Below are 57671 nucleotides of genomic sequence, written 5' to 3'. Positions count from 1 at the left end.
TAACCCGGAACCCTATAATATCGGCTCTCCCGCTCACGATCGCCGCTCCCATGTCCTTCCGCAAAGAACCCCCCTTCACCCACGGCACGCCAACCCGCAACGCCGTGGTGCTGGTCAACCTGGGCACGCCCGACGCGCCGACCACGGCGGCGGTGCGGCGCTACCTGAAGGAATTCCTGTCCGACCCGCGCGTGGTGGAGATTCCGCGCGCTATCTGGTGGATGATCCTGCACCTGATCATCCTGCCATTCCGCTCCAGCAAATCGGCCGCCAAGTACGCCTCGATCTGGACCAAGGAAGGCTCTCCCCTCAAGGTGCACACCCAGAAACAGGCGATCCTGCTGCGCGGCCTGCTGGGCGAGCGCGGCCATGATTCGGTGAAGGTGGTGATGGCGATGCGCTACGGCTCGCCCTCGCTGCCTGAAGTGCTGGACCAGCTCAAGGCCGAGAACTGCGAGCGCATCGCGATCCTGCCGGCCTACCCGCAGTATTCGGGCACCACCACCGGCTCCATCAGCGACGCCGTGTTCGCCCACTACGCCGGGGTGCGCAACGTGCCGGAACTGCGCATGATCAAGCATTACCACGACCAGGACGGCTACATCGACGCCCTGCGCGACAGCGTGCTGGCGCACTGGAAAATCAATGGCCGCGGCGACAAGCTGGTGATGAGTTTCCACGGCGTGCCGAAACGCACCCTGATGCTGGGCGACCCCTACCACTGCGAGTGCCACAAGACGGCGCGCCTGCTGGCGGCCAAGCTGGGCCTTTCAAGCGAACAATACCTGGTGAGCTTCCAGTCGCGCTTCGGCAAGGCCGAGTGGCTGCAGCCCTACACGGCGCCGACCCTGGTGCAGATGGCCAAGGACGGCCTCAAGCGCGTGGACCTGATTTGCCCCGGCTTTACCAGCGATTGCCTGGAAACGCTGGAAGAAATCGCGATGGAAGCGAAGCACGATTTCGAGGCGGCCGGCGGACGCGAGTTCCACTACATCGCCTGCCTGAACGAGTCGCCGACGTGGATCGCCGGCCTGGCCGACATCACCGAGCAACACCTGGGGGGCTGGGACACCAAGGCCACGCCGGCGCAGCGCGCGGCCGACAAGCAGGACAAGGAAGCGGGACGCCGCAGCGCCGCCGCGCTCGGCGCAAGCTGAGGCCTGCGCGCCTCATGGGCGCGAAATTGACAGGCGCTAATTGCCGCCTGTTAAAATAGCGAGCCGTGCCCACTCAGACCGGCGTAGCAGATCATGACCAGCGCAAGCACGGTGTAGGCAACGACGCTGGCGGCAATCAACGGCAACTTCATGTCGAACTCCCTGAAACAGCTTCGCGCGAGCGGTGTTCGCGCATGCAAGCTGGATAACTTCATGGTAGTCCTGGCGGTCCTGAAATGAATCTCCTTATTGGTAAGATTTGTAACATTGCATGAAAAAGCAACGCTTCAGGATTCCCCTTGAAAATGGTGCTTATAGCCCCATCTGGGTGGCTGTGTGGTTAGCAAGACACGTCAAACAAATCGCTAAGTCATTGATTCCAGGAGTTTTTCCGATGCAAGACCAAGAAAATCAGGAAGTGCAACAACCATCCGACGACGCCGTGCAGGCGGCAGCTCCGGTCAACGGCGAGCCGAGCCTCGAAGAGCAGTTGAGTGCCACCGAAGCCAAACTGGCTGAAATGCACGATGCCTTCATGCGCGCCAAGGCCGAAGGCGAGAACATCCGCCGCCGCGCCCAGGAAGATGTCAACAAGGCGCACAAATTCGCCATCGAGAGTTTCGCCGAGGCCATGGTGCCGGTGCGCGACAGCCTCGAAATGGCGCTCAAGGTCGAAACCCCATCGATCGAGTCGCTGAAAGAAGGCGTCGAAATGACCCTCAAGCAACTGACCTCCGCGTTCGAGAAGAACAAGCTGGTCGAAGTGCTGCCGGCCCAGGGCGACAAGCTCGATCCGATGAAGCACCAGGCCGTCGCCGTGGTTCCGGCCGACCAGGAAGCCAATACCGTGGTCACCGTGCTGCAAAAAGGCTATATGATCGCCGACCGCTTGTTGCGTCCTGCCATCGTTACCGCGGCGCAAGCAAAATAAATACAGCGTGCTCTCTTGCAAGGTCTTGAAAGCGCGCAGTTTTTCCACATATTCAAGTCATCTGAAACTAAGTAATTAAAAGGAAAACATCATGGGCAGAATTATCGGTATTGACCTGGGCACGACGAACTCTTGCGTGGCCATCATGGAAAACGGTCAGCCAAAGGTAATCGAGAACGCAGAAGGCGCGCGTACGACGCCTTCCATTATTGCTTACCAAGAAGATGGCGAAATCCTCGTTGGCGCGCCGGCCAAGCGCCAGGCGGTCACCAACCCGAAGAACACGCTGTTCGCGGTCAAGCGCCTGATCGGCCGCAAGTTCGACGAAAAAGAAGTCCAGAAAGATATCGGCCTGATGCCGTATTCGATCATCAAAGCCGACAACGGCGATGCATGGATCGGCGTGCGCGACAAGAAACTGGCGGCACAGCAAATTTCCGCTGAAGTCCTGCGCAAGATGAAGAAAACCGCCGAAGACTACCTCGGCGAAGAAGTGACCGAAGCGGTCATTACCGTGCCTGCGTACTTCAACGATTCGCAGCGCCAGGCCACCAAGGACGCCGGCCGTATCGCCGGCCTGGACGTCAAGCGCATCATCAACGAGCCGACCGCGGCCGCGCTGGCATTCGGCCTGGACAAGACCGACAAGGGCGACCGCAAGATCGCCGTGTATGACCTGGGCGGCGGCACGTTCGACGTCTCGATCATCGAAATCGCCGACGTCGATGGCGAAAAGCAGTTCGAAGTGCTGTCCACCAACGGCGACACCTTCCTCGGCGGCGAAGACTTCGACCAGCGCATCATCGATTACATCATCGACGAGTTCAAGAAGATCAATGGCCTGGACCTGAAAAAAGATCCGATCGCCCTGCAGCGCATCAAGGCCTCGGCCGAGCGCGCGAAGATCGAACTGTCGTCCTCGCAGCAAACCGAAATCAACGAGCCGTACATCGCCATGGCGAACGGCGCGCCGGTCCACCTGAACCTGAAAATGACGCGCGCCAAGCTCGAGTCCTTGGTTGAGGAATTGATCGCGGCCACCATCGAGCCATGCAAGATGGCGATCAAGGATGCCGGCGTGAAAGTGTCCGACATCGACGACATCATCCTGGTCGGCGGCATGACCCGGATGCCGAAGGTGCAGGAAAAGGTCAAGGAATTCTTCGGCAAGGATCCGCGCAAGGATGTGAACCCGGATGAAGCCGTCGCTGTCGGTGCCGCCATCCAGGGCGCCGTGCTGTCGGGCGAGCGCAAGGACTTGCTGCTGCTGGACGTGACCCCGCTGTCGCTGGGTATCGAAACCATGGGTGGCGTGATGACCAAGATGATTCACAAGAACACCACCATCCCGACCAAGTTCAGCCAGGTGTTTTCGACCGCCGAAGACAACCAGCCTGCGGTGACCATCAAGGTGTTCCAGGGCGAGCGTGAAATCGCGTCCGGCAACAAGGGCCTGGGCGAATTCAATCTGGAAGGCATCCCGCCATCGTCGCGCGGCACGCCACAGATCGAAGTGACCTTCGACATCGACGCCAACGGCATTTTGCACGTCGGCGCCAAAGACAAGGCCACTGGCAAAGAGAACAAGATCACGATCAAGGCTAACTCCGGCCTGACCGAAGCGGAAATCCAGAAGATGGTGAAAGACGCCGAAGTCAACGCCGAAGAAGACAAGAAGGTCAAGGAACTGGCCGAATCGCGCAACCAGGCCGATGGCCTGGTGCACTCGACCCGCAAGTCGCTGACCGAATACGGCGACAAGCTCGAAGCGGGCGAGAAGGACGCCATCGACGCGGCGATCGCTGAAGTGGAAGCCTCGATCAAGAGCGGCGACAAGGCCGAGATCGATGCCAAGATCGAAACCCTGTCGACCGTTTCGCAGAAGCTGGGCGAGAAGATGTATGCCGACATGCAAGCCAAGCAAGCCGCCGGCGGCGCCGAAGGCGGCCAGCAATCGGGCGGCAACGAAGGCAAGCCAGCGCAGGATGACGTCATCGATGCCGACTTCAAGGAAGTCAAAGACGCCAAGTAATGCCCGGGCCCGGTGCGCGCCGCCGCGGTTGGCGGTGCGCGCCGGATCGAGCAAAGGCCACGACAAGCCGAGCCCGAGCGGCTCGGTTTTTTTGCATAAACAGTAGCGTAGTAGCTAGACAGCAAGGTGCCGACAAATGGCAAAGCGTGATTTTTACCAGATCCTCGGGGTCGCCAAGAATGCTTCTGAAGAAGAGATCAAGAAGTCGTATCGCAAGCTTGCGATGAAATACCATCCGGACCGCAATCCGGACAGTAAGGAATCGGAAGAAAAGTTCAAGGAAGTCAAAGAAGCGTACGAAATGCTGACCAATCCGGAAAAGCGCGAAGCGTACGACCGTTACGGTCACGCTGGTGTCGATCCGAACATGGGTGGCGGTGGCGGCTTCGGCGGCGCCGGTGCCGGCGGCTTCGCGGACAGTTTCGGCGATATCTTCGGCGATATTTTCGGCGGTGGCGCGCGCGGACGCAGTTCCGGCCCGCAAGTGTACCGTGGCACCGACTTGCGCTTCAACCTCGAGATCACGCTCGAGCAGGCGGCGCACGGCCATACACAAGACATCCGCGTGCCGAGCTGGGAAAAGTGCGACACCTGCCACGGCAGCGGCGCCAAGCCGGGCACCTCGCCGGTGACCTGCACCACCTGTGGCGGTAACGGCCAGGTGCGCATGCAGCAAGGCTTTTTCAGCATCCAGCAGACCTGCCCGAAGTGCCATGGCAACGGCAAGATCATTGCCGATCCGTGCGCACCGTGCAGCGGCGAAGGCCGGATCAAGCGCAGCAAGACCCTGGAAGTGAATATTCCGGCCGGTATCGACAATGGCATGCGCATCCGCTTCACGGGCAGCGGCGAGCCGGGTACCAACGGCGGGCCGCCGGGCGACCTGTATGTGGAAGTGCACATCAAGCCGCACGCGGTGTTCCAGCGCGAAGGCGACGACCTGCATTGCGAAATGCCGATCTCCTTCGTCAAGGCGACCCTGGGCGGTGAAATCGAAGTGCCTACCCTGTCCGGCAAGGTCTCGTTTACGATTCCTGAAGGCACGCAATCGGGCAAGACTTTCCGCCTGAAAGCAAAGGGCATCAAGGGCATGCGCTCCGGTTACGCGGGCGACCTGTTCTGCCACGTGGCGGTCGAAACGCCGGTCAAGCTGACCGACAAGCAAAAAGACTTGCTGCGCGAATTCGAGCGCCTGACGGTCGAAGGTGGCGGCAAGCATAGCCCGCAGAGCAAGGGCTGGATGGACAAGGTGAAAGATTTTTTCGAATAAGGCGGGCGTAAGCCATGCCTTCTCATCCGAACCACTGATCGGGGCCTGCGGGCCTCTCAGCGGTTTTTTTTCGAGCAAACGGGACTAACATGACTCCAGTACAACAAGATATCGACGCGCTATTCAAACGCAACCGCGACTGGGCCGCGGCCATGGTGGCCAAGGATGAAAATTTCTTCAAGGCCCTGACCGCCCAGCAGTCGCCGCAGTATCTGTGGATTGGCTGCTCCGACAGCCGCGTGCCGGCCAACGAGTTGCTGGGCCTGGCGCCGGGCGAACTGTTCGTCCATCGCAATATCGCCAACGTGGTCGTGCATTCCGACCTGAATTGCCTGACGGTGCTGCAGTTCGCCATCGACGTGTTGAAGGTCAAGCATGTGATCATTTGCGGCCACTACGGCTGCTCGGGTGTGCATGCGGCCATGATCAACAAGCGTGTGGGCCTGGCCGACAACTGGCTGCGCCATGTGCAGGATGTGCAGCAAAAGCACGACAAATACCTGGGCGATGCCTTGCCATCGCGCGCGCGCGCGGACCGCTTGTGCGAGCTGAATGTGACGGAACAGGTGGTCAACACCGCGCAGACCACGGTGGTGCAGGATGCGTGGGAGCGCGGACAGCCGCTGACCGTGCACGGCTGGGTGTATGGCTTGCACGACGGCTTGCTGCGCGACCTGGGCATGAGCGTGAGCGGGGCCGATGAGCTGGCGCCGAAGCTCGCGTCGCGCTTGCTGGAGTATCAGGAATAGGGGCGTCGTGCGTTAGCCCCCACCGTCGCCCCCGCCTGCGGGGCGACGGTCTTTAAAGGTGGCTCAAAAGTTGGCGCAGCCGATTATTTGCTTTCCTTGACCACCCGCCCGTTCAAGTGCTGCACCGGACGCGCATTGTGCTTGTACAGCTTGTGAAACTGCGCCAGCTGCGCTTTCGACATTTCCACCGGCGTCTTGAGCACGAACCAGTTCGCTTCCTCGCTGCATGGCGGCGTGGTCAGCGAACCCGGGAAATTGTAATAGCCCTGGGTCGGCGGCAGGATGCCCATCATGTCGATCGTCACACCCTCGACGGCCTGCTCGACTTCGGCTTTCTTGGGCAGATTGTTGAAGATATTGGTCAGCGCCGGGTTTTCCTTGCCCAGCTTGAACAGCAGCGCGACCACGGCCAGTTTGTTGTCCGCATTCTTGTGCACCAAGTGCAATCCCAGCGGATACGACTTGCCGTTAATAAGCTCTTCGCTTGGCGTATGGAAGTGGAACTGAAGCAATTCATGACGCACGCCAGCAATCGACATCCCGCTGCCCGGCGCGTAATTGACCTGGACCGTGTGCCCGTTATCGATGATTTTCAGCGGCGAAGGCTGGTACTCGAAGGTGATCGGATCGAGGTCGGCCTTGGTGGTCGCCTTGGTGCGGATATCGATCGGCGACTGCTGGTGGCCGGTCTTGCAAGTCACATAATCGGACTTGATGCCGCCCCATTTCGCCGGTCCGGTGGCACCCGTGTAAGTCCATTCATGCCTGGTATGCTGTGCCTGGGCGGACAGTGGCAGCAGCGCAGCCAGCGCCAGCGAAACGACGGTCATGCGTGTAATCATGTTTTTTCCTTGTGGTCGAATGGGGTACCGTAACGGAGTGGCGCAGTCGCGCCCGCTCTGCGCCGTCATCATATCTTTTCCTGGGGCGGGTAAATACAACAAAGCCAGCCCCTGCTGCAAAGACGCAACAAGATGCTATCCGGGGCCGCGCCGGCCAAGTGTGGAAAATACTTAAGGGAGTAGAAATTTGAATTACGGAAACAATCACCTGCATGAGATCCGCGCCGTGGCGCGCACCTTTGTCGCCGAGCGCGACTGGGGCCAGTTCCACACGCCCAAGAACCTGTCGTCGGCGCTGTCGGTGGAAGCGGCCGAACTGCTCGAACATTTCCAGTGGCTCAAGACGGGCAAGCAGGAAGAGCTGGGCGCGGACAAGCTGACGCAAGTGCGTCACGAAATGGCCGATGTGCTGGTCTACCTGGTGCTGCTGGCGGACCGGCTCGATGTCGACCTGGGCGCGGCGGTGGAAGAAAAGATGGCGCTCAACCGCGCCAAGTACCCGGCCGACAAGGTGCGCGGCGATGCGCGCAAATACCACGAATACCCGCCGGACTGAGCCGGCGGGGGACGGCCGCGACGCTTACAATCCGGCCATGCAGATGTACTTGAGCACCAGATAGTCGTCGATGCCGTAGCGCGAACCTTCGCGCCCCAGCCCCGACTGCTTGACGCCGCCGAACGGGGCCACTTCGGTTGAAATCAGGCCGGTGTTGACCCCGACCATGCCGGACTCGAGCGCATCGGCCACGCGCCACACGCGCCCGATGTCGCGCGAATAGAAGTACGCCGCCAGCCCGAACTCGGTATCGTTGGCCATGGCGATGACATCATCCTCGGTATCGAAGCGGAACAGCGGCGCCAGCGGGCCGAAGGTTTCCTCGGTCGCCACCTGCATTGCCGATGTCACGTCGGCAATCACGGTCGGCTCGAAAAAGCTGTGCCCCAGCGCGTGGCGCTTGCCGCCGGTCAGCAGGCGTGCGCCTTTGGAGAGCGCGTCGGCGATATGCTGCTCGACCTTCTGCACGGCCTTTTCCTCGATCAGGGGGCCTTGCGTCACGCCCATGTCCTGGCCATTGCCGACCTTGAGCTTGCCCACCGCCGCCACCAGTTTCTCGGCGAATTGCTCGTACACCCCATCCTGCACGTACAGGCGGTTGGCGCATACGCAGGTCTGGCCGGCGTTGCGGTACTTCGACGCGATGGCGCCCTCGACCGCCGCATCGAGATCGGCATCGTCGAACACGATGAAGGGCGCGTTGCCGCCCAGTTCCAGCGACAGCTTCTTGATGGTCGGCGCGCATTGTTCCATCAATACCCGGCCGACCTGGGTCGAGCCCGTGAAACTCAGTTTGCGCACCAGCGGATTGCCGGTCATTTCGGCGCCAATCGCCTTGGAGTCGCCCGTGAGGACGCTGAACACGCCCTTCGGCATGCCGGCGCGCTCGGCCAGCGCGGCCAGGGCCAGGGCCGAGAACGGGGTCAGCTCGGCCGGCTTGACCACCATCGGGCAGCCGGCCGCCAGTGCGGGGCCGGCCTTGCGCGTGATCATCGCCGCTGGAAAATTCCACGGCGTAATCGCCGCGCACACGCCGATCGGCTCCTTGCTCACCACCAGGCGCCGGTCGGCCCAGGGCGACTGCAAGGTGTCGCCCTCGATGCGCTTGCCTTCCTCGGCGAACCACTCGATGAAGGAGGCGGCGTAAGCGATTTCGCCCTTCGATTCGAGCAAGGGCTTGCCCTGTTCGGCGGTCATGATCAGGGCCAGGTCGTCGGCGTTGTCGATCATCAGGTCGTTCCAATCGCGCAGGATGACGCTGCGTTCGCGCGCACTCTTCTTGCGCCAGGCCGGCCAGGCCGCGTTGGCTGCCGCGATCGCGCGCGCGGTTTCGGCGGCGCCCATGCGCGGCACCGTGCCCAGCGTGTCGCCGGTGGCCGGATTGGTGACCGTGATGGTGGCCCCATTGTCCGCATCGCACCATTCGCCATCGATAAAACATTGCTGCCGCAGCAGAGCAGGGTCTTTCAGATTCAACATAGGGGTGCTTTCGTCAAGGGCTTGGCGCGAAGGCCGGGCGACCATCTTAGCGTTTTTTGGCATCGATTGCCCGGTAGCGCGCGCGCCCGCCGGATGATGCCAAGCGGCAGCATCCGGCCACTGTCGTCTTGACCCGGCGCAGGCCGCACGTCCTGCGCGCGGAAGCCTTTGTGGCTGCACAAGCGTTGCCACGCTGCCGGGGCCATGCTCAAGCGTGACGGCGCCGCGCCTGGCGTTGCCCGGTGTCCCGGTGGGAGCCGCAACCGTTCACGATGAGGTGTTCCATGCGTCAACCTGCCCGATGTCTCCCCGGCCTGCTGCTCAGCGCCGCCTGCCTGCCGGCGCTGGCCGCCGCGCCCGCCCAAGCGCCCGCCAAGGCGCCGCGCTACACCATCACCACGATCCTGGCCGGCCAGTTCGACCATGTCGAGGCGACTGGCATCAACAACCGCGGCGACGTGGTCGGTGGCACCTACGTCAGCGGCCAGGAGTGGCGCGGCTACCTGTTTGCCGACGGACGCACCGCGCAGCTGGGCAGCCTGGGCGGCCTGTACACGCGTGTACAGGCGATCAACGATGCGCGCCAGATCGTGGGCGAATCGAAGACGCTCGACGGCATCAGTCATGCCGTGCTGTTCAGCGGTGCCACGGTGACCAACCTGACCCCGTGGGCGCTCAGGGACAGCGGCGCCTCGGGCCTGAACGGTGCCGGGAGCGCGGTGGGGGCGATTCCCTGCGACTGCCTGGACTTCCATGCGGCCCGCTTCGTTGGCGGCGGCGTCAGCGACCTGGGTACGCTGGGCGGCGAGTCGAGCAACGCCGCCGGCATCAACAGCGCCGGGCAGATCGTTGGCTGGGCCGCGCTGGCCGGGCCCTACACCCCGCGCGCCTTCCTGTACGAGAACGGCACGATGCGCGACCTCGGCACGCTGGGCGGGGAATGGTCGGACGCCGCCGCAATCAACGACGCCGGACACATCGCCGGCTCCTCGTCGCTGGAGGGAGGGGGCGAGCACGCCTTTTTGTACGTGAATGGCGTGATGAGCGACCTGGGCGCGCTCTCCGGCATGGGCAGCGCCGCGCGCGGGATGAACAACCGGGGGCAGGTGGTGGGGCTGTCCTACCAGGGCTGGGACGTGAATGAAGCGATGCTATGGGAGGGCGGGGCGGTACGCAATCTCAATTCGCTGATTGACCCGGCTTCGGGCTGGCACCTGAACGATGCCGGCGCGATCAACGACCTGGGGCAGATTGCCGCGAGTGGTTGCCACGAGGGGCTGGGGGTATGCGGCATGCTGCGGCTGGACCCGGCCAACATGTTGCCGGTACCGGAACCGGCTACCTGGGCCATGCTGCTGGCCGGGCTGGCGCTGGCGGGCGTGCGCTCGCGCCGCTAACGCTTGTTCAACCGGGGTCTGACCTCGGTTAAGCAATTGGTTTCCTGTGTGCAATATTGGCGTGCAGGTAGTTCGTGTTGGCATGTTTGACAACTTGCCGGTAAGCTCTAACGGTGGCGCGATGCATTGACCTGCGTCCAGCCTAGGTCGTCCATTTGAGATGGATCACGCAGCACTCGCCATCAGGCCGATTAGCCATTATGATGAAACGAGTGCGTTATTCGTTCCTATACCGACAATCATGCGCCGCCCTATCGTTCTCGTTCCCGCCTGCACGCGCCAGATCGGACCCCATCCGTATCACGCCGCGCAGCTCAAATATGTCGACGCCGTCGTCCTCGGCGCCGACTGCGCTCCCATGATCCTGCCCGCGCTCGGCGCCGCGCTCGACCTGGAGGCGTCCCTGTCCGTGTGCGATGGCATCATGCTCACCGGCTCGGCCTCGAACGTGCATCCGAGCTACTACGACCAGGACGTGCTCGACCCGAGCCTGCCGCAGGACCGCGCGCGCGACGCCACCACCTTGCCGCTGATCCGCGCCGCCCTCGAACGCGGCATCCCCATCATCGCGGTATGCCGCGGTTTCCAGGAGATGAACGTGGCCTTGGGCGGCAGCCTGTATCAGGCGGTGCAGGAAGTCGAAGGCAAGATGGACCACCGCGAAGACCCCGACGCCGCCATCGAAGACCAGTACGGCCCGGCCCATGACGTCATCCTCACCCCCGGCGGCGCCTTCCAGCGCATGCTCGGCGGCGCCCAGCGCATCGCCGTCAATTCGCTGCACGGGCAGGGTGTGGACCGGCTCGCGTCCGGCATCGCCATCGAAGCGCTTTCGCACGACGGCCTGGTGGAAGCGTTTTCGGTGCCATCCGCGCCCGGCTTTACGCTGGCGGTGCAGTGGCATCCCGAATGGCAGATCCTCGACAACCCCGCCTCGATGAGGATGTTCGGCGCCTTCGGCAAGGCTTGCCGCGCTTTCCAGGCCAGGCGCGAGGGGAGTGCATGAAGACGCACGCCACCAGTCACTACGAAAAGTGGGCCTTGCGCTGCGTGCCGTAGCGCCGCTTTCCATCCCCGGTTCCACAGCACGCCGGCGGCATCCGCCCGCGCGCGTGCGAGCAACACAGAGCGCAAACTACAGAGAGAACATCATGGCAATTCGCGAAAACTTCACCTATACCGACATGGACCTGTGGCTCAACGAGAAACGGGTCACCGAAATCGAATGCCTGATTCCCGACTTGACCGGGGTCGCGCGCGGCAAAATCCTCCCGCGCGGCAAATTCACCCAGGAGCGCGGCATGCGCATCCCCGAGGCGGTGCTGGGCATGACCGTGACCGGCAACTACCCGCTGGATGACGAAGCCTACGACCGCGCCATCTCGGCCACCGACCGCGACATGATCCTCAAGGCCGATCCGACCACCATCACCATGGTGCCGTGGGCGGTCGACCCGACCGCGCAGGTGATCCACGACTGCTATTTCGCCGATGGCAAACTGGTCGACTTCGCCCCGCGCACGGTGCTGCGCCGGGTCCTGAAACTGTACGCCGACAAGGGCTGGAAGCCGGTGGTGGCGCCCGAACTCGAGTTTTACCTGACCGCCAAGAACATCGATCCCGACCTGCCCCTGAAACCACCGATCGGCCGCAGCGGCCGCGCCGAAACCAGCCGCCAGGTCTACAGCATCGACGCCGTCAACGAATTCGATCCGCTGTTCGAGGATATCTACGATTACTGCGAACTGATGAACCTCGACGTCGACACCCTGATCCACGAGATCGGCGCCGGCCAGATGGAAATCAACTTCCTGCATGGCGACCCGCTCGGCCTGGCCGACAAGGTGTTCTTCTTCAAGCGCACCTTGCGCGAAGCGGCCCTCAAGCACGACATGTACGCCACCTTCATGGCCAAGCCGATGGCGGGCGAACCCGGTTCGGCCATGCACGTGCACCAGAGCGTGGTCGACACCAAGACCGGCCTGAATATCTTCAGCAGCGAAGACGGTTCGGCCTCGCCCCTGTTCAAGCAGTACATCGGCGGCTTGCAGCGCTACATGCCGTCGGCCATGGCGATCGTCGCGCCGTACGTCAATTCGTACCGCCGCATCGTGCGCCACACGGCCGCGCCGATCAATATCCAGTGGGGCCTGGACAACCGCACGGTGGGCTTCCGCGTGCCCGAATCGGGCGTGCAGGACCGGCGCGTGGAAAACCGCATCATCGGCGCCGACGCCAATCCCTACCTGGCGCTGGCGGTGACCCTGGCCTGCGGCTACCTTGGCATGACCGAGCAGCTGGAACCGACCCCGATGATGAACGGCAGCGCCTACGAAATGCCGTTCGAGCTGCCCCAGGGCCTGCCCGAAGCGCTGCACCTGCTGCGCGCCGAGGACAAGCTGCGCACGGTGCTGGGCGAGCGCTTCATCGACGTCTACGCGGCCATCAAGGACCTCGAACACCAGGAATTCATGACCGTCATCAGCCCGTGGGAACGCGAGCATCTGCTGCTGCACGTGTAAGCATCAAGCCACCAATAATAACCAGAACGAGGTTCATCATGACAGCCAACCCCATGGTCCCGAGCGCCGCGCTGGTCGCGTCGGTCAAGGCCGCCACCCACGACGTCTACGACACCGCCGAAATCCAGCGCCAGGACGCGGCGCACTACATGCATCCCTTCACCGACCACAAGGCGCTGGGCGAGCGCGGCGCGCGCGTGATGGTGCGCGGCGACGGCATCTACCTGTGGGATTCTGACGGTAACAAGATCCTCGACGGCATGTCGGGCCTGTGGTGCGTGAATGTCGGCTACGGCCGCACCAGCATCTCGGACGCGGTGTACCGCCAGATGCAGACGCTGCCCTTCTATAACAGCTTCTTCAACACCACCAATGTGCCGGCCACGCGCCTGGCCGCGCTGCTGGTGGAAATTTCGCCGCCCCAGTTCAACCACGTGTTCTTCACCGGCTCCGGCTCGGAAGCGAACGACACCAACCTGCGCATGGTGCGCCGCTACTGGGATCTGTTGGGCTGCCCGCAGCGCCACACCATCATCAGCCGCTACAACGCCTACCACGGCAGCACGGTGGCCGGCGCGGCGCTGGGCGGCATGGCGGGCATGCACGAGCAGGGCGGCATGATCCCCGGGATCGAGCATATCGGCCAGCCCAACTACCTGGAAAACGGCAGCGGCATGAGCGCCGACGAATTCGGCATCGTGGCCGCCGGCTGGCTGGAAACCAAAATCCTCGAGGTCGGCCCCGACAAGGTGGCCGCCTTCATCGGCGAACCGGTGCAGGGCGCGGGCGGCGTGATCATTCCGCCGGCGACCTACTGGCCAGAAATACAGCGCATCTGCGACAAGTACGGCGTGCTCCTGATCGCCGACGAAGTCATTTGCGGTTTTGGCCGTCTTGGTACATGGTTTGGCTCCGAGTTGATGCAGATCAAACCTGATCTGATTACATTCGCGAAGGGTGTGACCTCGGGATATGTTCCCTTAGGTGGCGTGCTGGTCGGTGACCGGGTGGCGGATGTGCTGATCCACGAGGGTGGCGACTTCAATCATGGATTTACGTATTCGGGCCATCCGGTGGCCTGTGCGGCGGCGCTGGAAAATATCCGCATCCTGATCGACGAGCGCCTGGTGCAGCAGGTGGCGCAAGATACCGGCCCTTACCTCAAGGAGAAGTTCGCGGCCCTGATGGACCATCCGCTGGTGGGCTACGCCGACAGCTGCGGTTTCGTGGCGGGGCTGAACCTGGTGCGCACGAAGGCTGAAGCGGTGCACGACTGCGAGTTCTTCGATCCGGAGCAGGGCGTGGGCATGATCTGCCGCGGCTACATGTTCGCCAACGGGATCATCATGCGCGCCGTGGGCGAGCGCATGATCATCGCGCCACCGCTGGTGATGACGCGCGCGCAGATCGACGAAATGATTTTCAAGATCAGGTACTGCCTCGAGGCCACCCTGATCGACTTGCAGCAGCGGGGCTGGGTCACTTGAATTCACGTTAAACGGGAGGCAGGATGAAGACGATACGCCGCATCGCACAGTGCTTCATCCTCGGCCTCGCGGCCGTCGCCGCCAGCTTCCACCTTCCCGCCGGTTCCGCCCCGCCCGAAGAAAAAATCCTCAACATCTACAACTGGTCCGACTACATCGCCGAGGACACGGTCCGCAACTTTGAAAAAGAGACCGGCATCAAGGTCCGCTACGATCTGTTCGACAGCAACGAGGTCCTGCACGCCAAGCTGAGCGCCGGTAAAACCGGCTACGACATCGTGGTCCCCACGGCCCACTGGGCGCGCCTGCAGATCGACGGCGGCCTGCTGCGCCCCCTCGACAAGGCCAGCCTGCCCAACCTGGCCAATCTCGACCCCGCGCTGCAAACGCTGGTCAAACGGCTCGACCCGGACAACAAGCACCTGGTGGTCTGGCTGTGGGGCTACACCACGCTCGGCATCAACGTCGACAAGGTCAAGGCGGCCCTGGGCAGCCTGCCGATGCCCGACAATGTGTGGGACCTGGTGTTCGATGCGCGCTACGCCAGCAAGCTCACATCGTGCGGCATCTCGTTTCTCGATTCCCCGTCCGAGGTGCTGCCCGCCGCGCTGCTCTACATCGGCAAGCCGGCCTACTCGAAAAACAGCGCCGACTACCAGGACGCGGCCCGCATGCTGCAGGCGATCCGTCCATCGGTGACCCTGTTCAGTTCCGCCGGCTACATCAACGACCTGGCCAACGGCGCCCTGTGCGTCTCGCTGGGCTGGTCCGGGGACATCAACATCGCGCGCCAGCGCGCCATCGACAGCAAGAACGGCCAGAACATCGTGGCGCTGGTGCCCAAGACCGCCGCCCTGATGTTCGACACCATGGCCATTCCGGCCGATGCCCCGCATCCGGGCAACGCCCACCTGTGGATCAACTACATCCTGCGCCCCGAGGTGCACGCCAGCCTGACCAACAAGGTGTTCTACGCCAATCCGAATGCGGCCGCCACGCGCCTGGTGCGGCCCGACATCGCCGGCAACCGCACGGTCTACCTGCCCGACGCCGACAAGCAGCGCATGGTGGTGCCCGAGCCCCTGAGCGCCGACGCGCGCCGCACCATGACGCGCGTGTTCACGCGTTTTAAGACCGGGATGTAATCATTTTTGCCTGCATACGGGCATATGTCCGATAAAATTGCGCCTTTGCCTATTCTTTCATCATTCTTATGACGATTGTACAACCCGCAAGAGCGCAGCCTTTTCTCCTGATCCGCAACCTCGTCAAGGAGTTCGACGGCGTGCGCGCCGTGAACGACATTTCGCTCGCCATCGACAAGGGCGAGATCTTCGCGCTGCTGGGCAGCTCCGGCTGCGGCAAATCGACCTTGCTGCGCATGCTGGCCGGTTTCGAGACGCCGACCGCGGGCACCATTGAACTGGCCGGCCAGGACCTGGTCGGCGTGCCGCCCTACGAGCGCCCGGTCAACATGATGTTCCAGTCGTACGCGCTGTTCCCGCACCTGACGGTGTGGGACAACGTCGCCTTCGGCCTGCGCCGCGACGGCCTGCCCAGGGCGGAAGTGGCCGAACGGGTCGACCAGATGCTGGCGCTGGTGCAGCTGGGCGCCTATGTCAAACGCAAGCCGCACCAGCTCTCGGGCGGGCAGCAGCAGCGCGTGGCGCTGGCGCGTAGCCTGGCCAAGCGTCCCCAGTTGCTGCTGCTCGACGAGCCGCTCGGCGCGCTCGATAAAAAACTGCGCGAACAGACCCAGATGGAACTGGTGCACATCATCGAGCAGGTCGGCGTGACCTGCGTGATGGTCACCCACGACCAGGATGAGGCCATGAGCATGGCCACCCGCATCGCCGTCATGAGCGAAGGGCGCATTTTGCAGGTGGGCGCGCCAGGCGACATCTACGAAACGCCCAACTGCCGCTTCGTGGCCGACTTCATCGGCAGCGTCAACATGTTCGACGGCCATGTGCGGGTCGACCAGCCCGACCACGTCATCGTCGAAACACAGGAATGCCGGCATTACGTCAGCCACGGCATCAGCGGCACCAACAACATGCCGGTCAGCGTGGCGGTGCGGCCCGAAAAAATCGCCCTGCAGCGCGACATGCCGGGCGTGGAGCAGCGCGCCTCGGCCGCCGAAGACGGCTACAACTGCGTGGCCGGCGAGATCGTCAACGTCTCGTACTTCGGCAACGAGACCCACTACCAGGTGCGCATGGCGCTGGGCGGCATCCTCAAGGTCGCGCGCACCAACGCCGCGCGCCACGAAGAGTCCCGCCTCGAACGCGGCCAGCACGTGGTCGCGTGGTGGGACGGCAGCGACATCGTGGTCCTGACCCATTGAGGCGGCCATGAGCACAATCCTGCGCCCTCCCGCGGCCGGCCGCCGCTTCGTCATCGGCCTGCCCTTCGCCTGGCTGACGATCGCCTTCCTGATCCCGTTCCTGATCGTGCTGCGCATGAGTTTTGCGGAACTCGACGACAGCGGCAGCCCGTTCGGCCCCTTGCTCACCTTCAGCGATGGGGTCATCAGCATCAAGGCCAAGATCGTCAATTACGTCGCCCTGACCGAGGACGACAACTACCTGTGGACCTTCCTGCGCTCGCTCGCCTATGCGGGCGTGACCATGGTCCTGTGCCTGGTGACCGGCTACCCCTTCGCCTGGTTCATGGCGCGCGCCAAACCGGCGCACCGTCCGGTGCTGCTGATGATGGTGATGCTGCCGTTCTGGACTTCCTTCCTGCTGCGTATCTACGCCTGGAAGGGCATCCTGGCCAACCAGGGCTTGCTCAACAACCTGCTGATGTGGCTCGGCGTGATCACCGAACCGCTGAAAATGATGAACACCCCGTTCGCGCTGGTGCTGGGGATGTACTACGCCTACCTGCCGTTCATGATCCTGCCGCTGTACTCCAACCTGGTGAAGATGGATGTGCGCTTCCTGGAAGCGGCGGCCGACCTGGGCGCCACACCGTGGCAAGCCTTCTGGCGCGTCACCGTGCCGCTCTCGAAGTCCGGCATCATCGCCGGTGCCATGCTGGTGTTCATTCCGGGCGTGGGGGAGTTCGTCATTCCCGAACTGCTCGGCGGCCCCGAGACACTGCTGATCGGGCGCCTGATGTGGGACGAATTTTTTGTCAACACCGACTGGCCGCGCGCCTCGGCGCTGGCGGTGGTGGCGATCCTGCTGATCCTGGTGCCGATGGCGGTCTTCAATAAGTACAAGGCCGAACAGGAAGAGGAGGGCCGCGCATGAGCAAGCAAATGAGCAAGCACATGAACAAGCGAATGGACAAGACCGCGCTGGCCCGCTGGTTCGGCCGCGGATGGCTCTCGCTGGGCTACCTGTTCCTGTACCTGCCGCTGGTGGTACTGGTCGTGTTTTCGTTTAACAGCTCGCGCCAGGACATGGTGTGGAGCGGCTTTTCGACCCAGTGGTATCCGGAGCTGTTCAAGGATGCGGAGCTGGTCAGCGGCTTCGTGCTGTCGCTGAAAATCGCCCTGATGAGCGCCACCGCGTCCGTGGTGCTGGGGACCTTTGCCGCCTTTGTCCTGAACCGCTACAAGCGTTTTCCCGGCCGCCTGCTGTTCTCCGGGATGGTCAGCGCGCCGCTGGTCATGCCCGATGTGATCATCGGCCTGTCGCTGCTGCTGATGATGGTCTCCATGCAGAAGATCTTCGGCTTTCCCGAGCGCGGCGCCTTCACCATCTGGATGGGCCACACGCTGCTCGGCGTGGCGTATGCGGCCGTGGTGGTGCAGGCGCGCCTGCGCGAGATGAACCGCTCGCTCGAAGAAGCCGCCATGGACCTTGGCTGCCGCCCGCACCAGGTGTTCTTCCTGGTGACGCTGCCGAACATCACGCAGTCGCTGGCCTCGGCCTGGCTGCTTACGTTTACGCTCTCGCTCGACGATGTGGTGCTGTCGAACTTCCTGTCCGGTCCGGGCGCGACGACCATGCCGCTGGTGATCATGTCGCGCGCGCGCCTGGGCCTGGACCCGCGCGTGAACGCGGTGGCGGCATTGACGATACTGGTGGTGTCGGCCGGCGTGATCGTCGCCGCCATCATGATGGCGCGCGCCGAGCGGCAGCGCCAGAAGCAGGTGGCGGCCGCAGTCAAGTCATAGCACGCTCTTCGGCCGCTGTTTACGGTGGTGGGCACGGCGTGCCCGCCGCCCTCACCGTTGGCCCGAGGAGAAAACCATGAACGAGTACCGCAACGCCGTCATCGCCTTTGCCGCAGCTTGTCCCGTCATCGCGCAAGCCCAGACCACCCAGGAACTCAAGGCCGAACTGGGCGCCCTCAAGGCGCATGTGCAAAAGCTCGAAGCAATGATCGAGAAGGCCGAACAGCCCAAGCCGGACAATGGCGCCGAACTGGCGCGCCTGCGGGTCAAGAGCGACGCCCTTGACGATGCGATGGAGACGAGCGGCCTGAAAGGCTTGAAAATCTCGGGCTACATCGACCCGAGCTATATCCGCAACCGCAACGCCGGCACCTCCAGCTTCGTGTTCCTGAACAATAACAGTTCGGTCAACGGTTCCGGCGAGAGCTTCGGCTACGACAATACCACCTTCGGCAGCGGCATGTTCAACCTCGACAAGGAGCTCGAAGGCGGCACCAGGCTGAGAATCTCGCTCATGCCCAGCAAGGGTATAGCCTCCGGCTACAACTTCGGCAACCTGGTACACGAGGCGTCGGCCTCGATTCCGCTGGGCGACCAGTCGACGCGCCTGTTGCTCGGCCAGATTCCCGACTGGAGCGGCTACGAGTACATCCCGTCGACCCAGAACAAGCTCCTCACCCACAACCTGCTGTTCGATTTTTCGGCGGCCAATTTCTACACCGGCGCGGGCCTGCAACTGGTGCGCGGCAAGTGGGACAGTAAAGTCATGATCGGCAATATGAACCGCGCCCGTGTCGATGACGGCGGCGAACGAACCCCGGGTGTGTTCTACCGTGTCGACTACGCCCGGGGAGAATTTTCAGGCTTCGGCATGTCGGGCACCCATGCCGGTTTCGACGATGACAGTGCTGTCGGGCGGGTCGACCTGATGGAGGTGGACGGCTTTTACACGCGTGGCGACTGGAATATCCAGGGTCAGTTAAGCTACGGGGGCCAGCAAGCCACGGCCGCCAACCTCTACGGCGCGGCGCGCCAGCGCTGGTACGGCCTGTCGTCGCTGGTGTCGTACAAGATCATGCCGCGCCTCGAAGCCATCGCCCGCCTCGACTACATCTTCAACGGCACCGGCGGCGGGGGCGTGTTCGGAGCGACCCTGGCGCCCGGCTGCAAGGACCTGGCCGGATTCGCGGCGAATTGTCCGGACGGGCGCAACGGCTTCGGTTCAGGCATGGTCTTGCGCGGCGGGCAATGGTTTGTCATCGACCCGACCCGCGGCGCCAATCGCGGCACGCTCTCGGTGGGCACGCAGTACCTGCTTGTGCCGGGCGTGAGCGTGAAGGGCGAATACCGCTACGACTACGCCACGGCCAGGGTGTTCAAGACATTTGATGGACAGTACCGCCGCGACAATCACGTTATCGGCGTATCGACAGTAGTCAGTTTTTAGGGAGCACGGCATGGGAAACACGCAATGGCACGAACGGGCGGCAGCCTTGAGCATCGACGGACGCGCATTCATCGGCGGGGAGCGCGTCTGGGCGCGCTCGGAACAGCGGTTCGACAACCTCTCGCCGATCGATGGCCGCCAGCTGGGCCTTGTCGCGCGCTGCGACGGGCTTGACGTCGACGCGGCCGTGGTGGCGGCACGCGCGGCCTTCGACGACCGGCGCTGGGCCGGCCAGGCGCCGGCGGCGAGGAAGCGCGTCCTGATCAAGTTCGCGGACCTGATCCAGGCGCATGCCGACGAACTGGCTTTGCTGGAGACGCTCGACATGGGCAAGCCGATCAAGTACAGCCAGAGCGTGGACGTGCCGGCGGCGGCCAACTGCATCCGCTGGTATGGCGAGGCGATCGACAAGATCTACGACCAGATCGCGCCCACGGGCGAGAACAGCCTGGCCCTGATCACGCGCGAGCCGGTCGGCGTGGTGGCCGCCATCGTGCCGTGGAACTACCCGATGATCATGGCGGCCTGGAAGATCGCCCCGGCGCTCGCCGCCGGCAACAGCGTGATCTTGAAACCGTCCGAAAAGTCGCCCCTGACGGCGCTGCGACTGGCCGAGATCGCGCTCGAAGCCGGGCTGCCGGCGGGCGTGTTCAACGTCGTTCCCGGCTACGGCCATGAAGCCGGGGCGGCGCTGGCGCTGCACATGGATGTCGATTGCATCGGCTTTACCGGCTCGACCAAGGTCGGCAAGCAGATATTGCAGATGGCCGGGCAATCGAACCTCAAGCGCGCCTGGACCGAATTGGGCGGCAAATCGGCCAACATCGTCTGCGCCGACTGCCCGGATCTCGATGCGGCGGTGAGCGCGGCCATCGGGTCGATCTACTTCAACCAGGGCGAAAGCTGCAATGCGCCTTCGCGCCTGTTCGTGGAAGCCTCGATCAAGGATGCCTTTCTCGAAAAAGCGCTGGCGCTGGTGCCCGCTTTCGCGCCGGGCGACCCGCTCGACGAGGCCACCATCATGGGCGCCATCGTCGATGCGGCCCAGATGAAGACCGTGATGGGCTACATCGAGCAGGGCAAGCAGGCCGGCGCCAGGCTGCTGGCGGGCGGGGATGCCGCGCGCACCGACAGCGGCGGCTTTTATGTGGCGCCGACCCTGTTCGACCAGGTGGACGGCAGCATGAGCATCGCGCGCGAAGAGATCTTCGGGCCGGTGCTGTCGGTGCTCAGTTTTACCGATATCGACGATGCCGTGCGCCAGGCCAATTCGACCCAGTACGGCTTGCAGGCGGCGGTGTGGACGGCCGATTTGAGCCGCGCGATCAAGACCGCGCGTGCCCTGCGCGCCGGCACCGTGCACGTGAACCAGTACGATGGCGACGACATCACGGTGCCGTTCGGCGGCGTCAGGCAGTCGGGCAACGGGCGCGATAAATCGCTGCACGCTTTCGACAAGTACACGGAACTCAAAACCACATGGATCCAGATTGGATGACCGCACAGTAGCGCCGCGCCTGAAGTACCAGCTGGTCATTTTCGACTTCGACGGTACCCTGGCCGACTCGTTCCCCTTCTTCCAGAGCGTGTACAACGGCCTGGCGGACAAGCATGGCCTCAGGCGCGTCGAAGGCGACCAGGCCGCGCAGTTGCGCTCAATGGGCACGCGCGAGATCATGCGCTACATCGGCATGCCGGCCTGGAAGATGCCGGTGGTGTCGAAAAGCTTCATCGGCATGATGAGCGAGAACGCGGCCAGCATCGCCCTGTTCGACGGCGTGGCCGACGCCTTGCTGGCGCTGTTTGATGCCGGCGTGGTGCTGGCGGTGGTATCGTCCAACTCGGAGCACAACGTGCGGCGCGTGCTGGGGCCTGGGCTGAGTAGCCTGTTCAGCCACTTCGAGTGCGGCATGTCGGTGTTCGGCAAGGCCTCGCGCATCCGCAAGGTAGTCAAGCAAAGCCGGGTTGGCGCGGGCGAGGCGCTGTATGTGGGCGACCAGGGTACCGATGCCGAGGCATCGGCCAAGGCGGGCGTGGCGTTCGGCGCCGTGGCGTGGGGATATGCGCCGCCCGAGGTATTGCGCGCGCATGGCCCGGTCGACGAGTTTGAATCGGTGTCGGCGATGCTGGCGGCATTGTTGATCGCGCCGGCAACGGCCGGTTCAGGGCCTGATTAACGGCTTTGCCTTACTTCAGTGACCGCCAGGATCTCGCCTGATCCCACCTTGCGCGACCCCTCGTTAATATTCCACACGTAGCCGGCTTCAAAAAAGCCGCGCCACGGTTCAACCACCATGAACCGGATCTCGACGAGAGCCGATTCGCCGGGAGCAATCTGCCCGCCTTCCATTGACGTGAAAATCCCCATGCAAAAATCTCCGCTCGGGAGTTGATGGTTCGGGCGATAGCCGGTTTGGATGGGCGAGGATCGGCCCACGGGCGAGGGTAGCAGGGCCACCCTGGCTTTGACCGAAATATCCAACCAACGTTCGTCCGCATGGCTCATTGTTTTATCTTTCACTAAAGTCCATGCGCCACCTGCATGGAAACCCACTATACCTGCCTTGTGGCGCGCTCAATATACCTGCGTAGGCCGCAGCCCGCGCGCCGCGAAGTACGGATCTAGCCGATGCGACAGGCGCCGCAGGTTCAGCGTCGGCACTTGCGGATACAGGTGATGTTCAAGGTGGTAAGTCAGGTTCATGAACAGCGCCGGCACGATCGCGCCGCGCATGGTGCGGGCCTGTTCGAGCGGCTTGCTGCCCGGTTTGTAGTGCGGCAGATACGCCGTCGCCAGCGGATACAGCCAGCCGCCGATCCAGGCCATGGCGGCGTAGACCAGCGGCCCGCTGCTCCAGCGTGTCAGCCACAAGGCCAGCAGCGCCAGCGCCAGCGCGGTGGCCAGTTCGGCGATCATCCAGCGCCGGTCGCGCGCGGCGCGGATCTTGCGGAACGCTTCGCGCCACAGGCGTGGCAGGTACAGGGGGCCGCACAGCAGCGCACCAGGCAGGCCGCCGCGCGCCGGGGCGCCTTCCAGATCGTCATCTTCCAGGCAGTGGGCGTGGTGGTGCAGGTGCGAGTAGCGGAACGCATGCCCGCTTTGCAGCACCAGCACGCTGACGATGAACAGCACCCAGTGCGTGGCGCGGGCATCGAGGCCCGCCGAGCCGTGCGCCACGTCGTGCATGTAGGCCACCGTGACCACGAAGTGCATCAGCATCACCAGCGGCAGCGCCAGGTAAGCACCGTGCGCGTACAGCGCGGCAAAGGAAGCCAGCGTCAGCGCGGGCAGGGCGGCAAGGGCGATGCGCTGCCACGTGGCGACCGTCAGCAGGTCGCCGTCGAGCGTGCCCAGTTGCGGCATGCCGGCATTACGCCGTGTCAGTGACGGGAAAACGAAGTGGCTTGGTGCTGCTGTGAAGGCAAACATGATGGCGACTACCTGATCAGGTTGATGAAGGACAGGACGAAAAAGACGGCAGTGATCGTGGTAGCCACGCTGCCCGCGTTCTCGCGCATGCCCCAGCGCCGCAACGCCTGGAAGATGGACGGATGGAGGTGCTGGATCAGTGTGATCGGCAGGCGCAGGAGCGCCCAGAAGGCGATCACGATCAGCGCCGTGGCCGGAAGCCAGAGCAATCGCACGTAAGCGACATTGGTGATAGCGGGGCTGGGGCTCAGCGCCGCTATCACCTCCGGCACCAGCGCCAACACCAGTAGTGTCAGTCCGATCCGGTGCCCGCTCAACAAATAACAGTTGCGCGGGCTCAGGTCCATCGGTCGCCAGCCGATGACGTGCATCGCCACGCTGAAACGGCGCGCCGGCGTTTTGGGAATGCCGAACAAGGCCAGCGACATGGCCGCATGTGCCAGCAGAATCACCAGGTCGAGCGCCAGCCCGCGCATGAACGCCGTTCCGAGCGCCCATTGCGCCAGCGGCGAGACGATCAAGGCCCACGCCAGCACGCGGTTGACCCGCATCCAGATGATTTTGGGTGGCATCAGTGCGTTGATGTCGGGGAAATGCAGTGTATTCATGATGCGTCGATGCCTTTGCTGAGTGGTCCCGGCCTGCGCCGTCCTACTCATCAATACGCAAGCCGTGTGCCACCCGCGCCGCGATTCTAAGCTGCTGTTTTTAAAGAGAAAATTACCAGCGAATACGCGCTGGCTGTCAACTTGCTATATAGTTAGCCTGTTGCAACTATCAAGCTGCCTTACACCGGCCCGCATGGACATCTACCGCGTTTACTATTTCTCCCTGGTGATCCAGGGTGGCATCAGCCTGGGACTGGCGGCCTGGCTGTGGGCCAAGGCGCCGCACCAGAGCGGCATCAAGCCGCTGGCGCTGTTTTGCGTCGGCATCGGCTGCTGGGCGCTGGGGCAGCTGGGCATGCACCTGGGCGGCGATGCGGTGGCCGCGCTGGGCAAGCGGCTGGTCAACTGCGGCCCGATCAACGCGGTGTTCTTCCTGCACTTCGTGTTCCGCTTCCTGCGGCGCGAGCGCCCGCGCCAGCTGCTGGCGGTCTACCTGCTCGGCATCGTCACCCTCGTGCTGATACAACTACTCGACATGGGCACGCTGGCGCCCTGGCTCGGCTTCCGGCGCTACTACTTTTTCCCGGTGTGGGGCTGGATACCGGGCATTGTGGTCAGCTCGATCAGCGTCTGGGCCTACCTGCTGCTGCTGGCGGCGTGGCCGGCGGCCGCGCCCAAACAGCGCGGCAAGATCCTGGCAATCTGGTTTGCCGGCGTGTGGGGATCGGGCGCCTCGCTGATGTTCCTCAACGCCTCGCTCGGGATCGACATCTTCCCGTACAGCGTGATCCTGTTGCCGGGCTACGCGCTGCTGCTGGTATTCGGCATCCTGCGCTACGACCTGATGGTGGTGAACCTGTGGGCCAACCGCCTGCTGGCCTGGCTGGTGCTGATGGCCATCGCGGTGGCCCTGGCCAGCCTGCTGCTCAGCGTGGCCGCGCGCACCGGCTTCGCGCCGCTGGCCGCCATGCCCCTGTGGCAGCTATGGCTGCTCGGTACCGCCATGCTGGGCGTGATGCTGGTGCTGGAGGGCCCGTCGCGCCGCGCCATGGAGCGGCTGGTATTCCCCGGCGCGCATCTGGAAGCGGGCGTGCTGGCCGACTGGCGCCTGCGGCTCGACGCCGCCAGCAGCTGGCCTGACCTGGAACGCATCGCCGCGTCCACCCTGGGTGCGCACCTGCGCCAGCCGATGCGGGTGGTGCTGGGCGACGCCGGGCCGGCCGGCGACGGCGCGGGCAAGCCGGGCGTGCATTGTTATCTCGCCGCCGGCAAGGACGGCAAGGCGCCGCACTGGCGCAGTGACCTGATCGAGTGGGAAGGCGCGACCCCCAGCGTGACCCGCGTCGGCGAAGTATTCGGCGCCCTGCTGGCGGCTGCGGCGGCGCGCCTGGACCAGTTGCTGCGCTATGCGGAGCATGAAAAGGAGCGCCTGCAACAGGCGCATCTGCTGGAACTGGGCGGCCTGGCGGCGACGGTGGCGCACGAGCTGCGCAACCCGCTCAACATCATCAGCATGGCTGCGGTGATGGCGCCGCCGGAGGTGCGCGCCGAGATCCGCGCCCAGATCGAGCGCGCCGACCATCTGATCCAGGATTTGCTCAGTTACTCCGGCGAAGTGCGCCTGAACCGCCAGCGCGTGCCCGTGGCCGAACTGGTGCAGCGGGTCGCCGCCGGCCATCCGTCGCAAGCCATCGACGTCGATGTCGACCAGGCCCTGTGCCTGCACATTGATCCGATGCGCGGCGAGCAAATCCTCGGCAACCTGATTGGCAACGCCATGGCCATGCTGCGCGGCCGCAGCGACCCGCGCATCCTGGTCGCCGCCGAAGCGCAGGCTGACGGCCAGGTGCTGCTGCGCGTGTGCGATAACGGCCCGGGCGTGCCCGCCGATCTGGCCGCCGACCTGTTCCAGCCCTTCACCACGCGCCGTCCCGGCGGTACCGGCCTTGGCCTGGCGATCGTCAGGCGCCTGGTCGAGGCCCACGGCGGCAGCGTCAGGCTGGGCGAACTGGCCGGCTGGAACTGCTGCTTCGAACTTCTTTTACCAGGCTCGCCATGACTTCCGAACGCATTCTCCTCGTCGACGACGAACCCGCCTTCCAGCGCCTGTGCGGCAACTGGCTGGCCAGCCTTGGCTACGACGTCAAGGTCGCGGCGTCAAGCGAACAGGTGCTGGCGCTGTGCGCTGATCACAGCTTCGACCTGGTGCTGCTGGACCTGGCGCTGCCGCCCTCGTTCCGCCCCGATGAAGGGCTGGCGCTGCTGCCCGGCCTGGCGACGGTGCCGGTGGTGGTGATGACCGGCCACGCCGACCGCGAACTGGCCCTGCGCGCGATGGCCGCCGGCGCCTGGGATTTTTTACCCAAGCCGCTCGACCCGGACCTGCTGCGCGTGGTGGTCGAGCGCGCGCTGACCAAGCGCCGCCTGGAGCGCGAACTGGCCGAGTGGCGCGCGCGCGCCGCACCAAGCGACGCCACCATGGGCCTGATCGGCATCAGTAGCGACCTGCGCGACCTGCGTGCGCTGATCCGGCGCATCGGGCCGACCGAAGTGCCGGTGATGATCACGGGGCCGAGCGGCACCGGCAAGGAGCTGGTGGCGCGCGCGCTGCACGCCAACGGCAAGCGCAGCGCCAAGCCGTTCGTGGCGGTGCACTGCGGCGCGATTCCGGCGGAGCTGTTCGAGAGCGAGTTGTTCGGGCACTGCAAGGGCAGTTTCACGGGCGCGGACCGCGACCGCATCGGCCTGATCGCGGCGGCCAACGGCGGCACCTTGTTCCTCGACGAGATCGGCGACATGCCGCTGTCGATGCAGGTCAAGCTGCTGCGCTTTTTGCAGGCCGGGAGTTTTTTTGCGGTCGGCGCGCGCAGCGAAACGCGGGTCGATGTACGCGTGGTGGCGGCCACCAACCGCGACCTGGCGGCGATGGTCGAGGAAAAATCGTTTCGCGATGATCTGTTTTATCGCTTGAAAGGCATCCAGGTCAGGACCACGGCGCTGGCCGAACGGGCCGAGGATGTGGCGCTGATCGTGCAGGCCGTGGTGGCCAGGCTGTCTCCGCCCAAGCGGCTGGCGCCAGCTGCGCTGGAATGGGTGGTGTCGAGGAACTGGCCGGGCAATGTGCGCGAGTTGCAGCACTCGGTGTCGACGGCGGCGGCGCTGGCGGGCAATGCCGATACGATCACGGTCGACGACCTGGCGCTGGCCTGCGGCGAAGCGGCCGCGCCGCTGGCGGTGGAAGGGGATGGCTTGCTCGATGCGCAGGTGGCGGCGCTGGAAAAGCGCCTGATCGTCGCCGCGCTCGACGAGACGGCGCACAATCACACGCACGCGGCCAGGCAGTTGGGGATTTCGCGGGTGGGGCTGTTGAATAAAATGAAGCGGTACGGATTGCGCTAACCCCCGTCGTTCCAGCGCGGGAACGACGGAGTGGGGCGCGGAGGCTTAGAAGCAGTGCTCCAGCGCCGGAAAACTGCCATCCTTGACCGCGTTGACATACGCGCTCACGGCGGCATCGATGCTGGTCTGGCCTTCCATGAAGTTCCTCACGAAGCGCGCTTTGCGCCCCGGGAAAACGCCCAGGATGTCGTGCATCACCAGCACCTGGCCCGAACAATCCGGCCCCGCGCCGATGCCGATGGTCGGCACCTTCAGCGCCTCGGTCAATTCCTTGCCCAAGGCGCTGGGAATCGCCTCGAACAGCACGATCGCCGCACCGGCAGCTTCCAGCGCCAGCGCATCGGCCTTGAGCTGCGCCGCGCTTTCGATGGTCTTGCCCTGCACCTTGTAGCCACCCAGCTGGTGCACCGATTGCGGCGTGAGCCCCAGGTGCGCGCACACCGGCACCGCGCGGTCGGTCAGGAAACGGATCGTTTCGGCCAGCCAGGCGCCGCCCTCGATCTTGACCATGTGCGCGCCAGCCTGCATCAGCTGCACCGCGTTGTTGAACGCCGCTTCCGGCGTGCCGTAGCTGCCGAACGGCATATCGGCCAGCACCATCGCGCTCTTGTTGCCGCGCGCGACAGCGGCGGTGTGGTACGCAATCTCGGCCACCGTGACCGGCAAGGTCGATTGATGTCCATTGCAGACCATGCCCAGCGAATCGCCGATCAGCAGCACTTCCACGCCGCAGCGGTCCATCAAGGTCGCAAAGCTGGCGTCGTAGCAGGTCAGCATCGTGATCTTGGCGCCCGAAGCACGCATCGCGTTCAGCGAAGGAATCGTTACCGCCTTCGTCACCACCGGTTTGACAGGCGCCGGAGTATCGCCGCCCGCCATGTCCTTACCCTGCAGATAACCGCTCATAATAGTCCTTTGATATCAAAATGGTCGCAACGGCGCATAGTGTAATGCCAACCGCCGGAACGTGCCCGGTCAGCTGCGGAAGATGAAGTAGACCGCGCCCACCAGGCACAGCCCGGCCCAGACATAGTCGAGTTTGAAGGGCTCGCCCATGTAGAACATCGCGAACGGCACGAACACCGTGAGGGTGATGGCTTCCTGCAGGATCTTGAGCTGCGCCAGGCTGTATTGCGTGTGGCCGATGCGGTTGGCCGGCACCTGCAGCAGGTACTCGAACAGGGCGATGGCCCAGCTGACCAGCGCCGCGTACCACCAGGCCTTGCTCGACATGTTCTTCAGGTGGCCGTACCAGGCGATTGTCATGAATACGTTCGACAGGATCAGCAGGCCGGTGGTCTGGAGGAAAACGGGAATCTGCATGTCAGTCGAGGCGTGCGATGGCCTGGCCGGCGACGGCGGGCAGGAAGCGCTGCGCCGGACCATGCCCGGGCAGCTCGATGTCCGGGGCGATTTCCAGCAGCGGCGCCAGCACGAACGCGCGTTCGCACATGCGCGGATGCGGCACTTGCAGGCTGGCCGTGTCGATCAGTTCATCGTTGTACAGCAGGATGTCGAGGTCGAGGGTGCGCGGGGCGTTGCGGTAGGGCCGTTCGCGCCCGTGCGCCAGTTCGATCGCCTGTAGCGCGGCCAGCAAGTCCGCTGCGCCCATCGTGGTGTCGATGCAGGCCACCGCGTTGATGTAGTCGTCGCCCGAGGAGTCAATCGGCGCGGTGCGCCAGGCCGACGATTGCGCCAGCAGGCGGCTGCCGTCCAGCGCGGCCAGGCGCGCCAGGGCGTCGGCCACGTTGGCGCGCGCGTCGCCCAGGTTGGCGCCGATGCCGATGTACGCGATCATTCGTCGCCGCTGGTGCTGCCGGTGGTGCTGGTGGCGGCGCTGTCGCCGCCCTCGCCGGTGCCGCGGTTGCGCGGTGCGCGGCGCGGCGCTCGCTTGCGCTTGGCGCCGGCCGGCGCCGCCACGGCGGTGGTGAGCAGGGTTTCGCGTTCGATGGCGTCGCCTTCATAAAAGGCGGTCCACCATTCGCCGATTTCCATCTCGATCTCGCCCGACTCGCAGCGCAGCAGCAGGAAGTCGTAGCCGGCGCGGAAGCGCGGGTGTTCCAGCAGCTTGTATGGGGCCTTGCCGGTGCGCCGCTCGAAGCGCGGCTGCATCGACCAGATGTCGCGCATGTCCGAGCCGATCTTGCGCTGCAGGGCCAGTTTTTCGGTCTGCGAATCGAGCACGTCGTCGGCCGCCAGGTGCAGCGCCGGAATCGGCGACTCGCCCGCCGCGCGGTAGGCGGTCCATTTTTCCACCACCTGGTGCCACAGCAGCGAGGCGAACAGGAAGCCCGGCGAGACGCCCTTGCCGGCCTTGATGCGGTTGTCGGTCGATTCCAGCGCCAGGGTCACGAACTTCATCCCGATCGGCTGCTCCAGTACCACGTCGAGCAGCGGCAGCAGGCCATGGTGCAGGCCTTCCTTGCGCAGTTGCTGGAGGCAGGCCAGCGCGTGGCCGCTCATGAGCAGCTTGAGCATTTCGTCGAACACGCGCGCGGCTGGCACGTTGTTGATCAGGGGCGCCATGACCGGAATCGGTTCGCGCGTGTGCGGCTCGATGGTAAAGCCCAGGCGCGCGGCGAAGCGCACCACGCGCAACAGGCGCACCGGGTCTTCGCGGTAGCGCGCTTCGGGCTGGCCGATGATGCGCAGGGTCTTGTCGCGGATGTCGGCGATGCCGCCGTGGTAGTCCAGCACCACTTGCGTGGCCGGGTCGTAGTACATGGCGTTGATGGTGAAGTCGCGCCGCATGGCGTCTTCGTGCTGGGGGCCGAAGTTATTGTCGCGCAGCACCCGTCCGTGTTCATCCTTGGGCGCGTTGGATTCGCCGGCGCCGCGGAAGGTGGTGACCTCCAGCAGGTCGGAGCCGAACATCACGTGCACGATCTGGAAGCGCTTGCCGATGATGAAGGCGCGCCGGAACAGGCGTTTGACCTGTTCGGGCGTGGCATCGGTGGCGATGTCGAAGTCCTTCGGCTTGACCGACAGCAGCAGGTCGCGCACGGCGCCGCCCACCACGAACGCCTTGAAGCCCGCCTCCTGCAATGTCTGGGTCACGCGGATCGCGTTCGACGACAGCAGCTTGGGATCGATCCCGTGCTCCGCCGGTCCCAGGATGATGGGTTCGGTCAGGTCGCGCACTGGCTGCTTCTCTTTGACGCCGAGCATTTTGCGGATGAATTTTTTAATCATTGAATAGATGGAGTAAAGGCCAGCCAAGGCGTGTGGCGTGGGTCGCCAGCACGGCGTTGGGGTTGGTCGCGACAGGATGGGTGACGACGGACAGTAGGGGAATATCGTTGTGCGAATCGCTGTAGAAGTGGCTGCGCCCGAAGCCATCCAGGGGCGTGCCAAGCTGCGCCAGCCACGCATGGGTGTGGCTGACCTTGCCGGCGCCCGATGTGGGCACGCCCACCAGTTTGCCGGTCAGGTTGCCGTCCGCGTCTTCTTCGGGCACTGCGGCGATCAGGTGCTCCACGCCCAGCGCTTTGGCGATCGGCGCGGTCACGAAGCGGTTGGTGGCGGTGATGATGGCCACCAGGTCGCCGGCATCCATGTGCTGCTGGAGCAGCGCGCGCGCGCGCGGCAGGATGGCCGGCTCGATCACCTCGGCCATGAACTGCGCGTGCATGGCGTCGAGTTCCTTGCGCGGAAAGCGCGCCAGGGTGCCGAGCGCGAAGTCGAGGTAGTCGACCGGGTCGAGCGTGCCGGCCTGGTACTGGGCATAGAATTGGTCGTTGCGGCGCTTGAATTCGACGCGATCGACGGCGCCGGTACGGACTAAAAATTCGCCCCATTCGTGGTCCGAATCAATCGGCAGCAGGGTGTGGTCCAGGTCAAACAGCGCCAGGTTCTTCATTCTTTGGTGTCCGCTTGCGGGTTGGCTTGTAATAGTAAATCGCGCAGCAACGGCAGGGTCACCGGCCGCTGGGTTTCGAGGGAATACTGATCGAGTGCGTCTAGCATCGTCGACAGGGAGCGCATGTCGCGCTTGAAATGGGACAGCAGATAGGGTAACACGCTGGCCGACAAGGTCAAACCGCGCGCTTCGGCGGCGTGCGTGAGGGCGGCGATCTTCTGTTCGTCGGCCAGGCCGTGGATCTGGTAGATCAGGCCCCATCCCATGCGCGTGCGCAGGTCTTCGCGCACCGGCAGCACCACCGGCGGCACCGGCCCGGTGCTGACCATGTAGGCGCCATGTTCGCGGATCTGGTTGAACAGGGCAAACGCGTCGATCTGGGCTTGCGGCGAGAGCTTGTCGCAGTCGTCGAGCAGGTACAGGGTGGTCTCCGGCGCGTAGGTGAATTCGCACTCGGACGCGTCGCAGGCGATGTAGCGCGAGCACGGCGTGGCGGCCAGCGCTTGCAGCAGGTGGGTCTTGCCGGCGCCGGTTTCGCCCCACAGGTAAGCGAAATGTTCGCGCGAACGACGCTCCGCGAACTGGTGCATCAGATGCGCCAGTTCGGCATTTTGCCCTACCTCGAAGGTATCGAGGCTGTGCGCCTGCTCTGCGCCCAAATCGAGTACCAGCTGTTTCATGAGTTCATTCTTGCGCCGTCGTGTACATCAGGCATTATAGAAGCTGCCACGCAGATCGTGGTGGTGGTGATGGTGCTGGCAGGGTGCCGACGCTGTGCCGGGGTGCCGTGGCTGTGAAAAAAGCATCTTATTGTTGTAATGTGGGTTAAATCGGCTGTGGACGGGGCATTTTGATAAAATAGCGGATTGACCAGTTTTGGCCGTCCGCGGCTCGAATCGGTTCGCCGCCTTCTATTTTACCGCCTCCGCTGCCAAATACACCATGAGCCAACTTTCTAATGTTTCCCTCTCCTACCGCGACGCCGGTGTCGATATCGATGCCGGAGACGCCCTGGTCGAAGCGATCAAGCCGTTTGCCAAGAAAACCATGCGCGAAGGCGTCATGGGCGGCATCGGCGGTTTCGGCGCGCTGTTCGAGATCAGCAAGAAGTTCAAGGAGCCGGTGCTGGTGTCCGGCACCGACGGCGTGGGCACCAAGCTCAGGCTCGCGTTCGAACTGAACCGCCATGACACGGTCGGCATCGACCTGGTCGCCATGAGCGTCAACGATATCCTGGTGCAGGGCGCCGAGCCGCTGTTCTTCCTCGATTACTTCGCTTGCGGCAAGCTCGACGTGCCGACCGCCACCGCCGTCGTCAAGGGCATCGCCCAGGGCTGCGAGCAGGCCGGTTGCGCCCTGATCGGTGGCGAAACGGCGGAAATGCCGCGCATGTATCCGGCCGGCGAGTACGACCTGGCCGGTTTCGCGGTCGGCGCGGTGGAAAAATCGAAAATCATCGATGGCACCAAGATCACCCCGGGCGACGTGGTGCTGGGGCTGGCCTCGTCGGGCGTGCACTCGAACGGGTATTCGCTGGTGCGCAAGATCATCGAAGTGGCCAAGCCGGACCTGAACGCCGACTTCCACGGCCGTCCGCTGGCCGACGTGCTGATGGAGCCGACCCGTATTTACGTCAAGCCGCTGCTGGCGCTGATGGAATCGATGGAAGTCAAAGGCATGGTGCACATCACCGGCGGCGGCCTGGTCGAAAACGTGCCGCGCGTGCTGCAGCCAGGGTTGACGGCGGTGCTCGATTCGACGGCATGGACCATGCCGCCGCTGTTCCAGTGGCTGCAACAGCACGGCGGCGTGGCCGACGCTGAAATGCACCGCGTGTTCAACTGCGGCATCGGCATGATCGTGATCGTGTCGAAAGAAAATGCCGATGCGGCGTTTGCCCAATTGCAGGCAGCCGGCGAGAAGGTCTCGCGCATCGGCGTCATCCGCGCGCGCGAAGGTGACGAGCACCAGACGATCGTCAGCTGACCTGCTTGCGGTTAATCAAAAAACGGACGGCGCCTTCGGGTCCCGTCCGTTTTTTTTGATCTTTCTCATGCCGAATCGCCCATGCCCGATGCCACCATCGCAGGCTTGATCCTGACGTGCGCCACATGCAGGGCGTTCGCAGCGAATCAAAAGCTGGTTGTCGCTTGATAACCGGATCTTTGGTGACGACAATAGGAGAGACAGATGGCGCGCACATCCCACCCCAACAAGGAGATTGAGCAGGCCCTGAAACACGCTGAAGCAAACGGCTGGCGCATTAAAGTCGGTGCCAGCCATGCCCGGGGAAAGATGGACTGTCCCGACGACGCAGGATGCCGAGGCGGCAAATATTGTATCACTTTGGAGCACCCCGAAGAATGCTGGCCAACATGCAGGGACGTTGAAGCGGGCTGTCGATAATTGCACCGCCAACAAGCATCACAACGATGATGGTTCTTCGAAGGAGTAGCTATGTATTTCATCTTTGAGCTGACTTATCAATTGTCCAGCGACGATGACAATCATGATGAGATTGTTGGTCGTCTGGGCGAAGAGGGATGTACCGATGCCTTGGTCGGTATCGGCCACCCCGGACGTATCGCCCTCGATTTTAGTCGTGAAGCCGACAGCGCGTTTGCCGCCATGACCAGTGCGCTTGCCGACGTCAAGCGTGCCATTCCCACAGCACAGCTTATTGAAGTACGCCCCGATATCGTGGGACTCACTGACATTGCGGAGTTTGCCGAGGTAAGTCGCCAAAACATGCGCAAGCTGGCATACAACAACGCCGACACCTTTCCCGTACCGGTGCATGCAGGAAGTACGACCTTGTGGCACCTCGACGATGTACTTCGCTGGATGATGCCGCGCGCGACATACCCGATCGAGCCGGGCACGCTGGAAGTGGCGTCGATCGCCAAGCAGCTTAATTTCGCCATTCAGGCCCGGCAGATCGAGCCTGCGTTATTCCGTCAAGTACAGGCATTGCTGGCCTGATACCGGACTGACCGGGACGCAGGCGGCGTCATTGCCGCCTGCGTCCGCCTACAGCTTGCGCACAAAGCCGCACAGCACGGGGCCCACATCCGGATCGGACAGGATGCCATTGTGGCTGGCGCCGTCGGGCGTGACCACCGTCTCGTCGGTCACCGTGTAGGCGGACGGCAGCGCTGTGACGTCGACACGTGGCAGCGCGGGGGCATCCTTGGCGTCGGGATGGATGAAACTTTTCTCTTCGATCTGCATGGTGCCGCATCCGGCCAGGCCGATGGCGAACAATAAAGCAAGAAAACGCATGGGGTTTCTCGGTGAGGGAGGTGCACAAGGCGCGCCCGGGCATGATCGGCGCTTCCCGCCGGGGCCGCCAGCGGACGGCCCCGGTCCGCTGGCGAGCTTACTTTTGCTTGCCGGCGAGTTCCTTGCGGCGCGCCGCGATGGCTTGTTTGACGGTCATCTTGTAATCGATGTCCTGCGCCATCGTGTGCTGCGCCACGTAGGAAACGAGCAGTTCGGCCTCGTCCGGCGACAAGGCTTCCTTGACTGCCTTGCCCTTGACCGGGTCGCCGCTGTCGGACAGGGTGACATCGAGCGGCCCGTAGCAGGCGGCCAGCAGCAGGGGAAAACACACACACGCCATGCGTCGCTTTTTCATCATCGTTCCAGTCAATGAAAGTAAGCATAACTTAGCACAGCCCGAGCAAAAATGCCTTTTTAAAAACATTTAATGTTTGCCAAGCGGCGTGAGTGTTGTTTGCCCGTTACTGCGGTCACTGGACCTTGCGGCTGATGGCGATGCGCTTGTACGCCGGATCGGAGGTGATCTGGGTTTCGGTAAAGGGCAGGGTCGGCCAGGTTTTACGCGAATACAGCTCGGTCTGGTCGGCATAGTGGGGCGAGGCCGGGTCGACCGACTGGCCATACGCCAGCACCGCTTGCGCTTGCGGACCGTTGCGGTCGAACATCACGGTCTGCACGTAGCTGCTGCCCTCGGTCGGTTCGCGGCCTCCGCTAGCGCGCGCTTCGCTGGCAATCACGTTGTAGATCCCGTACTCGTAGCGTCCGCCGTGGATCGGAATGCGTTTGCCGCCGCGCTCGCTCTGCTGCACCTGGCCCCAGGTGGCATCGGGTTGCCAGCCGCTCGCGTGTGTCGCCAGCACCGCGTTGGCCAGCACCGTGCGCAGGCTGTTCACGCGGGCCGCATCGTCCAGGCGCAAGCCGCGCGGCGTGTTGACCGGATCGGCCGGGTTGAAGGGCACGGCCCAGAGCAGGTCGGCTTCATGCAACTGGTCCCACACGCCGGTAAAATAGCCGAAGCCGATATTGGCGTCGAGGTTGGCGCTGCGGTCCCAGGCGCGCAGGCTGGCGCACGCTTGCGTCAGGTCGACCGTGGTGCCGTCGGTGGCCTGCACCTGGCGCGCGCCGTCGCAGGCGCGCAGCACCTCGTCCATGTTCTGGCTGGCGTAGTAGACGCGGTTGCTGAACAGCAGTCCCTGCAACTGGGAAGCCGACATGCGCCGGCCCGCCATGCCATCCGTGCCCGCCAGGCGCGCTTGCAACTGGGCAATGCCAATCCGCGTGCGTCCGCCTTGTTCGATCGCATCGATACTGACGATCGAGGGGAAGCCGGTCAGCGGCGCCGCCGGATTGGTGAGCCAGGCGCTATCGTTCGAGTTTTGCACGAAATCGTTGCGTTCCAGGCGCGGCAGGCTGGCACCGGCAAAGATGCCGGGCTGGGGAGCGGCCGGATCGTTGTCGGGGCTGCAGGCGCTGGTCGAGCCGTCCAGCACCAGGATGGCACTGGCGGCAGCGTCCTTGAACCTGTCCGGCACGCACGCTTTTTCCTTGGCCAGCGGCACGTTCGGCACCACGGTCACATCCATCAGCAGGGTCTTGCCATCCTTGTCCGCCGCCACGGTGTTTACCCAAGGCAGGCCAACGATGCGGTCGATGCCTGCGCGCAGTTCGTCCAGGCTGCGCGCGCTGTTCATGGCGCGCCATTGTTCCAGCATGCGGTGATTGCCCAGGTTGGCGTCCAGCATGGTGTAAGCGACCTTGCGGTTCCACTCCAGCTCGCCCGGCGCCCGCATCACCACGCCCAGCGGTGTCTGGTAAAAATCGTGGCTGCGGGTGACCAGGCTGCCGTCGGCCTGGCGTACCTCGACATCGATGCGCTTGCGCGTCATGCTGCGCACCTGGCCGTCGACCACATAGCGGGTTGGATCTTGCGGGTCGAGCTGCAACTGGTGCAAGGTGAAGTGGGCGGAGGTATTGTTGGTGTGGGTCCAGGCCAGGTCCTTGTTGAAGCCGATGCTGACCATCGGCATGCCGCCCAGCGAGGCGCCCATCACATCGAGCTTGCCGGGGATGGTCAGGTGCAGCTGGTAGAAGCGCAGGTCGCCCTTCCAGAAGTTGTGCGGATTGGCCAGTACCATGCCTTGCCCATTCTCGGTAGCATCCTTGCCCAGCGCCACGCCGTTGCTGCCGATGCGGGCGTGCTGCCGCTTCCAGTATTCCGGGTCGATCGGGCTGGGGCCGGCGCGGCGTGGCGCCGGCGCCGCGGCCGCGGCCGTGCCCGGCGGGGCGGCGGCCACCAGCAGGTCGATGAAATGACCGCTCCCGCCTTCGGCGGCATAGCTGCGCACGATTTTCATCATGTCGGCGGTGGTCATGTTGCGCACCCAGGCGGCGTTCTTGCAGGCTTCCGGCAAGCCGGCCTTGCCGCGCTCCTCCAGGTACTGGTTGTAGCCGGCCACATAGCCTTCGACCAGGGCGCGCATGGGCGCCGGCTGTTGCTGCCAGGCGTTGGCCACCGCTTCCGGTTCGTTGATCAGGCGATAGTAGTAGTCCGAGGCCAGGTTGGGGACCGCGTCTTCGGTCACGCCGCGCGCCTCGGCGCCGAAATACTTGGAGCGTTCGCCATTGGCGGTGACGATGCGCTCGGCCATCAGGCAGATATTGTCCTGGGCGTAGGCGTAGCCGATGCCGTAACCGAGGCCGGCGTCGTCATCGGCCTTGATGTGCGGGACGCCGTAGGCGGTACGCCGGATCTCGGCGGCGTAGCGCGGCGCGGCCGGTTCGGACGGGTGATTGTCGTTGCTGCAGGCGGACAGCGCAAGCAGGAGGACGGCGCTGCTGGCGCGCAGCAGTGGAGCGGGTGAAACAGGCAAGCGTGGGGTCATGGCGGTCCGGTGTCGTAAAGGTTGACGGGACCGCAGTGTTGCGAGTTAACGTTGTCAAAACAATCAAAATGCCAAAAGGATAAGCGCACGCCCCCGGGCGGCGCATCTCACGGTACCTGGCCGCCGGCCGGGAGCGGCTTATTGCTTGTTGAGGATCTTGGCCACCGGCGCCGGACGCAGGCGGAACGCGTCCGGCATGCCCGACCCGAGCAGCGGGCGCAGGTACAGGCGGAAGGCATCGGTGACATCGGTGCCGCATTCGCTGATGAAGGCGTCGTCCATCACGCGCGTCTTGCCGGCCACGCTGTCGAGCGGCACCAGTTCATAGTCGACCGAATAGTAGCCGGTGCGCTTGATCGCCACCGACCCGTCGCGCTGGCCCCACATGGCGAACTGCACGGCTTTTTCGCCCACTTCGCGCGCCTCGCGCTGGTCCACGTCCGAGACGCAGCCGATGAAGGAGCGCTGCAGGTAGCCGAAGGTGTCGCCGCGCACGCGCTTGATGCCGAGCTTGGCCTTGATTTCGTCGCACAGCAGGTCGGCCAGGGCGCCGGTGCCGGACAGCTGCACATTGCCGTGCTCATCGCGTTCGACTTCGCTCGACAGCAGGCTGGCGATCGCTGCGCCGGAGGCATCGTGGATGCCTTCGGAGACGGCGATCACGCAGCGCCCGTAGCGCTCGTAGGTCGCCTTGACGTCGGCCAGGAATTGCTCGATGACAAAGGTGCGCTCGGGCAGGTAAATCAGGTGCGGGCCATCGTCCGGGAATTTTTTGCCGAGCGCGGCGGCGGCGGTCAGGAAGCCGGCGTGGCGCCCCATCACCACGCCCACATACACGCCGGGCAGGGCTGCGTTGTCGAGGTTGGCGCCGGCGAAGGCTTGCGCGACAAAGCGCGCGGCCGAGGGAAAGCCGGGGGTGTGGTCGTTGCCGACCAAATCGTTGTCGATGGTTTTGGGAATATGGATGCAGCGCAGCGGATAGCCGGCTTTTTGCGCTTCGAGGCTGACGATGCGCACCGTGTCGGAGGAATCGTTGCCGCCGATGTAAAAGAAATGCTCGATCTCGTGCGCGCGCAGCACCTCGAAAATCTTGTGGCAGTAAGCCAGGTCGGGCTTGTCGCGGGTCGAACCGAGCGCGGACGATGGGGTCTTGCCCACCAGTTCCAGGTTGTGGCTGGTTTCCTGGGTCAGGTCGACGAAGTCTTCGTCGACGATCCCGCGCACCCCGTGCATGGCGCCGTAGACGCGGGTGACGTTGCGGAAGCGGCGTGCTTCGAGCACCACGCCGACCAGCGACTGGTTGATCACGGCGGTGGGTCCGCCTCCCTGTGCGACCAGAATTTTGCCTGACGACATGTGCATCTCCTTGATGTGTGAAACAAGCAGCTTGCAGGCAGTCTACCGCCATGGCGGCAGACTGCCGGTTTCCTTACGCCGGACCGCTTATGGCTTGCCGTTCGGGGTGGCGACCACCTTGCGCGACACCGTCATGCTCGAGAACGCGGGATCGGCCTTGATCTGCGCTTCCGTGTACGGCTGGGTGATCCATTCCTTTTTCGAGAAGCGCTCGGTCTGGTCGGCGTAATGCTTGGAGGCCGGATCGGTCGATTGCGAGTAGGCCAGCATGGCTTGCACTTGCGGGCCATTCTTGTCGAAGGACACGGTCTGGATGTAGCTGGTGCCGTAGATCACGTCCAGCTTGCCATCGGCGCCCGGCACATTGCCGATCGCGTTGTACACGCCATCGGTGCCCTTGCCGCCGTGGATAGGGATCTGGCGGGTGCCGCGCGTGGCCACCTGCACGTCGCCCCAGCGCGCGTCTTGCGACACGCCCAGGCGCGCCACGTCCAGCGCCGACGAGGCCAGCGCCCGGCGCACCGTGTTGGCGGTGGCCATGTTATCGAGGTTCAGGCCGCGCGGGGTGTTGACCGGATCGGCCGGGTTGAACGGCACGGCCCAGACACCCGGCACGCGCACGATGCGCTCCCACAGGCCGGTGAAGTACAGGTAGCCGATGTTGCTGTCGAGGTTGACGGTGCGGTCCCACTGGTTCAGGCGCGCGCAGGCGCTGGTGAGGTCGACGCTGGTGCCATCGGCGGCCTGGGCGTCCTTGTCGCCGCGGCACAGGGTCAGCACGTCGTCCATGATCTGCTCGGCGTAGTAGACGCGGTTGCCCAGGGCCAGGCCCTGCAGCTGCGCGACCGTCATGCGGCGCCCGGCCAGGCCATCGGTGCCGGCCAGGCGTTTTTCCACCTGCGAAATGCCGAGGCGGGTACGGCCGAACTGTTCGACATTGTCGACGCTGACGATGGCCGGGAAGCCCGCCAGCGGCGCTTGCGGGTTGGACAGCCAGGCGCTGTCGTTCGAGTTTTGCACGTAGTCGCTGCGGGTCAGGCGCGGCAGGCTGGCGCCGGCGAAGATGCCGGGCTGGGGCGCGGTGCTGTCGGTGCCGGGGGCGCAGGCGCTGGAGGCGCCGAGCAGCACGAACAAGCCGCGCGCGGCCAGCGGCTTGAACGGCTCGGGCACGCAGGCGTTCTGCTTGGCGGTGCTCACGTGCGGCACCACCGTGACATCCATGAACAGGGCGCTGCCTTCCTTGTCGACGGCCAGGGTGTTGACCCATGGCAGGCCGACGGTGCGGTCGATCGAGGCCTTGAATTCATCCAGGCTGCGCGCGCTGTTCATGCCGTACCACTGTTCCAGCATGCGGTGATTGCCCAGGTTGGCGTCGTTGAGGGCGTACGCCATGCCGCCGGTCCAGTCGAGCTGGCCGGGAATGACGACCATCGGGCCGAACTGGCTGCTGTAAAAGGTGCGCGACTGCTGGCGCACTACGCCGTCGGGACCCTTGACGTCGATGCTGATGGTCTTGCGCTCCATGCTCTGCGGCTTGCCGTCGAACATGTATTTGGTCGGGTCGCTCGGGTCCAGCGGCATGGCGTGCACGGTGAAGTGGGCCGAGTTGTTGACCGTGTGGGTCCACGCCAGGTTCTGGTTGAAGCCGATATTGACCATCGGCATGCCACCGAGGGCGGCGCCCATCGCGTCCAGCTTGCCGGGGATGGTCAGGTGCAGCTGGTAAAAGCGCAGCGCGCCGCGCCACGGGAAGTGCGGGGTGCCGAGCAGCATGCCCTGGCCATTGTCGGTGGCATCCTTGCCCAGCGCCACGGCATTGCTGCCGGTGCGTTCGCGCATCGCGGTCCAGTAGTCGGGGTCCATCGGATGCATGCCGGCCTTGGGCGGGATGGCCGGGGTCAAGGCATTCTGGCCCGGCGGCGCGGCGCCCACGATGGCCGGAATGAACTGGCCGGAACTGGCTTCGGCGGCGTAGCGGCGCAGCAGCTTGACCATGTCGGCCTCGGTGACCTTGCGCACCCAGGCGCCGTTCTTGCAGGCGTCCGGCAGGTTGTTCATGCCGGTCTTGTCGAGGTAATCGTTGTAGCCGGCGACGTAGCCTTCGATCATCGCCTTCATCGGCGCCGCATGGGCGTCCCAGGCCGCCTTGACGGCGTCGGCATCGTTGATGATGCGGTAAAAGAAATCGGTCTGCAGGTTCGGAATATCCGAGGTCTGGCGCGTCGCGGTCGGGCCGAAGTATTTCGAGCGCTCGCCGCTGACGGTGGTGAATTCGTCGGCCATCAGGCAGACATTGTCTTGCGCGTAGGCGGTGGCGACGCCGTAGGCGAGGCTGCCCTCATCGTTGGCCTTGATGTGCGGCACGCCGAACGAGGTACGGCTGATCTCGGCCTGGTATTTCAGCGCCGGGTCGTTCGGCTTCTTGGGATCGTCTTTTTTGTCTTCGTTGTTGCAACCGGCGCTCATGGCGAGGGCAACAGCGGCAGCCAGCACCAGCAAACGCGGCGCGTGGGGAGTCTTGAATGGGATGGTCATGTAGATGTCGGTCTCGTGTTGGATACATTGATGGCGCAGCAGTGGGATATTTTATATCGAAATTACATCAAAATTGCAGAAATAATAACTTTGCGCCACTGCTGCGGGCGTGGTAGAAATGGCGAGCCGGCCTGCGCCCGCCTTACCGTGCCGCGTTTTCCAGAGACGCGAGCTGTGCCTTGCTAAGCGCAGCGCGGGCTTTCTGGTACGACCATGCCAGCAATTCGGCCAGGAAATCGGCCGGAAAAGTGCGCACGTCGACGATCGTCACCCAATGAAAGCGCCCCATGTAGCGGGCCGGCTTCACGCCAGGCATGCCGGTCAGTCCGAGGAACTGGTCGGGCGCGACGCGGATGCTGAAACGCCCCATTTCCGGCTCACTGGTCTTGAAGTAGGCAAACTTTTTCCCGCCTATCTCATACACCAGGATATTGCTTGGACTCGGATGCAGGGATTGCGTTGCATGCGGAAATTCGCGGCAGCGTTGTTGTAACTGTTGCGTGTTCATGACAGTGGAACCGTTTCAAGGGCTGCCAATTTGGCGCCCCAGAAATTTTTCAACCCGTCCCCAGAAGTCGATGCGGTTTTTTGGCAACGACCAGCCGTGGCCTTCTTCCTGGTACACCACCCATTCGACGTTGGGGTTGTGTTCCTTGAGCGCTTCGACAAATTTCTTGCCGTGGTACAGGGGCACGCGCCGGTCGGCGGCGCCGTAGGCCAGCAGCAGCGGCTGGGTAATGCGCGCCGCCTGAAGCAGGGGCGAGGTGGCGCGCAGCTGGGCCGCGTCTTTCTCGGGGTCGCCGATCAGGGTCGGTGCGCCGTACTTGAGGTAGGCGCTGTTCATGTCGGAGGCGAAGCTCCAGTGGCCCGTGTAGAGCAGCTTGATGTCGGTCACGCCGACCCAGTCGATGCCGCACTTGTACAGGGCCGGATCGTTCACCAGGCCCATCAGGGTGGCGTAGCCGCCGTAGCTGGCGCCGGCGATGCAGATGCGCTTGGGGTCGGCGATGCCCTGGGCGATCGCCCATTTGGTGGCGTCGGCGATATCGTCCTGCATCTTCAAGCCCCATTGCTTCCAGCCGGCCCGATAGTGCTTGCTGCCGAAGCCGGTGCTGCCGCGATATTCGGGTTCGAGCACCGCGTAGCCGCGCGAGGCCAGGAACTGGCTGTCGGCCGACCAGCGCCACTCGTTGCCGCGCACATAAGGGCCGCCGTGCACCAGCACCACCATCGGCAGGTTCTTGCGCTTTCCATTCGGAACGGTCAGCCAGGCCGGCACCGTCAAGCCGTCGCGCGCCGTGGTGCGCACCAGTTCCTGTTCGGCCATCTGGGCCGGCACGATGCGTTCCTGGGTGCTGCCGACATTGGTGAACTTGCCGGTATCGAGGTTGTACAGGGCGTAGTGCTCGGGTTGCTTGTCGGAATACGATTGCACCAGCACCCACGGGCTGTCGGGGCGCGCGGGCGGATTGATCATGTTCGCGGTGGCGGGCAGGGCGGCGTCGATGGTGGCCTGCAGCGTTTTCATCTTGTCGTCGAACCACACGGTGGCGCGCGCGTCGCTCAGGTAGCGCACGCCGAGCAGCTTGTCGCGCGAGGTGATCAGCTTGCCGCTGAAGTCGTAATCGGCCAGCGCCACCAGCGGTTTTTCGGTGACCTGGTTGGTGGCCAGGTCGAAGGTGTGCAGCGCCATCTTGTCCTTGCCGGCGTCGCTCAGCACGTACAGGGTGCCGTCCGGACCGAAGGCCAGCGGCGTGAAGGCTTCCTTGCCGCCCAGGAAAGCGTCGAAGGAAGCGATCTTGCGCCATTCCTTGCTGGCCGGATCGAGATACCAGATGGTTTCGATATTCTTGTCCAGTGCGATGCACAGGCGCGGTTCGCCCTTGTGGTCGAGCAGCCAGCCCTGGGCCGGTCCGGGCCGCTTGACCGTTTCGGCGCGCCCGGTCAGCGTGTTCAGGCGCAGCAGGTTGACGTACTTGATTTCGCCGGCTTCATCGAGGCCGTCGCGTTTCGGATTGATCACGTAGACATCGTCGGATGCCTGCGCGCCTTTTTGCTCGACCAGATAATGGTCGGCCGGCAAGGTGGTGCGGGCCACGCCGTGCTCTTGCACGAAGTTGCCGCTGACCTGAACCAGCTGCTTGAAACTGCTGCCGTCGCGGTTGACCGCGAACAGGCCGGGGCCGTAGATGGCGTCGCCCGGACCGATGCTCTTGTCGGTGGTGTCCAGTACCAGGCGCTCGTCGTTGACCCATTGGAAGGTGTCGACATCCCGATCGGCGAACTGGGCCACGACCTTGATGGCGTTGGTGGCAAGCTCGATCACGATCAGGCGGTCGCGCTTGTTGTCGTTGGAAAAGCGCACGGCCAGGAACTTTCCGCTGGGCGAAAGGTTGGCATCGCTGAAGGCCGGGTTGTTGAAGAAGTCGGCAATCGGCGGCGGCGCCGGCGGCGCGGCCTCGGCGCCGAAGGCGGGCATGGCCAGGGCGCAGGCGAGCAGGGCGGCAATGCGCAGGGTGGACGAAAAACGGGTGGACATGGGGGCGGCTCGATAGGATGGAAGCAAAGCGGACAGTTGCTTCCTGTCCAGTCTGTCAATACTATCGTTTTGCCAACGTTGACGCCAGTCTTATCGCTGCGCCGATGTCAGGGCGTGCCGATCTGGCGCTGCAAGAATTTTTCGACCCGGCCCCAGAAATCGATGCGGTTTTTTGGCAGGGACCAGCCGTGGCCTTCTTCCTGGTACACCACCCATTCGACGTTGGGGTTGTGTTCCTTGAGCGCTTCGACAAATTTCTTGCCGTGGTACAGGGGCACGCGCCGGTCGGCGGCGCCGTAGGCCAGCAGCAGCGGCTGGGTAATGCGCGCCGCCTGAAGCAGGGGCGAGGTGGCGCGCAGCTGGGCCGCGTCTTTCTCGGGGTCGCCGATCAGGGTCGGTGCGCCGTACTTGAGGTAGGCGCTGTTCATGTCGGAGGCGAAGCTCCAGTGGCCCGTGTAGAGCAGCTTGATGTCGGTCACGCCGACCCAGTTGATGCCGCATTTGTACAGGGCGGGATCGCTCACCAGCCCCATCAGGGTGGCGTAGCCGCCGTAGCTGGCGCCGGCGATGCAGATGCGCTTGGGGTCGGCGATGCCCTGGGCAATCGCCCATTTGGTGGCGTCGGCGATATCGTCCTGCATCTTCAAGCCCCATTGCTTCCAGCCGGCCCGATAGTGCTTCGTGCCGAAGCCGGTACTGCCGCGAAACTCGGGTTCCAGCACCGCATAGCCGCGCGAGGCCAGGAACTGGCTGTCGGCCGACCAGGCCCATTCGTTGCCGCGCACGTAAGGGCCGCCGTGCACCAGCACCACCATCGGCAGGTTCTTGCGCTTTCCATTGGGCACGGCGGTGGGCACGGCGGTAGGCACAGCGGTAGGCACGGCGGTAGGCACGGCGGTAGGCACAGCGGTAGGCACGGTCAGCCAGGCCGGCAGCGGCAAGCCGTCGCGCGCCGTGATGCGCACCAGTTCCTGCTCGGCCATCCGGGCCGGGACGATGCGTTCGTGGGTGCTGCCGACGGGATTGAACTTGCCGCTATCGAGGTTGTACAGGATGTAGCGGTCGGGCTGCCGGTCGGAATACGAGCGCACCAGGACCCAGGGCGCCTCGGCGCGCGCGGGCACGTCGATCAGGTTGACGGTGGCGGGCAGGGCGGCGTCGATGGCCGCTTGCAGGGATTTCATTTTGGGGTCGAACCACACCGTGGCGCGTGCGTCGCTCAGGTAGCGCACGCCGAGCAGCTTGTCGCGCGTGGTGACCAGGCTGCCGCTGAAGTCGTAGTCGGCCAGCGCCACCAGCGGCTCGGCGCTGAGCTGCCCGGTTGTCAGATCGAAGGTATGCAGCGCTTGCTTGTCCTTGCCCTTTGCACTGAGCACGTACAAGGTGCCGTCGGGGGCGAAGGCGAGCGGCCAGAAGGCATCCTTGCCGCCCAGGTAGGCGTCGAAGGCGGCGATCTGGCGCCATTCCTTGCTGGACGGCTCCAGATACCAGACCGCTTCGGTATTCTTGTCGAGCGTGACGCAGATGCGCGGCTCGCCCTTGTGATCGAGCAGCCAGCCGCGCGCCAGCCCCGGACGGCGCACCGTTTCGCTGCGCCCGGTGACGGTGTTGACGCGGATCAGGTTGACGTACTTGAGGTCGCCGGTTTCATCGATGCCGTCGCGCTTGGAATTGATGACGTACACATCGTCCGAGTGTTGCGCGCCTTTTTGCCTGACCAGGAAATGGTTGGCCGACAAGACGTTGCGGGCCACGCCGTGCTCCTGGACAAAGCTGCCGCTGACCTGCACCAGTTGCCTGAAATTGCTGCCGTCGCGGTTGACCGCGAACAGGCCGGGCCAGTAGACCGCGTCGCCCGGGCCGACGGTCTTGTCGGTCGAATCGAGCACCAGCCGGTCGTTGTTGATCCACTCGAACTGGTCGACGTCGCGATCGGTGAACTGGGCCACGACCTTGACGGCGTTGGTGGCCAGTTCGATCACGATCAGGCGGTCGCGCTTGTTGTCGTTGGAATAGCGCACCGCCAGGAACTTGCCGTTGGGCGAAAGAATGGCATCGCTGAAGGCCGGGTTGTCGAAGAAGTCGGCGATCGGCGGTGGCGCCGGCGGCGCCGCATCGGCGCTGAAGGCGGGGGTGGTCAGGGCGCACACGCACAGCAGCGCGGCGCGCAGCAAGGGCAGGAGGGTGTTCGACATGGTGCCTCGATAGACTGGGAAGCGTGAAGGAGGGCGAAACGAATCCGCGCCCTCAATCCTAGCCGCTTGCCGAGGGCTGTGCCAGTGCGCTTCGCGACGGCGCTGCGTTGTCGCGACAATTCGTCATTCGGGCGCGCGCAAGTGGTCGATCAGGCCGTCCGAACGGGCGTCCGGCGCCTTGGTCAGCAGGCTGACCACGACCAGTACCAGTACCCCGGCCGGCACCCCGAACACGCCGGCCGACATGGGCGCGATATGAAACCACTGGCCGGCCGCGCTGCCGCCGAGAATGGGATTGGTGTGCAGCATGTAGTACAGGCAGACGCAAAAGCCGGCCGCCATGCCGCCCAGCGCCCCGGCATGGTTGGCGCGCTTCCAGAATACGCCCAGCGCCAGCGCCGGGAACAGGGTCGAGGCTGCCAGCGAAAAGGCCGCGCCCACCAGCGACAGGATGTCGGCCGGCTTCTGCGAGGCGGCATAGGCGGCGATGAAGGCCACCCCCAGCAGCAGCAGCTTGGAAATGGTGACCCGTTTCTGGGTCGAGGCGCCCGGATCGATCACCTTGTAATAGAAGTCGTGCGAGAGCGCGTTCGAGATCGCCAGCAGCAGCCCATCGGCGGTGGACAGGGCCGCGGCCAGCCCGCCGGCCGCCACCAGCCCTGAAATCACGTAGGGCAGGCCGCCGATTTCGGGCGTGGCCAGCACCAGCATGTCGCCGTCGATGGCGATTTCGGCCAGCTGGACGATGCCGTCGCCATTGATGTCGGCAATGCTGATGAGGGGATGAAGTTTGTCCACATTGGCCCAGTAGCTGATCCAGTTGGGCAGCTGCGTGAATTTGGTGCCGACCAGCGCGCTGTACAGGTCGTACTTGATCAGCACCGCCAGCGCCGGGATGGACAAGTAAATGAGCAGGATAAAGAACAGGGTCCAGAATACCGACACGCGGGTGTCGTGCACCGAGGCGGTGGTGTAGGAGCGCATCAGGATGTGCGGCAGCGCGGCCGTGCCCAGCATCAGGCAAAACACCAGCGCCAAAAAGTTATTGCGGCGGATGTCGGAGGCGGCGCGGTCGGCACCGGGAAAGGGCGTGGCGTGCGGCTGGGGCGGCCGCGCGCGTGCCAGGTTGGCCGCGCGCGCCGCATTCCAGCTGCGCGCGGCGTCGTCCGCGCTTTTGGGCCAGGCCAGCACGGCGCGTTCGGCGGCGCGGATCTCGCCCAGCGCGGCATTGCGCAGGCGCACTGCGTCGAGGCGGCGCTGCACATCCTGGCGTCCGTTTTCCCATGAGGCGGGCAGGCTTGCGGCCAGCGCCTGGTAGTAGCCGGCGCGCTGGGCGAAGATGGCGCGCACTTCGCGCTCGCGCGGGTCGCGTTCGAGTTCGGCCTCACGCGCGGCCAGCTTGGGCAAGACGGTGCCGTACGCCACCTGCGGCACCGGGTTGTCGGCATGCTTGAGCGAGAGCCACATGGTGGGCAGCAGGAAGGCCACCAAAATGATGATGTACTGCGCCACCTGGGTCCAGGTGATGGCGCGCATGCCGCCCAGGAAGGAGCACACCAGGATGCTGGCCAGTCCCAGGAAAATACCGACCGAAAAATCGACCCCGGTAAAGCGCGCGGCGATCAGCCCGACCGCGTAAATCTGCGCCACCACGTAGGTGAACGAGACGATGATGGTGGCGGCCACCGCCATCACCCGCACCGGCCCGCCGCGCCCGCCGGCGCCGCCGCCGTAGCGCGCCGCCAGGAAGTCGGGGATGGTGTACTGGGCGAACTTGCGCAGGTAGGGCGCGATCAGCAGTGCCACCAGGCAGTAGCCGCCGGTCCAGCCCATGATGTAGGCCAGGCCGTCGAAGCCGTGCAGGTACAGGCCGCCCGCCAGGCTGATGAAGCTGGCCGCCGAAATCCAGTCGGCCGCAGTGGCCATGCCGTTGAACAGGGCCGGCACCCGGCGCCCCGCCACATAATATTCCGTCACGTTCGAGGTGCGGCTGATGACGCCGATGGCCGCATACAGCACGATGGTGGCGAACATATACAGGTAGCCGAGCCAGACGCGCGGCATGCCTTCGCGTTCGAGCAGGGCCAGCGAGAGCACGAAGGCGATGAAGCACACCGTGTACCACAGGTAATAGCGGCTCAGGCGCCGGAACAGGGAATTGGGCGCGCTCATGCGGCATCCTTCAGGGCAGCGACGAAACGGCGGTCGGCGCGCCGCATGGCCAGCACATAGATGCCGAGGATGGCCAGGTAGACCAGCGAAGCGCCCTGGGCCGCCAGGTAGAACGACAGCGGCCAGCCGAACAGCGACCAGTTGGCAAGTTCGCGCGCGAAAAAAACCGTGCAAAAGCCGCTGGCCAGCCACAGCAGCAGCAGGATGGCCGTGATGCGGCGCGTGCGGCGCCAGTGCACCCGGCGCGCGGCCACGAGGCGGCGGCGCTGCTCGGCCAGGGCGTTCGTTTCCATCAGTCGCCCTCCTCGTCGGTGACGCGCGGCGGCGGGAAGCTCAGGCGGAACTGGCAGCCGGGCGCCTTTTTTTGCCCACTGCGCGGATTGTTGAAGATGTCGATGGTGGCGCCGTGCTGCTGGGCGATTTCGCGCACGATGGCCAGTCCCAGGCCGCTGCCGGGGGCGCTGTTGCCGAGGATGCGGTAAAAACGCTCGAACACGTGGGCCCGTTCGTCGGGGGCGATGCCGGGGCCGCTATCCTCCACTTCCAGGATGGCCAGCTCGGCCTCGCGCCGCACGCGCACCGTGACGCTGCCGCCGGCCGGGGTGTAGCGCAGGGCGTTGTCGATCAGGTTGGAGAGCAGTTCGCGCAGCATCATCGGGTTGGCCGCGATCAGCACCGGCTGCTCCGGCTGTTCGAAGCCCAGGTCGATGCGATGGGCGAACGAGGCTTGCACCCAGTCCTGCACGGTCTCGCGCGCGCTCTCGCACAGGTCGAGTTCTTCGTAGGCCAGGCCGGCGTTGGGCTGGTTTTCGGCGCGCGCCAGGGCCAGCAGCTGGTTGACCAGGCGCGTGGCCGACTCGGAACTCTTGGCCAATTGTTCGAGCGAGCGCCGGATTTCTTCCGGGTCGAGCTGGCGCAGCGCCAGTTCGGACTGCATGCGCATGCCGGCCAGCGGGGTTTTCATCTGGTGGGCGGCGTCGGCGATGAAGCGTTTTTGCATTTCGATGGTTTGCGACAGACGTTCGAGCATGTCGTTGAGCGAACCGACCAGGGGCGAAATTTCTTCCGGGACCTGGCGCGAATCGATCGGCGAAAGGTCGTCCGGGCGGCGCGCACGTATGCGTTCCTGCAACTGGGCCAGCGGCGAGAGGCCGCGCGCCAGGGCCAGCCAGACCAGGGCCAGCACGATCGGCAGGATGATGAATTGGGGCAGGATCACGCCCTTGATGATTTCATTGGCGAGCTGGGCGCGTTTGTCCAGCGTTTCGGCCACTTGCACCAGCGCCGCGTAGGGCTCGTCGCCGCGCTTGGCGAGTGGGCGCAGGTTGACGTAGGAAAAGGCGATGCGCACCGGCGTGCCGTGCATCAGCTCGTTGCGGAAATGGACGCGCCCGTTGCGCAGGCGTTCCTCGTCGGGCGGCAGCGGCAGGTCGCGGTCGCCGTCGATGTGTTCGCGGCGCGGGCCGATGATCTGGATATACACCTGGTCGACATCGTCGGCGCGCAGGATGTCGCGCGCGCTGCCGGGCAGGCGCGAAAACACCTTGCCGTCGATTTCGCGCACCTCCTGGGCCAGCACGGTGATGCTGTCTTCCAGGGCCCGGTCGAAGGGTTCGTTGGCGATCGACTTGGCCACCAGGTAGGTGATGGCGATGCTCATCGGCCACAGCAGCAGCAGCGGGGCCAGCATCCAGTCGAGGATTTCGCCGAACAGGGAATGCTGGATGTTTTCGTCCGGCTCGGCGCCGGGCGGTACATAGAGGGCGTCGGGTGGGTCGAGCGCGGCCGGGGCGGCGTCGCGCACGCTCACTTCGATTCCACGCCCGCCTCGAGGCTGGCGCGCGGCGCGTCGGCGTATTTTTCCAGGCAATAGCCCAGGCCGCGCACGGTGGCGATGCGCACCCCGCCCACCTCGATCTTCTTGCGCAGGCGGTGCACATACACTTCGATGGCGTTGTTGGATACTTCCTCGCCCCATTCGCACAGGTGGTCGACCAATTGTTCCTTGGATACCAGGCGCCCCGCGCGCGCCAGCAGGATTTCCAGCAGGCCCAGTTCGCGTGCCGACAGGTCGAGCATCTGGTCATTGATATAGGCGCTGCGCCCGACCTGGTCGTAGGCCAGCGGACCATGGCGCACCACGGCCGCGCCGCCGCCGGCGCCGCGCCGGGTCAGGGCGCGTACGCGGGCTTCGAGTTCGGACAGGGCGAAGGGCTTGGCCATGTAATCGTCGGCGCCGAGGTCGAGGCCATTGACGCGCTGCTCGATCGAATCGGCCGCGGTCAGGATCAGCACCGGCAGCAGGGAAGCGCGCGCGCGCAGGCGGCGCAGCACTTCCAGCCCGGACAGCTTGGGCAGGCCGAGGTCGAGGATCAGCAGGTCGAATTCCTGGGTGGACAGGGCCGTATCGGCCTCTTGTCCGTTCTTCACACAATCGATGGCGTAGCCGGACTGGCGCAAGGAGCGCGTCAATCCATCGGCAAGCACGCTATCATCTTCGGCAAGTAAAATACGCATGGGGGCACCGGAACGTCTAAGTAAGGGCTATTGTGTTTCATTTGGCGCAACGCCGGGAATTTTTTTGAATCGGGGTCACGTGCCGCTTGCATAAACCACTGTTTATTTGTACAGTGGTGTCTGTGACGTGACTTCTGCCCGTGATCTGGACCATTCTCTGGACTGAAAGAAAATTATGGATGATAAAAAAACCGTATTAAATGCTGGCGAGAAGGGCAAGGCGCTGGCCGCCGCTCTCGCGCAGATTGAAAAGCAGTTCGGCAAGGGCTCCGTCATGCGCATGGACGCCAACGCGCCCGTGGAAGACGTGCAGGTCGTCTCGACCGGTTCGCTCGGCCTGGACATCGCGCTGGGCGTGGGCGGCTTGCCGCGCGGCCGCGTGGTCGAGATCTACGGTCCTGAATCGTCGGGTAAAACCACCCTGACCCTGCAGACCATCGCACAAATGCAAAAACTGGGCGGCACCTGCGCCTTTATCGATGCCGAGCACGCGCTGGACGTCGGTTACGCCCAAAAACTGGGCATCAACCTGTCCGAACTGCTCATTTCGCAGCCGGACACGGGTGAGCAGGCACTGGAAATCACCGATGCGCTGGTGCGCTCGGGCAGCGTCGACCTGGTCGTGATCGACTCGGTGGCGGCCCTGACCCCGCGCGCCGAGATCGAAGGCGACATGGGCGATTCCCTGCCGGGTTTGCAGGCACGCCTGATGTCCCAGGCACTGCGCAAGCTGACCGGTTCGATCAACCGCACCAATACCCTGGTTATTTTCATCAACCAGATCCGCATGAAGATTGGCGTCATGTTCGGCAGCCCGGAAACCACCACCGGTGGTAACGCGCTCAAGTTCTACGCTTCCGTGCGCCTGGATATCCGCCGCACCGGCTCGATCAAGTCCGGTGACGAAGTCATCGGTAACGAAACCAAGGTCAAGGTCGTCAAGAACAAGATCGCCCCGCCGTTCAAGGAAGCGCACTTCGACATCCTTTATGGCGAAGGCACGTCGCGCGAAGGCGAGATCCTGGATCTGGGAGCGGATAACAAGATCGTCGAGAAGTCGGGTTCCTGGTACAGCTACAACGGCGAACGTATCGGCCAGGGTAAGGATAATGCGCGTATCTTCCTCAAGGAGCGTCCGGCGCTGGCGCGCGAGATCGAAAACAAGGTGCGCGTGGCCTTGGGCGTGCGCGAGCTGCCGCCGGTCCCTGGCGAGGAGCCGGTCAAGGTCGCCAAACTGAAAGCAGTCCCCGAGTAATCGGCGGCGGCAACGATGGCAGCACCCCAATTGAGCCTGAAAAGCCGTGCCCTGCGCTATCTCTCGATGCGCGAGCACAGCCGGCTTGAACTGGGGCGCAAGCTGGCGCGCCATGCGGAGGAGGGCGACGACGTTGACGCCCTGCTCGATTTCCTCGAAAAAAACAACTGGCTGTCGCAGGAACGTTTTTCCGAATCCCTGATTCACCGCCGCTCTGCGCGCTTCGGCAACAGCCGCATCATGGCCGAGCTGCAAAGTCACGGGGTCAAGGGCGAAGCCTTGCAGGAATTGAAGGCCGGGCTGGCCGACAGCGAGACAGCGCGCGCCTGTGAAGTGTGGCAGCGCAAGTTCGGTACGGTGGCGAGCGATCCCGCCGAGCGCAACAAGCAGATGCGGTTCCTGATGCAGCGGGGGTTTTCCCAGCGCGCGGTCAGGGCGGCGATGCAGGGGCGCGATCCGGACGATGACTAGGTAATTTCTTTGAATTGCTGTTCCGCTTGCCGCCTCCCCGGCGCCCGAGCGTGAGCAAGTGCGCCGCAACGCTGGCGCCGCTGCCCTGGGGCGGAAAAGCGGAGCGCCTTTCGCCGTATGCCGGAGGTGTTACACCGGCATACTCCTCAACGGTGGAAGGCGCTACGCTTTTTCGCTCTGGTGCACTGCTGTATGTCGTCCGTCCGATTCCAACGATTTTTTCTGCTTTGGCACGATAACGCGATGCCGAAGGCTCATGCCAACTGTAAATGACGGCCTGTAGCGGCGAGCCCGCTCGCCACCGGCAACCGCCATTTGCCTGGAGGGACTTATGCATTGCGATGGCTCAGATGCTCCCGGACTCGGTCGTCACGGGCAGTCTCAGGCAGACCGCGTTCAAGCTCAATCCCGATGCAAAGTATTGGCCCGTAGTTGCAAATTGGGGTGACGGATCTGCCAGTGGACTGCGACCAAGCGTGGGTTTTCATTGAGTATATGAGCGGCTGGAGAGGCTTGTTACTCGTCCGCCTGTTGTCCAAATCGCAGGACGCGCCGGATGTACACAGGAAACAACAATATCGACAAAAAGAAAAATCCAATGACTAAAAGTAACTTTATTTTGTTAATTGTGAGACAATATGGGCCTTGCCTATGGCTTTCAGGAATAAAATGCCTTTTTCTCTTGCGGGAGTGTTTGCATTCGCACGCTTCTCTTCCTATCGAACTCTGTACGCGCTTATCGCAGCGTTATTTCTCGGTTCGCCTTTCAATGTTCACGCTGAAGATTACGTTGGTCCCTATAAATATCAGGGGTATAACACAGTTTGGTACTTGACCGAGAGCGCGGCCACAGCCTCTTATATGGCTGCGATGAGCGACTTTTCTATGACTCCTGCAGTGTGCGGTGTCGGTTGGTACGGAGTTCCAACCGATTGGGCTACGGATAGTAGTAAAGCAGGAATAGTCTATTTGCAACACAGATATTATTTCGTAAGGAGAAGTTTCTACGGGTTTGAAGGACGGTGTGATCCGCCACAGTCGACAACTTCAGGTATAGGTATCAACCGCCGGCGTCTCGTATGCGCCGCCGCGCAGGGCGAGCGTTATTTCATGCCGGCCGCCGAGTGCCGCAGCGGGGCATACAAAGATCAACCGAATTCTAATGGCAGCAATGTGGGCCCACAATGCCCGAGCTGCAATGTCGGCAGACCCATCACGCCGGCAACCGGCAATATGTGGCACAGTATTACTGATTATCAGCCAGCGAAATCCGCCAGTGATTTGGCGCTTAGCCGCATCTATAACAGTGCCGCCAGCTTAACGGATCCTTACATGATCAAGGGCTTCGGGGTCAGGTGGAGTCACTCCTATAACAAATCGCTCAAAGCGGAACAACCGCGCAGCGCAGAGGAGCAGTTCAGGTGCTGGCGCTTTTCTAGTGGCGAGTGGGATTGCACTGACCGCCCGGACAGCATTGGCCTGATTCCTGTTCAAGTATCGCTGGTGCATTCGGACGGAAAGCGCTTTACCTATCGCCGCGACACGTCCGGAGCCTATACAAGCCTTCCCAACGTCGACGATAAGCTCGCGGCGGTCATGTCGCCGGACAATCTGAGTGTTCAGGAATGGACTGTTTACAATGCGAAAGGCGACCGGACCGAGCGCTTCGACAAAAGCGGCTTGTTGTTCTCGATCACCGAGCGCACCGGATTGACGCAACAGTTAACGTACAGCGATGGCGTGAGCAATGACACGGCGGTCAGCCGATTACCTGCCACCGCGCCCAAATGCGCGAATGCTCACCCCGGCGACGTTCTGCCGGCGGGCCGCTTGCTGTGCGTGACCAACCATTGGGGCCGCCAGATTCAGTTCAAATACGACGCAAAGGGACGGATTATCGAAATGATAGATCCCGCCTTGCAGTCCTATCTTTACGAATACGATGGCCCATCGGGTGGCTGCGTTCCCGGCAATGAGAAAAAATTGGCGTGCACGGCAAACAACCTGACCAAGGTGACGTACCCGGACGGAAAAAGCCAGACTTACTTCTACAATGAAGATAGCAAAATCAATGGCGGCAAACTTTGCGAGAATAATTGGCCGCCCATGGGAAATGGCTTCGGCCCCGAAGTGTTTATCAATTTGATGACAGGTCTGGTTGACGAAAACGAACAACGCCACAACAGCTGGACGTATGATTGCGCCGGCCGTGCCACGTCCTCGCAACTGGGTGACGGTATCGAGAAGGTCACGCTCGCCTATACCGACGGCACAGATACCTCAACAACAGTCACTCACTACGTCGGCCCCGCTGAAAATGTTGCAACGACTGTGCGTACCTACAGCAAAAAGACTGTCCAGGGCATTGCCAAGCCAACCAAGATTGACGCGCCGTGCGTGGAATGCGGCTCGATCGCCGAACGCGCGTATGACACCATTGGAAACGTCACGATGACGAAGGACTTCAACAGCAATTACAGCTGCTTCGCTTATGAAACCTCACGCAGTCTTGAAACGATCCGGGTTGAAGGTGCATCCACGAACGCTTGTACCCAGCTGCTTAGCTCGCAGCCGCTCGCACTGCCATTACGTAAAACCTCGACCAAATGGCACGCGCAATTGAGCCTGCCGGAAATCATCGCGGAACCCAAGCGTATTACGAAATACAAGTATGACGCGTCCGGCAACCTCATCACCAAGACTGAGCAGGCCACGACCGACCTGACCGGTTCTCAAGGATCTTCTGCGCCTGTCACAGGCAGCATTCGGACCTGGACATATACGTACAACAATGTGGGGCAATTGCAAACCGTGACCGGCCCGCGTACCGATATCGTCGACCTCACCAAGTATGACTATGATGCGCTCACCGGCTATCTGGTCAAGGTAACCAACGCCGCCAAACAGGAGACGACATTCTCGGACTACGACGGTCATGGCCATGTTCGCACGATTCGCGCGCCGAACGGCGTCACGACCACGCTGAGCTACACCCCGCGCGGATGGGTCGCTTCGCAAGCCGTATCGAACGGCACGACCACGCAGACCACGACGTACGACTACACCCCTTCGGGTGAGGTCAGGACGGTCACCTTCCCCGACAACAGCGTCACGACCTATACCTACGACGTGGCCCACCGGCTCACCTCCGTCGCCAATAACCGCGGCGAGAGCATCGTGTACACGCTCGACCTCACGGGCAACAGGATCAAGGAAGAAGTGCGTGACCCCAAGGGTAACCTTGCACGCCAGATTACCCGTACGTATGACACTATCGGCCGTCTGACGAGCCAAACCGGAGCTGCACAATGACCCGCCGTATTTTCAGCCGTTTGACGTCCGGCGCATTAATTGTTGTCATGACTTATACCCCACTGCTGGGTGCCTATACCGGAACCGTCGCCTCAGCGCAGTCGGTGCCGGCAGCGGCCACCGGCTACAAGTACGACCTGGGCGGTAACGTGACAGAGGTTAACGAGCCGCTGGGCCGCGTGACCAACCAGACCTACGACCCGCTTAACCGTGTAAAGCAGGTGGAACAGCCCTTGACCAACGGCGCGCGCCCGACCGTCAAGTATGGTTACGACGGCATCGATCAGGTGGCGACGGTGACCGATCCGCGCAACCTGGAGACACGTTACACCGTTGACGGCCTGGGTAACCGTAGCGAGCTGGGAAGCCCCGACACGGGCCTGACCAAGTCGACTTACGATGCCGCCGGCAACCTGAAGACGAGCATCGACGGCCGTGGCCAAACGAATACCTATTTTTATGATGCGCTCAACCGCCTGACCCGGATCAACTATACGGGCACCATCAGCACCACGTTCGAGTACGACGGCGGTGCTACCCCGATCCCGAATGCGGCCGGCAAAATGACCCTCATGACGGATGAATCGGGTTATACGAAATATACCTATGACGCGTTCGGGCGGCTCGCGACCAAAGCCCAGACCACGACTGGCTTGGGGAGCTACACCAACACGCATACGCTTAGTTATGATTACGATGCGGCCGGCCGGCTGGCGAGCGTGACCTACCCGAGTGGGAACCGCGTCAACTATGGCTACAACGACGTGGGCCAGATCAGCGGCATCACGCTGAACCCGGTTCTGGCCAGCGGTACCGGCACGAACATCAATAGCAGCATTGCTTTGCTGAGCAATATTACCTACGCCCCGTTCGGCGGAACCACTGGTTGGACGTGGGGCAACAGCACGCAGGCAAGCGCCAACACGCACGTGCGCACCTACGACCTTGATGGCCGAATCAGCAGCTATACCCTGGGAAACCCTTCGGCCAACGGGGTGGTGCGCACGGTCAATTACGATGCCGCCAGCCGCATCAAGGGATACACCCATACCGGCACCGGTACGGCGCCAGCTCCTGCCAGTCTGAACCAGACCTTCGGCTACGACGAGCTGGATCGCCTGACCAGCTACAGCGGCAACGGCACCACCCAGACCTACGCCTACGATGCTACCGGTAACCGCATCAAGGCTGGCTTCGGGGCGAACAGCTACACGAACACGATCGATCCTCTCAGCAATAAGCTGAGCGCGACCACCGGTCCCGGGCCGGCCAAGACGAATACCTACGACGGCGCCGGTAATCTGACGACTGATGGCACGCTCGTCGTCACTTATAGCGGACGGGCTCGGCCATACCGTCTCCAGAATGGTGCTGTCACGGCCCACCAGCTGTTCAACGGCTTGGAACAGCGTGTCTTCCAAACTAACGGTGGTGGTATATTCGTCTATGACGAACAAGGACAGTTGGTTGGTGAGTACAGCTATCTCAACGGCAAGGCGACGCGCGAGACGGTGTACCTGGGCAACCTGCCGGTGGCGGTGCTGACGCAGACAGTGACGGGAACGGCACCGACCCAAAGCACGGCGGTTAACGTGTTCCATATCCATCCGGATCATTTGGGAACGCCACGGATGATCACGCGCCCGCTCGACAACAAGATTGTCTGGCGCTGGGACAATGGTGACCCGTTCGGGCTGACTCCACCGAACGAAAATCCAAGCGGTGTGGGTGCGTTTACGTTCAATATGCGAATGCCAGGGCAGTACTACGACCGCAACACGAACCTGTTTTACAACTACCATCGGGACTACGATCCGCAGACGGGGCGGTACATCCAAAGCGATCCGATCGGATTGGC

49 protein-coding genes are annotated in these 57671 nt (G+C 63.6%); 25 read left to right on the top strand and 24 right to left on the bottom strand.

From position 1 onward, the window contains the following. The first annotated feature begins 50 nt into the window (after positions 1-50). Positions 51-1157, top strand: a complete 1107-nt coding sequence (hemH, locus tag PO883_RS08520) for a ferrochelatase (protein WP_289309371.1) — start codon at positions 51-53, stop codon at positions 1155-1157. 50 nt (positions 1158-1207) lie between these two features. Here the strand turns inward: hemH and PO883_RS08515 are convergent, their stop codons facing one another. Next, positions 1208-1372 (bottom strand): hypothetical protein, encoded by a 165-nt coding sequence (locus PO883_RS08515; RefSeq protein ID WP_289309370.1) that lies wholly within the window; start codon positions 1370-1372, stop codon positions 1208-1210. Positions 1373-1551: 179 nt separating this feature from the next. On the opposite strand from PO883_RS08515, the gene grpE reads away from it, so the two are divergent. From grpE to can, 4 genes are all read left to right on the top strand, one after another. Further along, a complete protein-coding gene (grpE, locus tag PO883_RS08510; protein ID WP_167090073.1) occupies positions 1552-2088 on the top strand; it encodes a nucleotide exchange factor GrpE in 537 nt (178 codons plus the stop codon). Between the two features lie 91 nt (positions 2089-2179). Next, positions 2180-4120, top strand: a complete 1941-nt coding sequence (gene dnaK / locus PO883_RS08505) for a molecular chaperone DnaK (protein ID WP_289309369.1) — start codon at positions 2180-2182, stop codon at positions 4118-4120. A 136-nt stretch (positions 4121-4256) separates the two neighbouring features. Then, on the top strand, positions 4257-5390 hold the full coding sequence (gene dnaJ / locus PO883_RS08500) for a molecular chaperone DnaJ (protein ID WP_054264869.1): 1134 nt from the start codon (positions 4257-4259) through the stop codon (positions 5388-5390). Between the two features lie 89 nt (positions 5391-5479). Next, a complete protein-coding gene (gene can / locus PO883_RS08495) occupies positions 5480-6139 on the top strand; it encodes a carbonate dehydratase (protein WP_289309368.1) in 660 nt (219 codons plus the stop codon). Between the two features lie 83 nt (positions 6140-6222). Here the strand turns inward: can and PO883_RS08490 are convergent, their stop codons facing one another. Continuing rightward, positions 6223-6981, bottom strand: coding sequence for a carbonic anhydrase (locus PO883_RS08490; RefSeq protein ID WP_289309367.1), 759 nt, complete (start codon positions 6979-6981; stop codon positions 6223-6225). Between the two features lie 187 nt (positions 6982-7168). Here PO883_RS08490 and PO883_RS08485 point away from each other — a divergent pair, with 187 nt between their 5' ends. Next, positions 7169-7537 carry a nucleotide pyrophosphohydrolase gene (locus tag PO883_RS08485; RefSeq protein ID WP_289309366.1) on the top strand — a complete coding sequence of 123 codons (369 nt, stop codon included), beginning with the start codon at positions 7169-7171 and terminating at the stop codon, positions 7535-7537. A 24-nt stretch (positions 7538-7561) separates the two neighbouring features. On the opposite strand, the gene gabD is transcribed toward PO883_RS08485, so the two are convergent. After that, positions 7562-9016, bottom strand: a complete 1455-nt coding sequence (gabD, locus tag PO883_RS08480) for an NADP-dependent succinate-semialdehyde dehydrogenase (protein ID WP_289309365.1) — start codon at positions 9014-9016, stop codon at positions 7562-7564. A 284-nt stretch (positions 9017-9300) separates the two neighbouring features. Here gabD and PO883_RS08475 point away from each other — a divergent pair, with 284 nt between their 5' ends. From PO883_RS08475 to PO883_RS08425, 11 genes are all read left to right on the top strand, one after another. After that, positions 9301-10413 (top strand): PEPxxWA-CTERM sorting domain-containing protein, encoded by a 1113-nt coding sequence (locus PO883_RS08475; protein WP_289309364.1) that lies wholly within the window; start codon positions 9301-9303, stop codon positions 10411-10413. Positions 10414-10654: 241 nt separating this feature from the next. After that, on the top strand, positions 10655-11419 hold the full coding sequence (locus PO883_RS08470; protein WP_289309363.1) for a gamma-glutamyl-gamma-aminobutyrate hydrolase family protein: 765 nt from the start codon (positions 10655-10657) through the stop codon (positions 11417-11419). 145 nt (positions 11420-11564) lie between these two features. After that, positions 11565-12935, top strand: a complete 1371-nt coding sequence (locus tag PO883_RS08465) for a glutamine synthetase family protein (RefSeq protein WP_167090057.1) — start codon at positions 11565-11567, stop codon at positions 12933-12935. Positions 12936-12988: 53 nt separating this feature from the next. Beyond that, positions 12989-14422 (top strand): aspartate aminotransferase family protein, encoded by a 1434-nt coding sequence (locus PO883_RS08460; RefSeq protein ID WP_373890046.1) that lies wholly within the window; start codon positions 12989-12991, stop codon positions 14420-14422. Positions 14423-14445: 23 nt separating this feature from the next. Then, on the top strand, positions 14446-15567 hold the full coding sequence (locus PO883_RS08455) for a polyamine ABC transporter substrate-binding protein (protein ID WP_289309361.1): 1122 nt from the start codon (positions 14446-14448) through the stop codon (positions 15565-15567). Between the two features lie 68 nt (positions 15568-15635). Continuing rightward, a complete protein-coding gene (locus tag PO883_RS08450; protein ID WP_289309360.1) occupies positions 15636-16769 on the top strand; it encodes an ABC transporter ATP-binding protein in 1134 nt (377 codons plus the stop codon). Positions 16770-16776: 7 nt separating this feature from the next. Further along, positions 16777-17682 (top strand): ABC transporter permease subunit, encoded by a 906-nt coding sequence (locus PO883_RS08445; protein WP_289309359.1) that lies wholly within the window; start codon positions 16777-16779, stop codon positions 17680-17682. Next, positions 17679-18554, top strand: a complete 876-nt coding sequence (locus PO883_RS08440) for an ABC transporter permease subunit (protein ID WP_289309358.1) — start codon at positions 17679-17681, stop codon at positions 18552-18554. Before PO883_RS08445 ends, PO883_RS08440 begins: the two co-directional genes overlap by 4 nt. Positions 18555-18630: 76 nt before the next feature. After that, complete coding sequence (locus tag PO883_RS08435) at positions 18631-20001, top strand: DUF3138 family protein (protein ID WP_289309357.1); 1371 nt, start codon at positions 18631-18633, stop codon at positions 19999-20001. Between the two features lie 10 nt (positions 20002-20011). Beyond that, positions 20012-21499, top strand: coding sequence for an aldehyde dehydrogenase (locus tag PO883_RS08430; RefSeq protein ID WP_289309356.1), 1488 nt, complete (start codon positions 20012-20014; stop codon positions 21497-21499). Continuing rightward, a complete protein-coding gene (locus PO883_RS08425; protein WP_289309355.1) occupies positions 21492-22178 on the top strand; it encodes an HAD hydrolase-like protein in 687 nt (228 codons plus the stop codon). The genes PO883_RS08430 and PO883_RS08425 overlap by 8 nt, the downstream gene beginning before the upstream one ends. On the opposite strand, the gene PO883_RS08420 is transcribed toward PO883_RS08425, so the two are convergent. Genes PO883_RS08420 through PO883_RS08410 form a run of 3 tightly spaced genes read right to left on the bottom strand, consistent with a single transcriptional unit; the run spans position 22175 to position 24039 of the window. Continuing rightward, positions 22175-22522: a hypothetical protein gene (locus tag PO883_RS08420; protein ID WP_289309354.1), complete on the bottom strand. Its 348-nt coding sequence runs from the start codon at positions 22520-22522 to the stop codon at positions 22175-22177. The two genes, PO883_RS08425 and PO883_RS08420, sit on opposite strands and share 4 nt — an antisense overlap. Before the next feature lie 54 nt (positions 22523-22576). Beyond that, positions 22577-23431: a fatty acid desaturase gene (locus PO883_RS08415; protein WP_289309353.1), complete on the bottom strand. Its 855-nt coding sequence runs from the start codon at positions 23429-23431 to the stop codon at positions 22577-22579. A gap of 8 nt (positions 23432-23439) precedes the next feature. Next, the gene (locus tag PO883_RS08410; protein WP_289309352.1) at positions 23440-24039 is read right to left on the bottom strand and encodes a hypothetical protein; all 600 of its coding nucleotides are present in this window, start codon (positions 24037-24039) and stop codon (positions 23440-23442) included. Between the two features lie 193 nt (positions 24040-24232). Here PO883_RS08410 and PO883_RS08405 point away from each other — a divergent pair, with 193 nt between their 5' ends. Together PO883_RS08405 and PO883_RS08400 are read left to right on the top strand one after the other, a co-directional pair. Further along, complete coding sequence (locus PO883_RS08405) at positions 24233-26098, top strand: sensor histidine kinase (RefSeq protein ID WP_289309351.1); 1866 nt, start codon at positions 24233-24235, stop codon at positions 26096-26098. Continuing rightward, positions 26095-27438, top strand: coding sequence for a sigma-54 dependent transcriptional regulator (locus PO883_RS08400; protein WP_289309350.1), 1344 nt, complete (start codon positions 26095-26097; stop codon positions 27436-27438). Before PO883_RS08405 ends, PO883_RS08400 begins: the two co-directional genes overlap by 4 nt. Before the next feature lie 45 nt (positions 27439-27483). On the opposite strand, the gene panB is transcribed toward PO883_RS08400, so the two are convergent. The 6 genes from panB to hda all read right to left on the bottom strand — a co-directional run bounded on the left by panB (position 27484) and on the right by hda (position 31977). Beyond that, positions 27484-28344 (bottom strand): 3-methyl-2-oxobutanoate hydroxymethyltransferase, encoded by an 861-nt coding sequence (gene panB, locus PO883_RS08395; RefSeq protein ID WP_289309349.1) that lies wholly within the window; start codon positions 28342-28344, stop codon positions 27484-27486. 69 nt (positions 28345-28413) lie between these two features. Next, positions 28414-28761 (bottom strand): DMT family protein, encoded by a 348-nt coding sequence (locus PO883_RS08390; RefSeq protein ID WP_167090031.1) that lies wholly within the window; start codon positions 28759-28761, stop codon positions 28414-28416. A gap of 1 nt (position 28762) precedes the next feature. Next, positions 28763-29236, bottom strand: coding sequence for a 2-amino-4-hydroxy-6-hydroxymethyldihydropteridine diphosphokinase (gene folK, locus PO883_RS08385; RefSeq protein WP_289309348.1), 474 nt, complete (start codon positions 29234-29236; stop codon positions 28763-28765). Continuing rightward, positions 29233-30630: a polynucleotide adenylyltransferase PcnB gene (pcnB, locus tag PO883_RS08380; protein ID WP_289309347.1), complete on the bottom strand. Its 1398-nt coding sequence runs from the start codon at positions 30628-30630 to the stop codon at positions 29233-29235. The genes folK and pcnB overlap by 4 nt, the downstream gene beginning before the upstream one ends. Continuing rightward, positions 30623-31297: an HAD family phosphatase gene (locus PO883_RS08375; RefSeq protein ID WP_289309346.1), complete on the bottom strand. Its 675-nt coding sequence runs from the start codon at positions 31295-31297 to the stop codon at positions 30623-30625. Before PO883_RS08375 ends, pcnB begins: the two co-directional genes overlap by 8 nt. Then, positions 31294-31977, bottom strand: a complete 684-nt coding sequence (hda, locus tag PO883_RS08370; protein ID WP_167090027.1) for a DnaA regulatory inactivator Hda — start codon at positions 31975-31977, stop codon at positions 31294-31296. Before hda ends, PO883_RS08375 begins: the two co-directional genes overlap by 4 nt. 262 nt (positions 31978-32239) lie before the next feature. Between hda and purM the strand changes: the two genes are divergently transcribed. Beyond that, entirely contained in the window at positions 32240-33283 is a 1044-nt protein-coding gene (purM, locus tag PO883_RS08365; RefSeq protein ID WP_289309345.1) for a phosphoribosylformylglycinamidine cyclo-ligase, read from the top strand. A gap of 471 nt (positions 33284-33754) precedes the next feature. Beyond that, complete coding sequence (locus tag PO883_RS08355; RefSeq protein ID WP_289309344.1) at positions 33755-34279, top strand: AlpA family transcriptional regulator; 525 nt, start codon at positions 33755-33757, stop codon at positions 34277-34279. A 48-nt stretch (positions 34280-34327) separates the two neighbouring features. On the opposite strand, the gene PO883_RS08350 is transcribed toward PO883_RS08355, so the two are convergent. The 12 genes from PO883_RS08350 to PO883_RS08295 form a co-directional block, all read right to left on the bottom strand. Next, positions 34328-34579 (bottom strand): hypothetical protein, encoded by a 252-nt coding sequence (locus PO883_RS08350; protein ID WP_289309343.1) that lies wholly within the window; start codon positions 34577-34579, stop codon positions 34328-34330. Between the two features lie 97 nt (positions 34580-34676). Continuing rightward, positions 34677-34937 carry a hypothetical protein gene (locus PO883_RS08345; RefSeq protein WP_289309342.1) on the bottom strand — a complete coding sequence of 87 codons (261 nt, stop codon included), beginning with the start codon at positions 34935-34937 and terminating at the stop codon, positions 34677-34679. Positions 34938-35049: 112 nt separating this feature from the next. Then, positions 35050-37461: an acylase gene (locus PO883_RS08340; RefSeq protein ID WP_289309341.1), complete on the bottom strand. Its 2412-nt coding sequence runs from the start codon at positions 37459-37461 to the stop codon at positions 35050-35052. Positions 37462-37599: 138 nt separating this feature from the next. Next, on the bottom strand, positions 37600-38817 hold the full coding sequence (locus PO883_RS08335; protein WP_289309340.1) for a 6-phosphofructokinase: 1218 nt from the start codon (positions 38815-38817) through the stop codon (positions 37600-37602). An 87-nt stretch (positions 38818-38904) separates the two neighbouring features. Further along, positions 38905-41352, bottom strand: a complete 2448-nt coding sequence (locus tag PO883_RS08330) for an acylase (protein WP_289309339.1) — start codon at positions 41350-41352, stop codon at positions 38905-38907. 142 nt (positions 41353-41494) lie between these two features. After that, positions 41495-41860 carry an MmcQ/YjbR family DNA-binding protein gene (locus tag PO883_RS08325; protein WP_289309338.1) on the bottom strand — a complete coding sequence of 122 codons (366 nt, stop codon included), beginning with the start codon at positions 41858-41860 and terminating at the stop codon, positions 41495-41497. Between the two features lie 15 nt (positions 41861-41875). Continuing rightward, entirely contained in the window at positions 41876-43891 is a 2016-nt protein-coding gene (locus PO883_RS08320) for an alpha/beta fold hydrolase (protein ID WP_289309337.1), read from the bottom strand. Positions 43892-43998: 107 nt separating this feature from the next. Beyond that, entirely contained in the window at positions 43999-46086 is a 2088-nt protein-coding gene (locus PO883_RS08315; protein ID WP_289309336.1) for a S9 family peptidase, read from the bottom strand. A gap of 123 nt (positions 46087-46209) precedes the next feature. Further along, positions 46210-48258, bottom strand: coding sequence for a VC_2705 family sodium/solute symporter (locus PO883_RS08310; RefSeq protein ID WP_289309335.1), 2049 nt, complete (start codon positions 48256-48258; stop codon positions 46210-46212). Further along, a complete protein-coding gene (locus PO883_RS08305) occupies positions 48255-48551 on the bottom strand; it encodes a DUF4212 domain-containing protein (RefSeq protein ID WP_167090011.1) in 297 nt (98 codons plus the stop codon). Before PO883_RS08305 ends, PO883_RS08310 begins: the two co-directional genes overlap by 4 nt. After that, complete coding sequence (locus PO883_RS08300; protein WP_289309334.1) at positions 48551-50068, bottom strand: sensor histidine kinase; 1518 nt, start codon at positions 50066-50068, stop codon at positions 48551-48553. The genes PO883_RS08305 and PO883_RS08300 overlap by 1 nt, the downstream gene beginning before the upstream one ends. Further along, positions 50065-50775, bottom strand: a complete 711-nt coding sequence (locus PO883_RS08295) for a response regulator transcription factor (RefSeq protein WP_289309333.1) — start codon at positions 50773-50775, stop codon at positions 50065-50067. The genes PO883_RS08300 and PO883_RS08295 overlap by 4 nt, the downstream gene beginning before the upstream one ends. A 175-nt stretch (positions 50776-50950) precedes the next feature. On the opposite strand from PO883_RS08295, the gene recA reads away from it, so the two are divergent. The 4 genes from recA to PO883_RS08275 all read left to right on the top strand — a co-directional run. Further along, complete coding sequence (gene recA / locus PO883_RS08290) at positions 50951-52030, top strand: recombinase RecA (RefSeq protein ID WP_054264835.1); 1080 nt, start codon at positions 50951-50953, stop codon at positions 52028-52030. Between the two features lie 15 nt (positions 52031-52045). Further along, a complete protein-coding gene (gene recX, locus PO883_RS08285) occupies positions 52046-52501 on the top strand; it encodes a recombination regulator RecX (protein WP_289309332.1) in 456 nt (151 codons plus the stop codon). Positions 52502-53170: 669 nt separating this feature from the next. Beyond that, on the top strand, positions 53171-55813 hold the full coding sequence (locus tag PO883_RS08280; RefSeq protein ID WP_289309331.1) for a DUF6531 domain-containing protein: 2643 nt from the start codon (positions 53171-53173) through the stop codon (positions 55811-55813). Then, positions 55810-57671 (top strand): RHS repeat-associated core domain-containing protein (locus PO883_RS08275; protein ID WP_289309330.1); only part of this gene is annotated, 1862 nt, incomplete at its 3' end. The genes PO883_RS08280 and PO883_RS08275, both read left to right, overlap by 4 nt.

Origin of the sequence: Massilia sp. DJPM01, from assembly GCF_030348125.1 — a bacterium.
Lineage (GTDB): Bacteria > Pseudomonadota > Gammaproteobacteria > Burkholderiales > Burkholderiaceae_D > Telluria_A > Telluria_A frigida.
This window is presented reverse-complemented; position numbering and strand designations above follow the sequence as displayed.

Bases quoted from the DNA above. Each gene is read 5' to 3' on its own strand.
- hemH (WP_289309371.1), top strand. From the start codon at position 51: ATGTCCTTCCGCAAAGAACCCCCCTTCACCCACGGCACGCCAACCCGC.
- PO883_RS08515 (WP_289309370.1), bottom strand. From the start codon at position 1,372: ATGAAGTTATCCAGCTTGCATGCGCGAACACCGCTCGCGCGAAGCTGT.
- grpE (WP_167090073.1), top strand. From the start codon at position 1,552: ATGCAAGACCAAGAAAATCAGGAAGTGCAACAACCATCCGACGACGCC.
- dnaK (WP_289309369.1), top strand. From the start codon at position 2,180: ATGGGCAGAATTATCGGTATTGACCTGGGCACGACGAACTCTTGCGTG.
- dnaJ (WP_054264869.1), top strand. From the start codon at position 4,257: ATGGCAAAGCGTGATTTTTACCAGATCCTCGGGGTCGCCAAGAATGCT.
- can (WP_289309368.1), top strand. From the start codon at position 5,480: ATGACTCCAGTACAACAAGATATCGACGCGCTATTCAAACGCAACCGC.
- PO883_RS08490 (WP_289309367.1), bottom strand. From the start codon at position 6,981: ATGATTACACGCATGACCGTCGTTTCGCTGGCGCTGGCTGCGCTGCTG.
- gabD (WP_289309365.1), bottom strand. From the start codon at position 9,016: ATGTTGAATCTGAAAGACCCTGCTCTGCTGCGGCAGCAATGTTTTATC.
- PO883_RS08475 (WP_289309364.1), top strand. From the start codon at position 9,301: ATGCGTCAACCTGCCCGATGTCTCCCCGGCCTGCTGCTCAGCGCCGCC.
- PO883_RS08470 (WP_289309363.1), top strand. From the start codon at position 10,655: ATGCGCCGCCCTATCGTTCTCGTTCCCGCCTGCACGCGCCAGATCGGA.
- PO883_RS08465 (WP_167090057.1), top strand. From the start codon at position 11,565: ATGGCAATTCGCGAAAACTTCACCTATACCGACATGGACCTGTGGCTC.
- PO883_RS08460 (WP_373890046.1), top strand. From the start codon at position 12,989: ATGGTCCCGAGCGCCGCGCTGGTCGCGTCGGTCAAGGCCGCCACCCAC.
- PO883_RS08455 (WP_289309361.1), top strand. From the start codon at position 14,446: ATGAAGACGATACGCCGCATCGCACAGTGCTTCATCCTCGGCCTCGCG.
- PO883_RS08450 (WP_289309360.1), top strand. From the start codon at position 15,636: ATGACGATTGTACAACCCGCAAGAGCGCAGCCTTTTCTCCTGATCCGC.
- PO883_RS08445 (WP_289309359.1), top strand. From the start codon at position 16,777: ATGAGCACAATCCTGCGCCCTCCCGCGGCCGGCCGCCGCTTCGTCATC.
- PO883_RS08440 (WP_289309358.1), top strand. From the start codon at position 17,679: ATGAGCAAGCAAATGAGCAAGCACATGAACAAGCGAATGGACAAGACC.
- PO883_RS08435 (WP_289309357.1), top strand. From the start codon at position 18,631: ATGAACGAGTACCGCAACGCCGTCATCGCCTTTGCCGCAGCTTGTCCC.
- PO883_RS08430 (WP_289309356.1), top strand. From the start codon at position 20,012: ATGGGAAACACGCAATGGCACGAACGGGCGGCAGCCTTGAGCATCGAC.
- PO883_RS08415 (WP_289309353.1), bottom strand. From the start codon at position 23,431: ATGTTTGCCTTCACAGCAGCACCAAGCCACTTCGTTTTCCCGTCACTG.
- PO883_RS08410 (WP_289309352.1), bottom strand. From the start codon at position 24,039: ATGAATACACTGCATTTCCCCGACATCAACGCACTGATGCCACCCAAA.
- PO883_RS08405 (WP_289309351.1), top strand. From the start codon at position 24,233: ATGGACATCTACCGCGTTTACTATTTCTCCCTGGTGATCCAGGGTGGC.
- PO883_RS08400 (WP_289309350.1), top strand. From the start codon at position 26,095: ATGACTTCCGAACGCATTCTCCTCGTCGACGACGAACCCGCCTTCCAG.
- panB (WP_289309349.1), bottom strand. From the start codon at position 28,344: ATGAGCGGTTATCTGCAGGGTAAGGACATGGCGGGCGGCGATACTCCG.
- PO883_RS08390 (WP_167090031.1), bottom strand. From the start codon at position 28,761: ATGCAGATTCCCGTTTTCCTCCAGACCACCGGCCTGCTGATCCTGTCG.
- folK (WP_289309348.1), bottom strand. From the start codon at position 29,236: ATGATCGCGTACATCGGCATCGGCGCCAACCTGGGCGACGCGCGCGCC.
- pcnB (WP_289309347.1), bottom strand. From the start codon at position 30,630: ATGATTAAAAAATTCATCCGCAAAATGCTCGGCGTCAAAGAGAAGCAG.
- PO883_RS08375 (WP_289309346.1), bottom strand. From the start codon at position 31,297: ATGAAGAACCTGGCGCTGTTTGACCTGGACCACACCCTGCTGCCGATT.
- hda (WP_167090027.1), bottom strand. From the start codon at position 31,977: ATGAAACAGCTGGTACTCGATTTGGGCGCAGAGCAGGCGCACAGCCTC.
- purM (WP_289309345.1), top strand. From the start codon at position 32,240: ATGAGCCAACTTTCTAATGTTTCCCTCTCCTACCGCGACGCCGGTGTC.
- PO883_RS08355 (WP_289309344.1), top strand. From the start codon at position 33,755: ATGTATTTCATCTTTGAGCTGACTTATCAATTGTCCAGCGACGATGAC.
- PO883_RS08350 (WP_289309343.1), bottom strand. From the start codon at position 34,579: ATGCGTTTTCTTGCTTTATTGTTCGCCATCGGCCTGGCCGGATGCGGC.
- PO883_RS08345 (WP_289309342.1), bottom strand. From the start codon at position 34,937: ATGATGAAAAAGCGACGCATGGCGTGTGTGTGTTTTCCCCTGCTGCTG.
- PO883_RS08340 (WP_289309341.1), bottom strand. From the start codon at position 37,461: ATGACCCCACGCTTGCCTGTTTCACCCGCTCCACTGCTGCGCGCCAGC.
- PO883_RS08335 (WP_289309340.1), bottom strand. From the start codon at position 38,817: ATGTCGTCAGGCAAAATTCTGGTCGCACAGGGAGGCGGACCCACCGCC.
- PO883_RS08330 (WP_289309339.1), bottom strand. From the start codon at position 41,352: ATGACCATCCCATTCAAGACTCCCCACGCGCCGCGTTTGCTGGTGCTG.
- PO883_RS08325 (WP_289309338.1), bottom strand. From the start codon at position 41,860: ATGAACACGCAACAGTTACAACAACGCTGCCGCGAATTTCCGCATGCA.
- PO883_RS08320 (WP_289309337.1), bottom strand. From the start codon at position 43,891: ATGTCCACCCGTTTTTCGTCCACCCTGCGCATTGCCGCCCTGCTCGCC.
- PO883_RS08315 (WP_289309336.1), bottom strand. From the start codon at position 46,086: ATGTCGAACACCCTCCTGCCCTTGCTGCGCGCCGCGCTGCTGTGCGTG.
- PO883_RS08310 (WP_289309335.1), bottom strand. From the start codon at position 48,258: ATGAGCGCGCCCAATTCCCTGTTCCGGCGCCTGAGCCGCTATTACCTG.
- PO883_RS08305 (WP_167090011.1), bottom strand. From the start codon at position 48,551: ATGGAAACGAACGCCCTGGCCGAGCAGCGCCGCCGCCTCGTGGCCGCG.
- PO883_RS08295 (WP_289309333.1), bottom strand. From the start codon at position 50,775: ATGCGTATTTTACTTGCCGAAGATGATAGCGTGCTTGCCGATGGATTG.
- recA (WP_054264835.1), top strand. From the start codon at position 50,951: ATGGATGATAAAAAAACCGTATTAAATGCTGGCGAGAAGGGCAAGGCG.
- recX (WP_289309332.1), top strand. From the start codon at position 52,046: ATGGCAGCACCCCAATTGAGCCTGAAAAGCCGTGCCCTGCGCTATCTC.
- PO883_RS08280 (WP_289309331.1), top strand. From the start codon at position 53,171: ATGCCTTTTTCTCTTGCGGGAGTGTTTGCATTCGCACGCTTCTCTTCC.